The sequence below is a fragment of the Bacteroides sp. OF04-15BH genome (assembly GCF_003477995.1).
Taxonomy (GTDB): Bacteria; Bacteroidota; Bacteroidia; order Bacteroidales; family Bacteroidaceae; genus Paraprevotella.
On record NZ_QUEM01000029.1, the window covers coordinates 1 to 50,673 of the forward strand.

39 protein-coding genes and 1 riboswitch are annotated in these 50,673 nt (G+C 47.5%); of the genes, 14 read left to right on the top strand and 25 right to left on the bottom strand.

What is annotated here, in order from left to right; all coding sequences use genetic code 11:
* Positions 1–370: 370 nt before the first annotated feature.
* The 8 genes from folE to DXA74_RS12225 all read right to left on the bottom strand — a co-directional run bounded on the left by folE (position 371) and on the right by DXA74_RS12225 (position 8,421).
* The gene (folE, locus tag DXA74_RS12190; protein ID WP_118527990.1) at positions 371–952 is read right to left on the bottom strand and encodes a GTP cyclohydrolase I FolE; all 582 of its coding nucleotides are present in this window, start codon (positions 950–952) and stop codon (positions 371–373) included.
* Position 953: 1 nt separating this feature from the next.
* Complete coding sequence (locus DXA74_RS12195) at positions 954–1,502, bottom strand: SPOR domain-containing protein (protein WP_158576067.1); 549 nt, start codon at positions 1,500–1,502, stop codon at positions 954–956.
* A gap of 139 nt (positions 1,503–1,641) precedes the next feature.
* Positions 1,642–2,403: a triose-phosphate isomerase gene (gene tpiA / locus DXA74_RS12200; protein ID WP_118527994.1), complete on the bottom strand. Its 762-nt coding sequence runs from the start codon at positions 2,401–2,403 to the stop codon at positions 1,642–1,644.
* The gene (locus DXA74_RS12205; protein ID WP_233550532.1) at positions 2,378–3,727 is read right to left on the bottom strand and encodes a BT_3928 family protein; all 1,350 of its coding nucleotides are present in this window, start codon (positions 3,725–3,727) and stop codon (positions 2,378–2,380) included. The genes tpiA and DXA74_RS12205 overlap by 26 nt, the downstream gene beginning before the upstream one ends.
* Complete coding sequence (locus DXA74_RS12210) at positions 3,720–4,259, bottom strand: DUF1599 domain-containing protein (protein ID WP_118527996.1); 540 nt, start codon at positions 4,257–4,259, stop codon at positions 3,720–3,722. The genes DXA74_RS12205 and DXA74_RS12210 overlap by 8 nt, the downstream gene beginning before the upstream one ends.
* A 106-nt stretch (positions 4,260–4,365) precedes the next feature.
* A complete protein-coding gene (locus DXA74_RS12215) occupies positions 4,366–5,304 on the bottom strand; it encodes a M23 family metallopeptidase (RefSeq protein ID WP_118527998.1) in 939 nt (312 codons plus the stop codon).
* 339 nt (positions 5,305–5,643) lie between these two features.
* Positions 5,644–7,740, bottom strand: a complete 2,097-nt coding sequence (gene recG / locus DXA74_RS12220; protein WP_118528000.1) for an ATP-dependent DNA helicase RecG — start codon at positions 7,738–7,740, stop codon at positions 5,644–5,646.
* A 3-nt stretch (positions 7,741–7,743) separates the two neighbouring features.
* Positions 7,744–8,421, bottom strand: coding sequence for a 2-C-methyl-D-erythritol 4-phosphate cytidylyltransferase (locus DXA74_RS12225; protein ID WP_118528002.1), 678 nt, complete (start codon positions 8,419–8,421; stop codon positions 7,744–7,746).
* A 331-nt stretch (positions 8,422–8,752) separates the two neighbouring features.
* Here DXA74_RS12225 and DXA74_RS12230 point away from each other — a divergent pair, with 331 nt between their 5' ends.
* Together DXA74_RS12230 and DXA74_RS12235 are read left to right on the top strand one after the other, a co-directional pair.
* On the top strand, positions 8,753–10,660 hold the full coding sequence (locus DXA74_RS12230) for a glycoside hydrolase family 97 protein (RefSeq protein WP_118528060.1): 1,908 nt from the start codon (positions 8,753–8,755) through the stop codon (positions 10,658–10,660).
* A gap of 112 nt (positions 10,661–10,772) precedes the next feature.
* Positions 10,773–14,279, top strand: coding sequence for a glycoside hydrolase N-terminal domain-containing protein (locus DXA74_RS12235; RefSeq protein ID WP_118528004.1), 3,507 nt, complete (start codon positions 10,773–10,775; stop codon positions 14,277–14,279).
* 675 nt (positions 14,280–14,954) lie between these two features.
* Here DXA74_RS12235 and DXA74_RS12245 read toward each other — a convergent pair.
* Both DXA74_RS12245 and DXA74_RS12250 read right to left on the bottom strand, forming a co-directional pair.
* Entirely contained in the window at positions 14,955–15,515 is a 561-nt protein-coding gene (locus DXA74_RS12245) for a DJ-1 family glyoxalase III (RefSeq protein WP_118528008.1), read from the bottom strand.
* A gap of 30 nt (positions 15,516–15,545) precedes the next feature.
* The gene (locus DXA74_RS12250; RefSeq protein WP_118528010.1) at positions 15,546–16,259 is read right to left on the bottom strand and encodes a pyridoxine 5'-phosphate synthase; all 714 of its coding nucleotides are present in this window, start codon (positions 16,257–16,259) and stop codon (positions 15,546–15,548) included.
* Between the two features lie 231 nt (positions 16,260–16,490).
* Here DXA74_RS12250 and DXA74_RS12255 point away from each other — a divergent pair, with 231 nt between their 5' ends.
* The 4 genes from DXA74_RS12255 (at position 16,491) to DXA74_RS12270 (ending at position 23,004) form a co-directional block, all read left to right on the top strand.
* Positions 16,491–17,363: an NAD kinase gene (locus DXA74_RS12255; protein ID WP_199666168.1), complete on the top strand. Its 873-nt coding sequence runs from the start codon at positions 16,491–16,493 to the stop codon at positions 17,361–17,363.
* Between the two features lies 1 nt (position 17,364).
* Entirely contained in the window at positions 17,365–19,023 is a 1,659-nt protein-coding gene (locus tag DXA74_RS12260; protein ID WP_199666166.1) for an ABC transporter ATP-binding protein, read from the top strand.
* Positions 19,024–19,272: 249 nt separating this feature from the next.
* Positions 19,273–22,056 (top strand): TonB-dependent receptor, encoded by a 2,784-nt coding sequence (locus tag DXA74_RS12265; protein WP_118528014.1) that lies wholly within the window; start codon positions 19,273–19,275, stop codon positions 22,054–22,056.
* A 21-nt stretch (positions 22,057–22,077) separates the two neighbouring features.
* Positions 22,078–23,004 carry a metallophosphoesterase gene (locus DXA74_RS12270; protein ID WP_118528016.1) on the top strand — a complete coding sequence of 309 codons (927 nt, stop codon included), beginning with the start codon at positions 22,078–22,080 and terminating at the stop codon, positions 23,002–23,004.
* Between the two features lie 195 nt (positions 23,005–23,199).
* Here the strand turns inward: DXA74_RS12270 and DXA74_RS12275 are convergent, their stop codons facing one another.
* The 5 genes from DXA74_RS12275 to DXA74_RS12295 all read right to left on the bottom strand — a co-directional run bounded on the left by DXA74_RS12275 (position 23,200) and on the right by DXA74_RS12295 (position 30,178).
* A complete protein-coding gene (locus DXA74_RS12275) occupies positions 23,200–26,610 on the bottom strand; it encodes a sialidase family protein (protein ID WP_158576068.1) in 3,411 nt (1,136 codons plus the stop codon).
* Positions 26,611–26,822: 212 nt separating this feature from the next.
* A complete protein-coding gene (locus DXA74_RS12280) occupies positions 26,823–27,812 on the bottom strand; it encodes a Gfo/Idh/MocA family protein (protein WP_118528020.1) in 990 nt (329 codons plus the stop codon).
* Between the two features lie 53 nt (positions 27,813–27,865).
* The gene (locus DXA74_RS12285) at positions 27,866–28,369 is read right to left on the bottom strand and encodes a GNAT family N-acetyltransferase (RefSeq protein ID WP_233550533.1); all 504 of its coding nucleotides are present in this window, start codon (positions 28,367–28,369) and stop codon (positions 27,866–27,868) included.
* Between the two features lie 11 nt (positions 28,370–28,380).
* Complete coding sequence (locus DXA74_RS12290) at positions 28,381–28,902, bottom strand: NUDIX domain-containing protein (protein WP_118528066.1); 522 nt, start codon at positions 28,900–28,902, stop codon at positions 28,381–28,383.
* Between the two features lie 16 nt (positions 28,903–28,918).
* Complete coding sequence (locus DXA74_RS12295) at positions 28,919–30,178, bottom strand: S-adenosylmethionine:tRNA ribosyltransferase-isomerase (protein ID WP_118528022.1); 1,260 nt, start codon at positions 30,176–30,178, stop codon at positions 28,919–28,921.
* 71 nt (positions 30,179–30,249) lie between these two features.
* On the opposite strand from DXA74_RS12295, the gene DXA74_RS12300 reads away from it, so the two are divergent.
* The 3 genes from DXA74_RS12300 (at position 30,250) to DXA74_RS12310 (ending at position 32,230) form a co-directional block, all read left to right on the top strand.
* Positions 30,250–31,386, top strand: a complete 1,137-nt coding sequence (locus DXA74_RS12300) for a DUF2027 domain-containing protein (RefSeq protein WP_118528024.1) — start codon at positions 30,250–30,252, stop codon at positions 31,384–31,386.
* 12 nt (positions 31,387–31,398) lie between these two features.
* Entirely contained in the window at positions 31,399–31,605 is a 207-nt protein-coding gene (locus tag DXA74_RS12305; protein ID WP_118528026.1) for a hypothetical protein, read from the top strand.
* 136 nt (positions 31,606–31,741) lie between these two features.
* Complete coding sequence (locus tag DXA74_RS12310) at positions 31,742–32,230, top strand: C40 family peptidase (RefSeq protein ID WP_118528028.1); 489 nt, start codon at positions 31,742–31,744, stop codon at positions 32,228–32,230.
* Positions 32,231–32,390: 160 nt separating this feature from the next.
* Here DXA74_RS12310 and DXA74_RS12315 read toward each other — a convergent pair whose 3' ends face one another.
* The 3 genes from DXA74_RS12315 to DXA74_RS12325 are packed head-to-tail and all read right to left on the bottom strand — an operon-like array spanning position 32,391 to position 34,087.
* Entirely contained in the window at positions 32,391–32,948 is a 558-nt protein-coding gene (locus DXA74_RS12315; protein ID WP_370448508.1) for a phosphatase PAP2 family protein, read from the bottom strand.
* The gene (locus DXA74_RS12320) at positions 32,945–33,325 is read right to left on the bottom strand and encodes a diacylglycerol kinase family protein (RefSeq protein WP_118528032.1); all 381 of its coding nucleotides are present in this window, start codon (positions 33,323–33,325) and stop codon (positions 32,945–32,947) included. Before DXA74_RS12320 ends, DXA74_RS12315 begins: the two co-directional genes overlap by 4 nt.
* 6 nt (positions 33,326–33,331) lie before the next feature.
* On the bottom strand, positions 33,332–34,087 hold the full coding sequence (locus tag DXA74_RS12325) for an exodeoxyribonuclease III (RefSeq protein ID WP_118528034.1): 756 nt from the start codon (positions 34,085–34,087) through the stop codon (positions 33,332–33,334).
* Between the two features lie 153 nt (positions 34,088–34,240).
* Between DXA74_RS12325 and DXA74_RS12330 the strand changes: the two genes are divergently transcribed.
* The 3 genes from DXA74_RS12330 (at position 34,241) to nrdG (ending at position 38,585) form a co-directional block, all read left to right on the top strand.
* Entirely contained in the window at positions 34,241–35,293 is a 1,053-nt protein-coding gene (locus DXA74_RS12330; protein WP_118528036.1) for an endonuclease/exonuclease/phosphatase family protein, read from the top strand.
* A 207-nt stretch (positions 35,294–35,500) separates the two neighbouring features.
* A riboswitch (cobalamin riboswitch) is annotated at positions 35,501–35,708 on the top strand.
* 147 nt (positions 35,709–35,855) lie between these two features.
* Positions 35,856–38,069 carry an anaerobic ribonucleoside triphosphate reductase gene (locus tag DXA74_RS12335; protein ID WP_118528038.1) on the top strand — a complete coding sequence of 738 codons (2,214 nt, stop codon included), beginning with the start codon at positions 35,856–35,858 and terminating at the stop codon, positions 38,067–38,069.
* Between the two features lie 18 nt (positions 38,070–38,087).
* Positions 38,088–38,585: an anaerobic ribonucleoside-triphosphate reductase activating protein gene (gene nrdG, locus DXA74_RS12340; RefSeq protein ID WP_118528040.1), complete on the top strand. Its 498-nt coding sequence runs from the start codon at positions 38,088–38,090 to the stop codon at positions 38,583–38,585.
* Positions 38,586–38,794: 209 nt separating this feature from the next.
* Here the strand turns inward: nrdG and DXA74_RS12345 are convergent, their stop codons facing one another.
* The gene (locus DXA74_RS12345; protein ID WP_118528042.1) at positions 38,795–41,350 is read right to left on the bottom strand and encodes a prolyl oligopeptidase family serine peptidase; all 2,556 of its coding nucleotides are present in this window, start codon (positions 41,348–41,350) and stop codon (positions 38,795–38,797) included.
* Between the two features lie 229 nt (positions 41,351–41,579).
* Between DXA74_RS12345 and DXA74_RS12350 the strand changes: the two genes are divergently transcribed.
* Positions 41,580–42,581, top strand: coding sequence for an FAD:protein FMN transferase (locus tag DXA74_RS12350; protein WP_118528044.1), 1,002 nt, complete (start codon positions 41,580–41,582; stop codon positions 42,579–42,581).
* Positions 42,582–42,745: 164 nt separating this feature from the next.
* On the opposite strand, the gene DXA74_RS12355 is transcribed toward DXA74_RS12350, so the two are convergent.
* From DXA74_RS12355 to DXA74_RS12375, 5 genes are all read right to left on the bottom strand, one after another.
* Positions 42,746–43,873 (bottom strand): glycoside hydrolase family 43 protein, encoded by a 1,128-nt coding sequence (locus DXA74_RS12355; protein ID WP_118528046.1) that lies wholly within the window; start codon positions 43,871–43,873, stop codon positions 42,746–42,748.
* A gap of 93 nt (positions 43,874–43,966) precedes the next feature.
* Entirely contained in the window at positions 43,967–44,578 is a 612-nt protein-coding gene (locus DXA74_RS12360) for a hypothetical protein (RefSeq protein WP_118528048.1), read from the bottom strand.
* Between the two features lie 460 nt (positions 44,579–45,038).
* Positions 45,039–46,676, bottom strand: coding sequence for a chaperonin GroEL (gene groL / locus DXA74_RS12365; RefSeq protein WP_118528050.1), 1,638 nt, complete (start codon positions 46,674–46,676; stop codon positions 45,039–45,041).
* A 35-nt stretch (positions 46,677–46,711) separates the two neighbouring features.
* Positions 46,712–46,984: a co-chaperone GroES gene (locus DXA74_RS12370; protein WP_118528052.1), complete on the bottom strand. Its 273-nt coding sequence runs from the start codon at positions 46,982–46,984 to the stop codon at positions 46,712–46,714.
* A gap of 100 nt (positions 46,985–47,084) precedes the next feature.
* Entirely contained in the window at positions 47,085–48,881 is a 1,797-nt protein-coding gene (locus DXA74_RS12375; RefSeq protein WP_118528054.1) for a beta-L-arabinofuranosidase domain-containing protein, read from the bottom strand.
* Positions 48,882–48,995: 114 nt separating this feature from the next.
* Here DXA74_RS12375 and DXA74_RS12380 point away from each other — a divergent pair, with 114 nt between their 5' ends.
* Positions 48,996–49,865, top strand: coding sequence for a hypothetical protein (locus DXA74_RS12380; protein ID WP_233550534.1), 870 nt, complete (start codon positions 48,996–48,998; stop codon positions 49,863–49,865).
* Between the two features lie 5 nt (positions 49,866–49,870).
* On the opposite strand, the gene DXA74_RS12385 is transcribed toward DXA74_RS12380, so the two are convergent.
* Entirely contained in the window at positions 49,871–50,551 is a 681-nt protein-coding gene (locus DXA74_RS12385; protein ID WP_158576069.1) for a DNA alkylation repair protein, read from the bottom strand.
* Between the last annotated feature and the right edge of the window lie 122 nt (positions 50,552–50,673).

Sequence of the window (50,673 nt, forward strand, 5' to 3'; positions counted from 1 at the left end):
AGCCAACAAAAAAAATGAATAAAAATTCAATTCTTTTTCAGCCGATACCGATATTCGGGCTGCAAACGGCATTTTTCAGAATAAAAGCCCGACCTGCAAACCTCCCCCAATTATGGGTTCTGATAACAGATTTGCGAGCTATAAAATTTCATCAGGATGATTTTTCAAGAACATCATAATGAAATAAAACAAACATCATAATAAAAAATCCGCGTCTTCAGCACAAAAAAAATGAAGGAACAGCCTTTCGAGATTCCTCCATCTGCTGAATGACCTTTATATCTTATATGAGAAGATAAAAAAGAGCCGTATCATCACTCAAAAAATAGAGTTTGATACGACTCTTTTCAATCGATACTTTATCCTTAGATTATTTATGATGAATCAGATTCAAAAACTCTTCTCGTGTTTTTGCCTGTTGGAAAGCTCCCGTAAAATCACTTGTTGTCGTCACCGAGTTCTGTTTTTCAACGCCTCTCATCTGCATGCACATGTGCTGCGCCTCGACCACAACCATCACTCCCAGCGGATTCAGTGCCTGCTGGATGCATTCCTTAATCTGCAAGGTCATGCGTTCCTGCACCTGAAGACGATGAGAGAAGCAATCAACCACACGGGCAATCTTACTCAACCCGGTGATATAACCGTTCGGTATATAAGCCACATGCACCTTACCATAAAACGGCAACATGTGGTGCTCACAAAGAGAAAAGAAATCTATATCCTTAACAATAACCATCTGGTTATAGTTTTCCTTAAATTTAGCGGAATTCAAAATGGCAGCCGGATCCTCATGATAACCGCGGGTCAGAGTCAGCATCGCCTTGGCCACACGCTCCGGAGTCTTGATCAGTCCCTCACGCTCGGCATCCTCGCCCAACAAAGAAAGAATCCCCTTATAATGAGCCGCCAGCTCATTCTGTACATTCAAATCCACATTCTTCTTATCCATATCAATAAGCTACTTGAATTTTGCACTTTACAATCACAGCCTCACCAAAAGCTCCTGTACCTTTTAATTCGCTCAGAACACGGCTCGCCTCAGCATAGGAACGAAAATCGCCGATACGGCACGTCCATCGAGGGCTGTAAAAATGAGTATAAACAGGAAGATCTGCAAAATACTTCTTCACCTGATTTCCCTTACGCATGGCCTGCTCGCGCGCAGTCCGCGAATTACCTCCGGAATAAACCTGAATACGGTAGCCCACAGTAGTGTATTTGGAACGATAGGCCTTAGGAGTCGTGGTATCGCTCTTCACAATACTTGCACTGGAATCCGGATCGTTTTTCTTCAAAACAGAAGACGTTTCTGTGCGGTCAATCTGTTTCTCCGCCTTCTTCTCGGGAGAACCGTTCACCAGGCGTTCTATGGATGAGTCCTGATGGATCACAACGCGCCCTTTACCCGCCTCCACCTGCTCCAGGCGCTCGGTAAACTTCTGGGCAGACAGCGGCAATGCCAGCATCACTCCTAACAATCCAATAAAAAGGTGCTTCATATAAAAAACATTAAAGAATTGAACAGGAAGGAACGGCCTTCCTAAAGAAAAATGCCATTCCGAAGGGCTGTCCCGACAGACGCCTGCTCGGAATGGCATTTCAACTTCATTAATTTCTTAATATCTACGTGCCTGAAAATTATGCCTTCCATGCATCGATGATACCCTTGAAGTCAGCGCACTTCAAAGCAGCGCCACCGATCAAGCCACCATCAACATTTGGTTTTGCGAAGATTTCCTTAGCATTTGAAGGCTTGCAGCTTCCACCGTATAGGATAGAAACATTCTCAGCAGCCTCAGCACCGAACTTGTCGGCGATAGTGCTACGGATGAATGCGTGCATCTCCTCAGCCTGCTCAGCAGTAGCAGTCTTACCAGTACCGATAGCCCAAACTGGCTCATAAGCCAAGATGATGTTTGAGAACTGCTCTGCAGTCAGATCGAACAATGATCCTTCCAACTGAGCCTTAACCACTTCGTTCTGCTTCTCAGCCTCACGCTCTTCCAATACCTCACCGATGCAGAAGATTACCTTCAAACCGTTAGCCAAAGCCAAGTTAACCTTCTCCTTCAGGATCTCAGCAGTCTCACCGTAGTAAGCACGACGCTCTGAGTGACCCAGGATTACATACTGTGCACCAGTAGACTTAACCATAGCGGCAGAAACCTCACCGGTATATGCACCTGAAACCTTGTCAGCGCAGTTCTCAGCACCCAAACCGATCAGATTTGCATCCAACACGTTAGCTACAGAAGCCAAGTGAATGAACGGAGTGCAGATTACTACATCACAATTTGGTTTGTCAGCAGTCAAAGCTGCGTTCAACTCAGTTGCCAAAGCAACACCTTCCTGCAAGTTCAGGTTCATCTTCCAGTTACCTGCTACAATTTTCTTTCTCATTTTCTTGTTGTTTTATTAGGTTTAAAACTCGTTTTTTATGTTTTGTTCTCTGATTCATTTTAAAGGCGATCCAAATGCGGTCGAGCAATGTGAGCAACAGCAAAGGCACCACATACCAGAAAAGCACCTTCATCACACGGAACCAATTGGCTTCGGGCCTCAACGTTCCCACCGTTGTCTGCTCCAGCCTCCGGCCAGCAAACTCCGATTCATCCGGAAGGTTGTTCACACTCCACTTGTTGATCACGACACCTTGCTTCAGAAGCACCAGTCCCGGATTGGAACGGACAATCGTCTTCAGCGTTATCGCATCTGTCACACAAAACGGATATTCCGCACCTGTAAGGTCCTGCCAGCGTGTCACAAACTCCGGTCCCGAAGCCGTAAGACAGTAAAAGGAATATCCCTGCTCCCGACAGTAATCGAAAATCTCGTTTATCTGATCCATATTACTGTCATCGGCATGCTCCAAAAAAGGAGATACCAACAGAAAGGTGTAGGAAGTATCCCGAAGGATCTGCTCGGTAATATCTTCTCCGCTCTCATATTCGGTAATCGAGAAATCGTGCACCGGAGGTTCATATCCCGCCTTGGTCATCACCGTGCGGCTGTCTACAAAAGTCCATGTGCTGTCGGGATAGTTCTGCTCTGTAAACTCCTTTCGTACTCCGTTCTTTTCAAGAATGAAAGTTGTTTCAAACTCCGGCTGCTCCGCATCTTCGGGAATACTCATCCCCTGCACCAAGTCGGCACCGATATGATACGGGCGGAAGTCAAGCACCGGCAAACGGTAGACACACCATCCGGAGAATATCCAGATAAAGAAGATGGAATACATCGAAACCATCCACTGATTACGCTCAGAAATGAAACGGTTCAGCAAGCGGGGATAACGGCATACACTCACTGCGGCCAACAGCAAAACCACGTTCTTGTAGAAAGTTTCCCAATTCGTCAGTTTAAATGCGTCGCCAAAGCAACCGCAGTCCGACACCGGATTGGCCAAAGCCAGATAAAGCGTAAAAGGAGTCATCAGGGACATCAGGATCAGCAAAGCCCATGTCGTCGTCCTGCGCCGGATACCGAAAAACAGATAAATACCCAGACAGAACTCCACGACAGCCAGCAAAATAGCTGCCGGCAGATAAAGATAACCGGATACCCAGTCTGCCAGATGAAAGGCTTCGGCATAATCTTCAAGCTTGTATTGCGTTCCTCGCGGGTCGACTGCTTTGACAAAGCCCGACATGATAAACGTACCGGACAAAATCAGACGACAAAGATTAACCCAGCCCCATTTGATTTTTCGCTTTAACCTACTCACCGAACTTTAATTTTATCAGTCCGAAAACCGAATAGTTGATCATGTCCATATAGTTTGCATCCACACCTTCAGACACCAGCGTCTCTCCCTTCAGTTCTTCAATCTGCTTGGTCCGATAAATTTTCATCAGAATCAAATCGGTATAGGAAGATATACGCATGCTCCGCCATGCCTCATCATAATCATGGTTTTTCTTGAGCATCAGCTCCAAAGTGGTCTGCGCATACTTGTCATAATACTCCAGAGCCGCCTCAGCAGTCAGATCCTCCCGGTCGGCAAAACCGAGTTCCAGCTGAATCAGGCCAATGATGCCATAATTCACGATGGCCATAAATTCCGGATAAATACCTTCGCCCACCAAAGAAACACCTTTGACCTCGAGGCTGCGAATCCGATTGGCCTTGATAAAGATCTGGTCGGTTACAGAAACCGGGCGCATAATCCGCCACGCGGCTCCATAATCGTGCAATTTCTTGGCAAACAAATCCCGGCACTCGGCCATCACCTGTTCAAACTGCTGTTTGGTATCCATTCTCTGTGATTATTTTTACTTTTAATAGGTGCAAAGGTAGCATTTTCTTACGAGAAGTACAAAAAAAAGAGTCTGCTATAACATCATAGCAAACTCTTTTTTATGATTAAGAATATCTTAAAATCTGTCCTGGTCTCAAAGTTGCCTTACGACTCAAACCGTTCATCTTACACAACTTTTCGATGGTTGTTCCCAATTTCTTGGCAATCGTAGACAAATTCTCACCCGACTTCACCTTGTGGATTCGGATCGGATTCTCCTTCTTCGCTGGCTTTTTCTTTTCAGAAGCAGTTGCAGGAGTGATGCTGGCCAAATCAGCAGGAACGCGCTCATTTCCATTCAGCACATAACCTTTTCCGTTGGCGCGGAACAAATAATAGTCTCCTGTAACGTCCTGTTCTACAAAGTCAAACATTTCCGCCGGATTGATGGCCTGTCCCAGGAAACGGGTTTCAAAGTGCAGGTGCGAACCGGTTGAACGTCCGGTATTACCACCCAATCCGATTGGTTCACCGGCCTGTACTACCTGATCCTCTTTTACGATCTGCTTGGACAAGTGGCCGTAAACGGTTTCCAGTCCATTCGGATGGCGAATCACTATATACTTTCCGTATCCGCCGCGCTCATAGGCTACGATGCGAACCTTTCCGCTGAATGCGGCACGGATGGTATCTCCGATATACACTTTAATATCCAATCCCTTGTGCATGCGGCCGAATGTACGACGGTAGCCATAATTGGATGTAACCAACCGACTTGGTGTCGGCATGCAGAAATGACGTAAGTCTATCTTGTACTCTTGCGGCATTTCTACATTATAACGGCTTACATAATTATTATGCCATCCCTGATACAAATCAAAAGCCGGATTCTGCAAATTGTCCGTATTGATCAGTTTCTGCAAAGCCACTGAGTCTACGGAACGCATTTTCTTGTCGATAGGAGCCTGACGGGCCAAAAGATCCTGTCCCTGCATCGGAATAGCGCTCAACATGGCTATTACGGCTATCGCCCCTGTCTTTAACTTCTTTAATTTAAAAAGCATTCTTCTGTTCGTTTCTTCTAACTAATAGTTATTCGTTACACCATAAATGATTTCTACTCTCAGACGTTTCTCCTCAAAGTCCCTAAAGCAAGGAAAAACCAAAAACAGATTTTGTTCGGTTCCCGACACAAACACGGACTTTACAACAGCCGACCTCATGACACAAGCAGGAACATGAAACAAACATCCGGTTGCAAAAATAGCCTTTTTAGAAGAGACAACCAAATAGTATTAATGTTTTTTTACTTATATTAAGCCAGAAACCTTACGATTCCGACTTGACGACTCGCGCATAACAATCTTATTTACAAGCTATAAAGAAATCGAAACAAGGTAGAATCAAGAAATTGCCGACCAATTTACCTGATTTTTTCTCAAATGCTCCAAACGGGCCCAAACCATTCGGTTCTCGGGACGGTTTTCATCCGGGTCATTATCCAACAATCCTTGCGCTTTCTGTCGGGCCAGCTCCAGAATCTGTCCGTCACGAGCCAGATTTGCCAGTTTCAAATCAAAGGCAATACCGCTCTGCTGCGTTCCTTCCAAGTCGCCCGGTCCGCGCAGTTTCAAATCCTCTTCGGCTATTTCAAAGCCGTCGTTGGTTTCGGTCATGATCTGCATCCGTCGGCGTGTATCCTTGCTCAGTTCATATTTGGTAACCAGAATACAATAGGACTGCTCCGCGCCGCGCCCTACCCGACCGCGAAGCTGATGCAATTGCGCCAGCCCAAAACGCTCGGCATTTTCAATGATCATCACCGAAGCATTGGGCACATTCACTCCCACCTCAATAACAGTAGTCGCCACCAGAATCTGCGTTTCACCGGAAATGAAACGTTGCATTTCTTCATCCTTCTCCTGCGCTTTCATCTTTCCGTGCACCTTGCTGATACGATATTCCGGAAAAACCTGCCGCAGATGTTCATATCCTTCTTCCAGATTCTTGATATCCAGTTTTTCGCTCTCCTGAATCAACGGATAAACCACATAGACCTGTCGTCCACGCTGTATCTCGCGCCGTACTCCCTGATAGAGACTCTCCCGCTGGTTCTCAAAACGATGTGTGGTCTGTATCGGCTTTCTGCCCGGAGGCAACTCGTCAATAACCGACACTTCCAGATCACCATACAAAGTCATGGCCAGGGTGCGCGGAATAGGTGTAGCCGTCATCACCAGCACATGCGGCGGCCAGGTATTCTTGCCCCATAAGCGGGCACGCTGAGCCACTCCAAAACGATGCTGCTCATCAATAACCACCATACCCAGATTCTGAAATACCACCGGATCCTCCAATACGGCATGTGTCCCCACCAGAATCTGCACCGAGCCGTCACGCACTCCATCGAGTACCGCCTGACGGCGTTTCCCCTTGACCGAACCTTTCAGCAGTTCCACCGTAACAGGCATGTCGCCCAAAAACTTGCGGAACGTTTCCAGATGCTGCTCAGCCAAAATCTCCGTCGGAGCCATAATACACGCCTGAAATCCATTATCCAGCGCAATGAGCATACACATCAGAGCCACCAAAGTCTTTCCACTGCCCACATCGCCCTGAAGCAGGCGGTTCATCTGTCTTCCGCTTCCCATATCTGTACGGATTTCCTTGATTACCCGTTTTTGGGCATTTGTCAAAGCAAAAGGCAGATAGTCACTGTAGAACTGATGAAAATAATTGCCCACACGTGAGAATACAAAGCCCCGATAACGGCGGATACGATCACGCGTATAACGCAAGATATTCAGTTGCACATAAAAGAGTTCTTCAAACTTGAGTCGCAGTTGTGCCCGTCGCAATTCATCGGCCGTAGCCGGATAGTGAGCCTGACGCAAAGCCTGTCCCAACGGAATCAGATGCAACTCATCCAGCAGCCACTGCGGTAGAGTTTCGGGAATCGGGGCATCCAGTTTCTGGAATAAAGTGGAAGTAAAATGCTCTATCGTGCGGGAATTCATCCCGCTGCGCTTCATCTTCTCCGTAGTGTTATAATAAGGTTGCATGCGCATGGAAGAAAGAGTAAGCTGCTCGGCCGGCTCTATATCGGGATGCGAGATATTGATGCGCCCGTTAAAGGCCGAAGGTCTTCCAAACACGATATACTCCTGATGCACCTTATAATGAGAAGCGATATACTTGATTCCCTGAAACCAGACCAAGTCCACCACTCCATAACCATCCGTAAAATGAGCCACCAAGCGGCGCTTTCGTCCTTCTCCCTCCGTTTCGTAACTGAGAATCTGACCTTTGATCTGCACATACGGCATATCGGCAGTAAGTTCCTTTATGGCATACAACCTACTGCGATCAATGTGTTTATAAGGAAAATAATAGAGCAGATCGTTCAGCGTATAGATTTTCAACTCATCATTGAGCAGTCGGGCACGCTGCGGTCCCACTCCGGGCAAAAACTTTATATCCTGACGTTCCAGATCCAACATGTTTTATTCTTTAAGAAGTGCTTCGGCAATTTTCAAATCAAAAGGAGTCGTGATCTTGATATTCTCACGATTACCCGGCACCAAAGCTACGGACACTCCGGAAGCCTCCACGACAGAAGCATCATCGGTAAACAGTTCAGTAAAATCCTGACTGTAAGCTTTCTTCAACACATCGGCCCGGAAAGTCTGCGGAGTCTGCACCAGTTTCAGGCGCGAACGGTCCACCGCCATACTACTGCCATCCGCAGACAACTGGCGCACGGAATCCACCATATCCAGCACCGGTACAACCGCTCCCTGACGGGCAGCCTCATCAAAACAGGCCTGAATCACCTGCGATGATACAAACGGGCGCACTCCGTCGTGCACGGCAATCAGCACATCACTTCCTTCCTCGGGAACAGCCTGCAATCCATTCTGCACAGAATGGAAACGGGTGCGTCCACCGTCGGCCAGTATATAGGGAATCCGGAAATCATATTGACGGCACAGTTCTTTCCAATAATCCTGCTGTACCTTCGGTAAAACCAATACGATGCCCGTTTCGGCATCAGTCTGATAAAATGCCTCTACCGTACGCATCAATACAGGTTTTCCTCCAATCGGAAGAAACTGCTTGGGGATCTCTCCACCCATACGGAGACCTTTGCCTCCGGCCACAATAATCACATATTTCTTCATTTTGTCCTTTCTTAAACGTATTACAAACTTACGAAATTTCTGCGAAGATTAATAATTCTTGATGCAAATCAACAGTTTATTTTTTTGAATCAGAAAAATCACGAAAAAAAGAAGAATAAAATTTCTTTTTTTGAATAAGGAAAGGTACATTTGCAAAACGTTCAGTCCAGAAAAACATGAAAACAAGGTGACATCATGCTTCAGAACAGCAAATGTCGAAACCTGTTCCAAAACGAACAATGAACTAAAACAAGAAGATTCTGAAATCCAATCCAACGGAATCACTTTCAAGGAAATCGAATTAATATATTGCAGCCAATTTATAATAACTATGAAACGTGCTATTATTTTCTGCCTGTTCATCTGGTCCATTTGTCTGGGCGGATATACAAAAAACCGTTATCGAGTGACGTCTCCAGATGGAGAAATAGTACTTAGCGTCTTTACGAATCAAGGAAACTGGACGTACAGTCTTTCCGTAAGAGATTCTCTTCTGCTGGACGCATCATTGCTGGGATTTCAGGATTCTCTCGGCAATCAGCTTCTCTCATCCCAAAAAGTCCGTCTGGTTTCTTCATCAAAGAATACGCACAACGGAATTTGGAAACCGGTTTGGGGCAAGCGGCAACGTGTTCCAGACCGCTACAATGAATTATGTTTGAAGTTTTCGGTTATCGGTGCTGCTCAGAACGATTTCTGCCTGTACTTACGGGCGTACAACGATGGCGTAGCATTCCGGTATTCTGTTCCTGACCGATCAAGACTAAAGAAGAAGGCTGTACTCGAATCTACCAGTTTTGCCTTTAACGGCGATTATACCGCCTGGTTCTATAATAATGAATATCATAATATCGGTCCGGAACGGTTGTCGGAATCATCCGGTATTCGTCAGCCCGTCATGACAATCCGTGCAGACCGCAATTTATATCTGGCTGTGCATGAAGCTGATCTCAGGACTGATGCGCCCCTGTTATTACGTTCCGCCAAAGACAACTGCACGTTTCATGTAGAAGCCCAGCCGGTAGATTTGGTTGCAGGTTATTTGTCAGCATGGCGCGTGCTGTTCATCGGAAAAACGCCGGGTGAAATGGTCGACTCCCATCTACTGGAATTATTGAATCCCGACCCTGTGGGAGATTTCTCCTGGGTGAAGCCAGGAGTAGCCGTATGGGACTGGCGCATCAACGGCGCAGAATGGGAAGGCTTCACTTACCGGATGGATTATCCTTCCTGGGTACGTATGGTGGACTTCGCTTCGGAACAAAAGTTTTCTTATCTGGTTCTGGACGCCAATTGGTACGGCCCCGAACATGAAGCCGAATCCAATCCGCTTACGGGAGAGAAAGTGAACGATGTAAAGCGTATCATAGCTTATGCGAAAAAGAAAGGCGTAGGCATCTGGCTTTACCTGAACGATGTTGGAGGCAGGGAATACCCGATAGAAAAGACTCTGGCCCAATATGCAGCCTGGGGAGCAGCCGGAATCAAGTATGGTTTCATGAAAGGAAGTCCACGCGAGAAGAATATCTGGACACAGAAAATCACGGCCTTATGTGCCAAGAACAGATTGCTGGTAGATTTTCATGATGGTCCCGTTCATCCGTACGGACAAATGAGAACCTGGCCCAACGCCGTTACACGCGAATATTGTCAGGCGCAGCTTGATGCCCACCGGACCTTTCAGCCCAAAACGTTTGTCACTTCGGTCTATGTCAATATGCTGGCAGGCCCCATTGACATGAACAACGGTATGTTTGACCTGAGACAGGGAAATACTACGCGAGTAGACGAAAACCAACCCGTTCCTTCCACCCTCGTAGCAGAAGCAGCCCGCACGTTAATTGTTTTCTCTGGCGCAACCATTATACCGGACATACCCGAGTTTTACAGAAAATATCCTCCACTACTGGATTTCATCAGTGCCCAGAAGATGCCCTGGCTGGAAAGCAAGACATTATGTGGAGAAATCGGAGAGTATATCGTCATGATGCGAGAAACCAAAGATGCCTATCTGATTGGTGCTGCAACCAATGAGCAAGCAAGGACATTGGATATCCCTTTGGACTTTCTGCAATCAGGAAAAAGTTATCAGGCTGTAGTAATGGAAGACGGTGATGGAGCACATTATTTATATAATAGAGAAAAAATGAAGTCTCGTACAGACCAAGTCACCCCAAAATCCGTAATTCGGGTACAATTGGCACCGGGTGGTGGAAGTTGTATCCTGATCAACAAATAAGAACATTTACGACTTCGAAACCTATACCTTCAAAGTTGGCCGTTAAAGAAAAGCAGACAAAAACGGCTCAAGCCAAAAGGAACTCACCAATTTACTAAAATAATAATAACTCATGAAAAAAAGATTCAAATTTCTAATGGGTGCTTCTCTGTTCTTCGTTACGGCGCAAGGACAATTGTTACCCAAATTCTCAGTTGCAAATGATACCACATGGTATTATGTCCAATTCAAGAACGGCTCGGGAACCATCTCCGATCCGGGAACAGGTAAAAAGCTGATTACCGCACAAAAATCTTCTCAGAGCAATCAGATGTGGGCTCTCATCGGCAACCAGAATGACTTTGTCATGAAGAGCAAAACGGGGCATTATCTTTCTTTCTCCGGCGGATTCTATACTTCCGCCACACAGGGAGAGCCCATGAAGCTCATCACCAGTCCAAACTCCAACTATCCCGACAGTTGGGAGCTTCAGCGCAAAAACGGAACTTCGAGCATGAACCAATGGGAAGGAGCCGGAATAGGCAAATATCTGGGTGAGTACACTGCCGGAGACATGAACAACCCGCTGCATTTTGTGGCCACAACAACCCAGCTCCCGAAGTTCAGCACAGAGAACAATGAAACCTGGTTTTTCATTAAGTTCTGTGAGAATGGCAATACCATACAGGATGAAGGTATCGGAAAAGCATCGGTTCTGGCCCATCCGGATCCTATTGACGAACAGTTGTGGAAACTGGTGGGCGACGAAAACAGTTTCCAGCTCGTCAACAAGGCCGGCCACTATGCCTATGTCTCAGGAACAGACGGAAGTGATGCCGCACGCCTAAAGACCCAATCCGAAAAGTGGAACGGCAGTTTCCGCTTATACACTACCGATTATGCCGCATACTCTCCGGCATGGGAAATCCATGTCAACGGCAACAAACAGCGCCCGGCATTGAACCAGTGGATGGGAGCCCAGACCGGAAACGAGATCGGACTGTGGCAAGCCAGCGACAAGAACAATCCGCTCTATTTCATCGAACCCGCCGACATGGTTTATGCCGACTATAAAGTGGAAGGTATAGAGGGATACAAACCGGAGCATGACCTCACCTTGTGGTACACCCAGCCGACCACACTCACCAGTGCTGCCGACAAATGGATGGAATACAGTCTGCCTATCGGAAACGGACAGTTCGGTGCCAGCATATTCGGCGGTGTATTAAAGGAAGAGGTTCAGTTTAACGAAAAGACATTATGGTCCGGAACCAACAAAGACAACGGTTCCGAATATGGAGACTACGAAAACTTCGGTAGCGTCTATATAGAAAGTTTGGGCGAAGAAGGATTCAGTTACGGAGATGCCCACCCGGTGCAGGATTATTATCGCCAGCTGGATCTGACAAACGCCACGGCTTCCGTTGTCTACAAGAGTCCGGACAAATCCGTAACCTACACCCGCGAATATATTGCCAGCAACCCCGATCAGGTTGTGGCCATGCGCCTGAAGGCTTCCGAACCCGGAAAACTCAGTCTGCGCTTTACGATGGAATCCGGAAAGCCCGGCATCAAGGCCGATACCGAATACAAGGATGGCTATGCCTGCTTCAAGGGTAAGTTGCAGATTGTCAGCTATAATGCCCGTTTAAAGGTGATCCCTACAGGAGGTCATATAGAAACCACCGACGAAGGCATTACTGTTAAGGCTGCCGATGAGATTCTGGTCATTCTGGGCGGAGGAACAGACTTCGATGCCTATGCTCCGAACTATGTATCTGCCACCTCAGAGCTGGAAGCAAAAGTATTGCAGAAGGTAGACGCTGCCGCCCAGAAAGGATGGGAACAGCTGTATGAAGACCATGTTGCTGACTATGGTTCCTTGTTTGGCCGTGTCCACCTGAATCTGGAAGGAGCAAAGAACAATCTGCCAACCGATGAACTGATCAAGAAATATGCACAAAGGAGTACCGGAACAGAAGACTACGCCCTGATGCTGGAAGCATTGTATTTCAATTATGGACGCTATCTGATGCTAGGTTCCTCACGTGGTGTCGACTTGCCTTCCAACCTGCAAGGCATCTGGAACAATTCTTCAGAACCGGCATGGAATGGAGATATCCACGCCAATATCAATGTTCAGATGAACTATTGGCCCGCAGAAATCACCAACCTGTCTGAACTGCATCTGCCTTTTATCAACTACATCACGAACATGGCCATGAACCACGATGAGTGGAAGGGATATGCCAGAGATGCCGGACAGACAAAGGGCTGGACCTGTTATACGGAAAACAACATCTTTGGCGGTGTCGGTTCCTTTATGCACAATTACGTCATCACCAATGCCTGGTATTGCACCCACCTCTGGCAGCACTACCGCTATACGCTCGACAAGGAGTATCTGGCCAAGGTATTCCCTACCATGTGGAGTGCTTCGGAATTCTGGCTTGAGCGCCTGATAAAAGATTCCGATGGCTTGTATGTCTGCCCGCAGGAGTTTTCTCCGGAACATGGTCCTACGGAAGACGGTGTGGCCCACGCCCAGCAACTGGTTTGGGACCTGCTGGCCAACACGCAAAAGGCAGCGCAGATTCTGGGAACAGAAAGCGGTCTGAACGAAGAACAGCTGACCTTGCTTTCCGACCGTCTGAAGAAACTCGACAAGGGTCTGAGAATCGAAAAGTACACCGGTGCGTGGGGAGCTACTTTGAACGGTGTCAAAACCGGCGATCCATTGTTGAGAGAATGGAAAGAAAGTACATACGATGCCGGACAAAACGGTCACCGCCACATGTCTCACCTGATGTGTATTTATCCGTTCAGTCAGGTTACGGCCACCAGCCCTTATTTTGAAGCTGCCCTGAACTCCTTGAAATTAAGAGGAGACGCCTCTACCGGCTGGTCAATGGGATGGAAGATAAACCTTTGGGCCAGAATGCAGGACGGCAATCACGCCCACGACATTCTGGAGCTGGCATTACGCCACCACAGTGTGGCAGGAGGCGGCATTTACTATAATCTCTATGATGCCCACGCCCCATTCCAGATTGACGGAAACTTCGGTGCCTGTGCCGGTATCGCCGAAATGTTAATGCAGAGCCACACCGATACCATCCAGATTCTTCCGGCCCTTCCTGAAGTTTGGAAGAACGGTTCCATTGAAGGATTGAAGGCCGTTGGAGACTTTACGGTAGACGTTTCCTGGAAAGAGCTGAAACCTCAAACCGTCCATATCGTTTCCAACCAGGGAAGTCCTCTATACGTATCTTATCCTGGTATTGCCACCGCTACCGTTTATGTCAACGGTAAGGAAATACAGGCCGAATGGAACGATATGAACACCCTTCATATTGATGCTCAAAAAGGTGACCAGATTGAGATTGACTGCTCCAAGATTGTGACACAAATCGCTCCGATCACTGACTCACCGAATTTTTCATTCGATGTGCAGGACAACAAGGTTACCGTAAAAGGAACTGAGGTGCAAAAGGTGACGGTGTATGATGTAGAGGGAAAGATTCTGCTGACCACCAGCAACTCATGCTTTGCGCTGAATCATGATGCTTCTCAGATGTATCTGATTCAGGTGACGGATAAGCAAGGCAACACCAATGCCCGCAAGCTGGTACTTCCTTGACTAGAAATACTGCAACTGTAAAGAATGCGGAGTTCATTACGGACTCCGCATTTTTTGTGGCGTTATCAGCAGACATGAGCAAGAACGGCCCCTATCATTTTGCCACCGTTTTCCAATTTTTGCTAACATCACCTTTTTAGTTTATCACACCAACCGGAAAGGAAACCGCATAAATATTCATTCCTGATGCAGAGAAATCGCATAGACATACGTTTTTTATACCAAAAACAGCAGAAAAACGATACGGAAAAACGGCAGAAACCTCTGCTTGAGAAGAAACATTCATCACCATGAACCGTTCAAAACATCGAAATGTTTCTCCAAAATGATGGGCAACATTTCTAAAACATCCGGAAAGAACAAGAAAAGACCCTGATTTTGAGATTTTGAATTTCTGGAAAGGGGGGAAAACAGGAAGGGGGAAATTCGTAGAAAATCATTGATATATAAGTCTATAAGTCCCCAACAAACTACTGAGAATCACAAAATCCGCAGCAAACGGCAGGCAGTCCCCATTTTCGCAAGAGGCAGTCTGCATAAAAAATCAGAAAGAAAGCACCGGCGCCCCGTTACGGAGAAAAAAGACAAAATGCCAACCGAAAAAACCGCCTTTTGCATCTCCGTGAAAAGACACAAAAGGCGGTTCGTCCTTAAAAAATTATGATAAGAAAAAAGTTACTTTACCAGTTCTGAATACAACATACCATCCTTCAGAGCCTGAACCTTCTCTTCACCGGCCAGCTTGGTCACGATGGCGTAGGCAAATTCGAAGACAGCGGCCGGACCCTTACCGGTAATAAACTGTCCGTCCTGCTCTACCAGCTTGCCGGTATATTCAGCACCTTCGAGTTCTTTGTCGAATCCCGGATAGCAGGTAGCCTTCAATCCCTTGAGCAATCCCATACGGCCATATACCAATGGAGCGGCACAAATGGCAGCCAACGGTTCTCCTGCATCGTAACGCTTCTGAATGGCCTTGCGCAATCCGGCATGCTCATACAGATTATAGGCTCCGGGCAGTCCGCCTGGCAACACAAACAAAGATGCATTTTCCAGATCAGCATCTTCAAACAACACATCGGCCTTGATATGTACATCGTGTGAACTCTTGACCAACAAATCACCGGTTACGGAAACAATCTGAATCGGCAAACCAGCACGGCGCACAATATCCACTACAGCCAAAGCTTCAACTTCTTCAGTTCCTTCTGCAAAAAACAAATAAATAGGATTCATAGTCTATGTCTTTAATTAAATGAACAAACATTATTTCAAACAGTCCAGATAACTCCGGATGGTCTGTTCCATACCCAAATACAAGGCGTCGCAAATCAAGGCATGCCCGATGCTCACCTCGTCCAGCCAAGGAATCTGACGATGGATATATGCCAGATTCTCCAGACTCAGGTCATGACCGGCATTCAGGCCCAGACCTACGGCACGGGCGCACTCTGCCGCCCGGACAAAAGGAGCAACGGCTGCTTCGGGACTGGTGCGATAGGCTGTGGCGTATGGTTCGGTATACAGTTCCACACGGTCGGCACCCACCTTGGCGGCATGCTCAATCATAGGCAGCTCGGTGCCCACAAAAATAGAGGTACGGATGCCCTTTTCCTTAAAGGTGCGGACCACATCCGTCAGGAAATCCTGATAGCGCACCGTGTCCCAACCGGAATTGGAAGTGATCTGCTCCGGCGAATCCGGTACCAAAGTGACCTGAGCCGGAACGACCTCACACACCAGGTCGATAAAAGAATCACAGGGATAGCCCTCAATATTGAACTCTGTGGTAAGCACCGGCTTCAGGTCGCGCACATCCTGATAGCGGATATGCCGCTCGTCGGGACGCGGATGCACCGTGATACCCTGTGCTCCGAAAGCCTCACAATCCAGAGCCATCTTCACCACATTGGGATTATCGCCGCCACGCGCATTGCGCAAAGTGGCTATTTTGTTGATATTTACACTCAGTTTTGTCATCAGTGTCGTATTTTTTTAGTTGTATCAGTTTCCACAAAGTTAGTAAAAAACAGTTATTGTCTTTCATAAACCGGATATTTTTTCAGGACTGATAATTCATTTTTCCTTCGAAAAAGCAAGTAAGAGCTTCATTCTATGATATATTGAAAAAAATAAGTAATTTTGCTTCTAGAAGAACCGCAATCATGTGGAACAGAACACAAGAACAAAACAAGCAGCATTATGCGGAATATTAGATTTGCAATTTTCGGAAATGTCTATCAGGCCAAAAAATCAGCCTCGTTTGAGCATCTTTTTCATATCCTGAAAAGACATCCCGCCGAACTATATATCGACAAGGACTTTTATCATTACCTGACCAACGAGCTGAAACTGGATGTGCAGGCCGACCGGCTCATTACCGACGATGACTTCGAAGCTGATATCGTTATCAGCATGGGGGGCGACGGCACGTTTCTGGAAGCGGCACGCCGTGTCGGAAAGAAAGAGATTCCGATACTCGGCGTCAATATGGGGCGTCTGGGTTTTCTGGCCGATGTGTCTCCCTATGACATAGAGGATGTGGTGGAACATCTGTACCGGGGAGAGTATGCCATAGAGGCACGCAGCGTGATTGAAGTGACCTTGCCTGACGGCAGCCTGAGTGTCTATCCCTATGCACTGAATGAGGTGGCTGTGCTGAAACACGACAATTCTTCCATGATCAGTATTGATGTGCGCATCAACGGCGAGCATCTCACCACCTATCAGGCCGACGGACTGATTATCAGTACACCGACCGGATCTACCGGCTATGCGCTCAGCGTGGGCGGACCGATCATAGTGCCTCAGGCCGGCATCTTCAGCATCACTCCCGTGGCGCCCCACAGCCTGAACATGCGCCCGCTGGCCTTGCGCGACAATGCCGTTATCGAACTGTCGGTCGAAAGCCGGAGCCATAACTTTCTGGTCGCCATAGACGGCCGGAGCGAATCCTGTCCGGAGTCTACCCGTCTGACCATCCGCAAGGCTCCTTATCAGGTAAAAGTGTTCCAACGTCAGAATCATTCATTTTTCAGCACCCTGCGCAACAAACTGATGTGGGGCGCCGATCCTCGCTCGTAACATGATGAGAGATTTCAAGATTTCCTATAAGACCTGGGCACTGCTGAAGTGGCTCTGGCATACCGCCCGCAGCTACCGGATGCAAGCGGGCATCAATGCCATATTGGGCTGTAGCAGTGTCTTCCTGGACTTTGCCTTTATCTGGGCCACCAAAATGGCCATCGACATAGCCACACAAAAACAGTCGGGCAACCTGTCTACCGCAGCTTATTTTCTGGTGGGCATCATGCTGTTGCAGATTCTGGTGGGATTCACCAACCGCTGGGTGCGGGCCATTCTGGGTGTCCGCGCGCAGAACAAGATGCAGCAGCGCATCTTCGGGCAGCTGTTGAACAGTGACTGGAGCAGTCTGGAACAGAAACACACGGGCGACATGCTGAACCGGTTGGAACGCGACGTGAGCGATGTGGTAAGCGTCATCACGGAAACCCTGCCCAGCATGCTGGCCGTATGCGTACGCCTCGTGGGTGCCTTTCTGTTTCTTTATTCCATGGATTCATTCCTGGCCTGCGCCGTGATTCTGATCCTTCCGTTTTTCATTTTGCTGAGCAAAGCCTATGTCCGGAAAATGAGAGGACTCACCCGAGGCATCCGTAACACGGACAGTCAGATACAGAGCGTGCTTCAGGAAACCCTGCAACACAAAATGGTGATCAAGACTCTGGAGCAGACAGGATTTATGGCTGGACGGCTGGACGGTATCCAACAGTCGCTCCGGCAACAGGTCAAGCAGCGCACCGTCTTCTCGTCTTTCTCGGCCACCATGCTGAACATCGGCTTCGGCTCCTGCTATCTCATCGCCTTTCTTTGGGGAAGCAGCCGCCTGATGGACGGAAGCATCACTTACGGCGTGATGATGGCCTTTATCCAGCTGGTGGGACAGATTCAAAGTCCTTTCCGCGACATGACGCGCTTCATCCCGGTGCTCATCGGTTCGCTCACGGCCACGGAACGCCTGATGGAACTGGAAGCACTGCCCAAAGAGGAACAGGGAGAAAGCATTCATCTCGACGGAAACCTGGGCATCCGCGCCGAACAGATCCGGTTTACCTATCCCGGAGGACATAGAACCATCCTGACGGATTTCAGTCATGACTTTGCTCCGGGAAGCAGCACCGCCATTCTGGGAGAGACCGGAGCGGGAAAAACCACACTGATCCGTCTTGTCTTGGGACTGGTACGACCGGAACAAGGGCGAATCTATATATATAATAAGGAGAAAGAAGTAACCTGTAGCCCGCTTACCCGCTGTAACATCGTTTATGTTCCTCAGGGAAACACACTCTTCAGCGGTACCATCCGCGACAATCTGCTGCTCGGAAACCCGCATGCCGGTGAGGAGGAACTGAAAGAGGCGCTGCACACGGCTTGTGCCGACTTTGTGTTTGAGCTGCCCGACGGCATGGATACCCGCTGCCATGAAATGGGAGGAGGCCTCAGCGAAGGACAGGCCCAGCGCATCGCCATAGCCCGCGCCCTGCTCCGCAAAGGCAATATCCTGCTGCTGGACGAAGCGACTTCGGCACTGGATGCTGCCACGGAAAAACAGTTGTTGCTGAATCTGCAAAACAAGGCACAGGACAAGACCCTGCTTTTCATCACCCACCGGCCGGAAGTGCTGTCGCACTGCTCTCAGGTGCTCCGTCTGCAACGCCATTAAGCCATACGGATACTGTCGTCTTCGATTACATTCCCGCTTCTTTGCAGGCATGTAATCGAAGACTTTTTTTATCAGTATCCGAAAACAAATATGTCGTTTTTGTAACAAAAAGACTGCAAGCTCTATTTTTATCACCAATCTGCTCCCTCAAAAAAAACTGAATACAAATCTTCACAAACATGTTATAAAACTGTAACAACCTGCTTCTACATTTGCAGCGCAATTAGGATAACAAAAATTAAACAGGTTATGAATCATTTTACAAAAGCATTTTTAATCAGCACTATTCTGTTGGGTAGTCAGCAAACATTTGCAGATGTAGTTACCGAACCGGTAAGCACAGAAAATCAAACAATCGTAAGAGGTAGAGTTCTGGATGCCGATCAGCAGGCCTTGCCGGGAGCTTATATCCGTCTGGAAGACGGAAGCTGCACGGTGAGTGACGTCAACGGTTATTACATCATGCCTAATGTAAAGCCGGGAAAGCATAATGTGAAGGTAAGCTATGTAGGCTTCACCCCGATGAGCTTCACCATTACTGTTTCTCAGAACAAGACTCTGGTGAAGAACATCACCCTGCAAGACAACTCTTATCTGAAGGAAGTGACCGTTCTGGGTGCCTTTTCCGACCAGCAGCGTGCGCTGAACATGCAGAAGAACAATCTGAATATTACCAATATCGTATCTGCCGACCAGGTAGGCAAATTCCCGGATTCAAATATCGGTGATGCCTTGAAGCGTATCAACGGTCTGAGTGTGCAGTACGACCAGGGCGAGGCGCGCTTCGGACAGATCCGTGGTACTTCTCCGGATTTGAGCAGCGTCACCGTAAACGGCAACCGTCTGCCTTCTGCCGAATCTGATGCCCGTAACGTACAGTTGGACCTGATTCCGGCCGATATGATCCAGACAATAGAAGTCAGCAAGGTGGTCACTCCGGATATGGATGGCGATGCCATCGGTGGTAGTGTCAATCTGGTGACCAAGAATACACCGTCCAAGCGCATCACCAACTTCACCTTCGGTACCGGTGGCAGCTTTATCAGCGGAAAACCGAACTGGAATCTGGGTGCCACTTACGGCGACCGTTTCCTGAACAACAAACTCGGTCTGTTGCTTTCTGCCTCTTATCAGTATAATCCGATCGGTTCAGACAATACCGAATTTGAATACGACGAGGACGGAGGAAAAGTATTCCTGACCGATATGGAAATCCGCCAATACTACGTCACCCGTCAGAGACAAAGCTATTCTCTGGCTTTGGACTATGATTTCAATGCCAATCATAAAGTGTTCTTCAAGAGCATCTACAACCGTCGTCACGACTGGGAGAACCGTTACAAACGTTCCTTTGAGGATTTGGCCGACGGTGAAGGCGAAATGAAAACTGTCATGGAAACCAAAGGTGGTACTCCCGACAATAAGAATGCACGTTTGGAGTTGCAGCAGACTATGGACTTCACTTTGGGCGGTAACCACCAGTTCGGCCGTCTGAAGTCTGACTGGTCAGTAGCCTACTCAAGAGCTTCTGAAAGCCGTCCGAACGAGCGTTATATCGGTATGGAGCTGAAAGACCAGACCTTTACCATCAATCAGGACGATTTGAGAAAGCCTTATGTCACCACCTTGCCCAGCATTATGGAAGCCAAGCTGGACGAAATTACGGAAAGCAACCAGGAAATCTACGAAAACGACATCAAGGCAAAGCTGGATTTTGAGTTGCCTATTCTGAGCGGTAACTTCCAGAACAAATTCAAGTTCGGAGGTAAGTTCAGCAAGAAAGACAAGAAGAACGACGTAGACTTCTATGAATACAGTCCGGTGGACGAGGATAAGTTCATGGCCGATGTGCAGAAGAACTTCGTGGACCAGACCCGCGACGGCTTCATGGCCGGCGACCAGTATAAGGCCGGTGAGTTCGTAAGCAATACTTATCTGGGTAGCCTGGATCTGAACAACAGCAGTCTTTTCGAGAAAAAAGAAGTAAAAGAGGAAGAGGCAGAGAACTATAATGCAACCGAGCAGGTAGGTGCCGCCTACATCCGCTTCGACCAGCAGTTGGGCAGAAACCTGCAGATGATGGCCGGCTTGCGTATGGAACATACCAACGTGGAATATCAGGGTTATGAATATACTTACTGGGAAGAAGGTGACGACGAATTCGAGAGCCTCAAACAAACCGCTCCAGCCGGAAAGAGCTACATCAACTGGCTGCCAAGCTTCCTGTTGAAGTATGAGCCGGCTCAGGATCTGAAAATCCGTGCTTCATACACCAAGACTCTGGCCCGTCCTAAATACATTTCTCTGGTGCCGAATCTCATCATCGACCGCAGCAAGAATGAAATGGAAATGGGTAACCCGAACCTGAACCCGGCTACTTCACACAACCTTGACCTGAGTTTTGACTACTATTTCAAGTCTATTGGTCTGGCCAGTGTAGGTGTCTTCTATAAGAAAATCAATGATTTCATCGTAGAGCAGGTTGTAGAGGACTACAGTTTCAACGGAAATGTCTATGATGAAATGAAGCAGTCAAAGAATGCCGGTAATGCCGACTTGCTGGGTGTTGAGGTAGCCTTGCAGCGTGACTTCGGGTTCATCTCTCCAAAACTGAAGTGCCTCGGTTTCTACGGAACCTATACTTATACACACACCAAAGTGAACAACTTCAACTTCGAAGGACGCGAGAACGAGAAAGACCTGCCGATGCCGGGCTCACCGGAACACACCGCCAACGCTTCTCTGTACTACGACAACAAGGGTGTGAATATCCGTCTGTCATACAACTTCACTTCTGAGTTTATTGACGAAATGGGTTCTTGTGCCGCTTTGGACCGTTACTATGACCGCGTAAGTTATCTGGACCTGAACGCCAGCTACACTCTGAACAAGAAATTCAAGACCACCTTCTTTGCCGAAGCAACCAACTTGCTGAACCAGCCACTGCGCTACTACTGCGGCGACAAGGACCGCACCATGCAGGTTGAATACTATGGTCCGAGAATCAATGCCGGTGTGAAAATCAATTTCTAACCATACACTATTTGAAGATTTATGAAAAAACTATTTATTGCACTGGGATTATTGGTCAGCCTGACCCTGTCGGCACAGACAAACCGCTGGGACAGCCTGAAAAATGAAATAAACTTCTTTATGGCCAATGATCTGGGACGCAACGGATACTACGAACAGAAACCGATAGCCCGTCTGATGGGTGAGATGGCCGAAGCTATCGGACCTGAGGCGGTACTGGCTGCCGGAGATGTGCATCATTTCGACGGTGTGGCCTCTACTCAGGATCCCCTTTGGATCAGTAATTACGAAGCCATCTACGATCATCCGGAACTGATGATCAGCTGGCTGCCTATTTTAGGTAACCACGAATATCGTGGAAATACCCAGGCCGTAATGGACTACTCCAAGATCAGTCGCCGCTGGGAGATGCCGGCGCGTTATTACACCAAAGTCTTCAATGAGGATGGAACCACCGTTCGTTTTGTTTTCATCGATACTACCCCACTCATTGACAAATATCGCAATGAATCGGACAAGTACGCAGATGCCTGCAAGCAGGATATCGATGCTCAGTTGAAATGGCTGGACCAGACTCTGAAGGAAGCCAAGGAAAACTGGATTATCGTAGTAGGCCATCATCCTATTTTCGCAGAAACTCCGAAAGAGGAAAGCGAAAGACAGGATATGCAGAAACGGGTAAACAGCATTCTGGAAAAATATCCGGTAGATATGTACGTTTGCGGCCATATCCACAACTTCCAACATCTCAAACCTCAGGGTTCCAAAATCGACTATGTGGTCAACTCTTCTGCCTCACTGGCCAGAAAGGTGAACCCGATCAAAGGTACTGTGTATTGCAGTCCGAAAGAAGGTTTCAGCGTGTTCGGTATGAATCAGAAAGAACTCAAGATGTATCTCATTGATAAAGAAGGCAACGTTCTTCACACCATTACACGAACTAAGTAACCATTCTTTTATTCTATAAAATTTCTGATGATCTCTCTCCGAAAAGTCAAACGATCTTTCGGGGAGAGTTTTTTATGTCTCCTTGGCATTTAGATAGAAATAAAAAACAGGGGATGTGCCGGTTTCCCGACGCAGCCCCTGTTTCTCCTACAACAGAACCAAACGGAGTTCTGTTGTCATATCTTTCAGACTGTTTTAGAACAATACTTTCTTTCCAGACTTGGTGATATAAACACCCTTGCTAGGCAAAGCAACACGACGGCCCTGCAAGTCATAATAAATCTTGTCCTCGCTCTTATCAGACTCAATCTGGTCAATAGCAGTCGGAGTTTCTGCCTCCAGTTCATAGCTGTCGCCTACATAAGTGAAACTCCAGGCAGAACCGGTGTTCGGCTTATAATCGTTCCAACGTACAACTACTGAACCGTTCTGCTGTGCATGCACCGGATCACCAGTACCGTTGGTCTTAATGATAAACTGTCCTTCAGTAGCCGGATTGGTTGAAGCCACATTCAGATGATCTGCACCCCAGAATGTCTTTCCAGAACTTACATTGGTTACTACATAATCACCATTGGCCATAGTCTTGCTGGTTACATCGGCAAACTTCCACCACATCTGCTTATCCTTCAAATCGGTCTTCTTGAAATATAAGGTACCGGTGTTGTTATCGTAAATAGACATTCCTACACCATAAGTCGGATGCATGTTATTGATGGTGAATACCGGCCAGTTGCAAGAGTTCTTCAGTTTGATGACTGCATTACCCAACTCGTCGATGGTTTCAATAGTTGCTTCGTCATAAGCAGCCTGCAAGTCGTTATAAACAGAAGTCGGATACTCTCCGTAAGCTGGAGTTGTGGCATGCTTGTCTGCCAATTCATCCAATACAGCCTGTGCCTCGGCCTTTGCAATTTCCAAAGCTCTCTCAGCCTCATCAATCTCACCATGAATTGCCGGGTCGTACATGGTATATGCATCACCGGTCAACTCTTCGATGCTGATCGGACGGTAAACCATACAATAGTTATTCGGTCCTTCCTCATAGAAGAAGCCTAACTTCTTGTCCGGTTGGATGCACATGGTTGAATATGCGCCCTTGGCATTCTCAAACAGCATGCCGCGAGTCCATCCGGTAGCCAAAGCCTTGGTTTCATTCATGCTGTAGGCATCGAATATCTTATAGAAGATACATACATTGCTTCGTGCCTCATCACCACTGTTGATTTGTCCATAAGGTACAGACTGAATCATCATATAGTGGAACGACTCATCATCCTTCTTGATAACCTTTACCAATTGGATTTCTCCATTAGTAGAGTTACTATTAAATGCCAGACCACCTTCTACATCATTAGAAGAAACAACGCCTAACCATTTTCCGGCAGCAGTAGCGGCATTGGTGTACTTGTAAATATTGAAATAACGTCCGCTATACTTACGGCTGCTCAATACAACGCTACCATCCGGCAATTCCTCGCACTTAGGCTCATCACCGGAAGGAGCACAACTGGTTGCATTACCACCCAGAACGGCCCAAGTCTTACCGAAGTCATCTGAATAGATTACATAGTTACCGCCCGGACGGGTGCAGAGGGCAGCATACAGACGATAGTACTCGCCCACCTTAGTCACACGTGACTGACAGATTTTACCGGCACCGATGAACTGACCCTGTGAGTTTGGCAGCAAGGCATACATCTGCTCGGTGATGTCTTCCGGCTTGCTCCAGGTCTTTCCGTTATCTTCACTATACAAGCGAGCAGAACGCAACGGATTTTCACGATTTCCATAAGAGTAGAACTGGTTTCCAGTACAACACATGATGAGGATCTTTCCGGTTTCACTGTCTGTTACTACAGCTGCATCTCCATAACCGCAATCCTTGGCACCGCTCACGCCACTACCCACAGCGATGTTAAACTGATCACTCCAAGTTGCGCCGTTATCATCACTGATACGTCCTACGATATCTACATGACCAAAACCGATATCATTGTTACACCAACGGAAATCTGAGATAGCCAATACCTTATTGTCTTTTGTGGTAGTAATGGCCGGGATACGATAAGGATGGCCTTGATATCCTGGACTATAGAACAGATATTGTGAAGGGTCCTCAGTATCTACATCATAAACAGCTGTAATATTCTTCAAAGAAGCATCAAAAGGCAGATTCTTAATGGTATCCTGCAACTCACCGCCATTTACCTGGAATCCTTTAAACTTGTAGCCTCTGTACTGAGTTCCACTCAACATGAAATTCAATTTCACATTATCTGCCAGATAGAACTTCTGGCCTTCGGTCTGTGACAGATTCACATTGATCAGATTGCTAACAGAACCCAACTCCATTTTCAGCTGTCCGATATTGGTATTCAAAGCCTTCGGTGTGCCGTTGACAACCACCTGGAATGTCAGCGCGTTTTCACCGGCTTTCTGGAAATTCCAGATATTACCCTGATCTCCATTACCGTATAACTTCAATACCTGACCGGCTCCACCATAAGAGTTCAAGCCCCAAGCAGTATTTCCAACCGGAGAGATATTCCAACCGTTCTTGTTTACCAGATGCCAGGTAGTGGCAGTAGCAGCAGCCTTCATGAAAGTAGCTGTACCATCGCCATAATTGGTTGAAGCGGTAGCCAAAGCCAAAGTCTCACCAGCAGCCTTATTATACAATTTGAAACCGTCGGCATTTCCTACCAGACACCACAACTGACTCTCGGTACCTAAATCAGAAGTTATTGTCTTAGGAGCTACATCGGCATACGACTCGCTCTCCGGCAAGCCCATTGCATAGGAAGCATTGGAATTCCAAGTGATACGAATCCACTTTTCTCCGTAAGTGGCACTGTAGACATTAAACTCGAATTTGGCAGTAATGGTACGATTCTCCGTGAGAGACGCAATCTCAACAGTCTTACCCAAAGCCTGCTCTCCCTCATAGAAACCGACAAACTCATACGGACTGGCCGGGTCATCCTCAGCAGTCAGAGTTGCCTCCTTGATGGTTTCACCGGAACCGAGAGCAAAACTGCATGCACCGGTATAAGACTTGCCATTCCAAGAGAAGGTAGCCTGAGCACCGGCCGGCTCTGTCTGAATGGTCAGGCTCTTGGCGTTTTCATCAACCACCTCAAAAATGTAGTCACTAGAGAATCCGCTTGAAACCTTGTCATAAGTCTTATCAGCCTGGTCAAAAGCTCCACCACCATTCTTGACCAGCAAATATCTGCTGGCAGCTACAGAATAAAGAGGCAGACATCCTTCATTGACTTTCTTAGTAGGATCAATCTTGAAATCATAGGCAGCATCCGACATGACCTTATGTCCCAGATACTTTCCGGCCTTGTTCTTAAAGCGATAGTTCTCACCGTTCTTTTCGCAAGTCCACTGATAATTGTCTCCACCTTTAGTTACCGACAATCTCAGGGTACCGTTGTCGTTGTAAAGGTAATAGTCTTCGTCAACACGGTTGGCGTTGACATTGTCACTCTTGATGTAATACGTCTTTCCAACTTCCGGCAGAATATCTGCTGCCCAAACAGAAGAAAAGATACACCCTACAAGCAAGAGCATCATTGTTGTAAAGATTTTCTTCATAAAAAATTTGGTTTTAATGGTTAGGTTATAAAGATTCTTTCTGCAAATATATATTATAAAATTGGTTTTTCCTTCTATTCTCAGAACATGTTGGAGGTAGTTTAACAAAAACTTCCTGCCCTGTATACAAAAAATCTGTCCGTTACCCGAAAAGGCAACGGACAGAGCCATTTATAACATCAAATCAGTAACTGCAGAATACTATTTCTATTTTATAGACGATCAGCCGGATAAGTCACGCCCCATTCCCTGCGCAATCCATCCAAAAGTTCCATGATATGCAGTGTCTCTGCATGAGGCATGTCTTCCGGCTCTATCATTCCCTTACGGATTGCTTCGATAGCAGCACGCACTTCATATTCATAGCCCGTGATCTGTGGAGGACAAGTATAGACTCCGGTCTGCTGATGACTGGCATCATATACCGTCACCGTTTGTGGATTGTTGATATTATCGATAACCAGATAGCCCTTATCTCCCGATACGACTCCCATACGGTCATTGGCGCAACGGGCTGTGGTCTGCATCACGGCCATCTGTCCTTCGGGATAAATAAATGTCATGCTGTTCTGCAAATCTACTCCCAGTTCGTTCTTGCTACAGCAGGACAGGATGCGCTCCGGCGCATTCCCAAAGATCATAAAAGCGAGATTGATGGGATAAACACCCAAATCGAGCAAAGCCCCTCCACACAATTCCGGCTTACGGATACGCTCCTTATCCTCTATCGGATACCCCAAGTTGGCAGTCAGCATATACGGACGGCCGATGAGTTCACCGGAATGTACCATCCGGACAATCTCTTTGGAAAAAGGCATGTAACGGGTCCAGATTGCCTCGCCGAGAAAAACCTTTCGTTCACGGGCCAAAGCCACCAACTCTTCTGCCTGCGCCTTATTGGCGGTAAATGTCTTTTCGCACAGCACAGCCTTGTCGTGGAGCAGACAAAAACGCACCTGTTCATAATGATGAGAATGAGGAGTGGCCACATAAATCAAATCCACATCGGGATCCTGTATCAGTTCCTCGTAAGAGCCATAAGCCTTTTCCACATTCCATTTATTCTGAAATTCTTGAGCTTTCTCCAGACTGCGCGAAGCAATGGCATAAAGATGCGCGTCTGGCATGCGGCGCACCGTTTCGGCCATCAAGGCCGCAATATGACCGGCACCAATGATACCGACCCGAAATAATTGATCCATATTTTTGTCCTTTCTAAAGTATATTGTTCGTTAATCCTGAAAACGATATTCATTTATTTTGCCGCTACCGGCAATAGTAACTGATAATCGGCGACATCAAGCCATGTGCCAAACTTCTGGCCTACTTCCCGAAAACGAGATACCGGAACAAAGCCCAGTTTCTCATGCAACTGCTCACTGGCTGTATTCGGACAGGTAATACAGGCTATCAAAGCATGTACCCCTTGCGCTTCGGCATCGGTTATCAGTTGTTTCATCAACCGTGAACCGATTCCCCGTCCTTTTTCATCGGGATGCACGTAAACGGTGGTTTCCCGCGTTCCGGCATAGGCTTCCTTCTCTTTCCAGCGATGCGCATAACAAAAGCCCACAACCCGTCCGTCGTCCTCACAGGTCCAGGCAATCCCTTCCTCACAAATGGCCTGCATTTTCCGGGCATAAGCCTCTGCATCCGGCACCTGCACATCAAATGTAATTGTGGTATGCTCAATATAATGGGCATAAATCTGCCGCATCGGCTCCCAGTCGGCAGGGATCATTCTCCGTATCACCATCATAACTCTTTTTCTTAAGCCTTCTCTTTTAAGAAGAAGCGTCGGTATTCCATTTCAAAATTAGGCGTAAAGACTCCCTGCTCCAGTTGTGCGGTTATATCTTCCAGTTTCCAGAAAGCACCACCATCGGTTTCTCCGCTTGGCGCAATCGGACCGGCACAAGTACACCGGTAAGTAAAGACCAGCTCCTTTTCCACGTCTGATTCGTAGACATAAGTTTCCAAAAGTACCGGTTCAAAGTCTTTCAGTCCGAGTTCTTCGGCCGCTTCGCGCTTCAGGGCCATTTCGGCGTTCTCGCCCAAATCCACATGTCCGCCTACAGCAGTATCCCATTTGCCCGGCTGTATGGTTTTCCATTCCGGACGTTTTTGCAGATAAAGTTCTCCGGCTTCATTGAATACATGCAGATGCACCACCGGATGCAATGGCTTGCTGCCATCGTGACATTCTTTGCGGGTAGCCGCTCCGATAAGCAGACCGTTTTCGTCTACCAAAGGCAGCATTTCTGTATCGTCGTCTTTCTTTGTCTGTATCATCATGTTCAATCTTTATTTAAGGAATCAGCAGAGAACTGTCACCATAACTCAGGAAACGGAAATCGTGTTCCAAAGCATAGTCATAAATCTTATGCCAGTCGCCATGCACAAAGGCGGATACCAGAAGCAACAGAGTGCTTTGCGGCTGATGGAAATTGGTGACCATCATCCGCACCACATGGTAAGTATAGCCCGGGGCGATGATAATCTGTGTGCTGGTGTGCAGGGCATTCAGTTCATTACGCTCCAGATAATCCAGGATATTCTGCAAGGCCTCCACGGTAGTCAAAGCCTCCGGACGTCCGTCGGGTTCGCTGCCCTGCGGACGGGTCTGCTCGGCATATTCGTAAGGAGTCCATTGCTGCACATGCAGTTCCTCTTCCGAAGCATCAGGATGAGCTGCCAGATACACGCCGATGTAATACAAGCTTTCCAGCGTACGTACTGAAGTCGTTCCCACAGCAATACAGGCTCCTCCGTGCGCAATCAGTTTTTCGATGGTCCGCTTGTTCACACAAATATATTCCGTATGCATTTCGTGTCCCTCGATTTCCTCGCTCTTCACAGGTTTGAAAGTACCGGCACCCACATGCAAGGTCACCTCCTCGCGGTCAATACCATGACGGTCCAAGGCTTCGAGCACCCGTTCTGTGAAATGCAGACCGGCAGTCGGTGCAGCTACACTTCCCTTGATTTTGGAATAAACGGTCTGATAAGTTTCCTTGTCACTCTCCTGAGTTTCCCGGTTCAAATACGGCGGAATCGGCAGTTCGCCCACAGCATCCAATATTTCAGCCCAAGTCACCTCATCACTGTTCCAGACAAAATCCACCTGATGACTGTTGCCGTGCATTTCGCCACGCGTCACGGTGAGTTCAATTTCCTGTCCGCGCACCGTAACGGTCCGCTTCAAGGCACCGCTTTTCCATTTCTTCAGGTTACCGATCATACAATACCAGCTGCAACTCCGAGTCTGCTGAAACATCAGCACATAGTCGTGCGGTACTGCAGGCTCCAGACAGAATACCTCGATCAGTGCGCCGGTTTCCTTACGGAAATGCAGGCGTGCCTGAATCACCTTCGTGTTGTTGAACACCATCAGAGCCCCTTCGGGCAGATACTGAGGCAGATTCACGAAAGTATCTTCCTGAACTTCCCCTTTACGATACAGCAAAAGTTTGGACGAATCGCGCTCGGCTAAAGGAAATTTAGCAATTCGCTCATCCGGTAAATGATAATTAAAGTCTTTTATCTTAATATGTTTGGTTTCTTCCATGACTAATCTTTTAATTTAATTGCAAAATTAATATATTTGCAGTAAGATATAATCAAAAAGTCAGTTAAATCATGAAGATAGGAGATAAAGTTAGATTCCTGAGCGAAGTAGGAGGCGGTGTCGTTACCGGCTTTCAGGACAAGGATACAGTGTTGGTACAGGATGAGGACGGCTTTGATATCCCCATGCTGATTCGTGAATGCGTCGTGGTAGATACCAACGACTATAATATAGCCAAAGTCAATACGGGCACCCGTACCATTGACATGAAGGGTTCTTACGGCAGCGGTTTTACCGGCGGCGGCACTCCCAGCAGCCGTTTCCGTGCAGAGAAACCGGACACTCTGGTACATGCCTTCGATGATGATGAGGATGACAAGCCCATCACTTTCGAGCCGCGCCCTTTGGAGCGTCGCGACGGTGACAAGCTGAACATCTTCCTGGCCTTTGTGCCGACCACTCCGAAGGAAATGACCAGCACCAAGTTTGAGGCATATCTGGTGAACGACACCAACTACTACCTGAACTTTGTGTATATGAGCGCCGAGGGCAACAGTTGGAAACTGCGTCATCAGGCCATCGTGGAACCGAATACCAAACTTTTTGTTGAAGAATTCGGACGCGAGGAACTGAACGACATGGAGCGCGTCTGTGTGCAGGCTACCGCCTACAAGAAGAACAAACCGTTCCTGATCAAGCCAACCATCAATGCCACTTTCCGTATCGACGCAGTGAAATTCTACAAGACACATACCTTCCAGCAGAGTGATTTCTTCGAGGAACCGGCTCTGATTTATGAGATTGTGCGCAACGATGTTCCGGCACGCGAGGTTTTCATTGATGCCGAGCAGATCAAGGAAGCACTGCTGAAAAAATCAACCGACGAAAAGCCGGTGCAGAAAGCCGGAAAACCGAAAAAGGATAACGGCATTCTGGAGGTGGATCTGCATATCACCGAACTGCTGGACAGCACAGCCGGATTGAGCAACCGCGAAATGCTGAACCGCCAGCTGGAAGAGTTCAACAAAGTGATGGAAGCCAACAAAGGACAGAAGAACCGTAAGATTGTCTTCATTCACGGAAAAGGTGAAGGCGTGCTGCGCAATGCCCTGATCAAGGAACTGAAGCACAAATACAAGAACTGTTCTTATCAGGATGCTTCTTTCCAGGAATATGGCTACGGAGCCACCATGGTAACCATTCATTAAAAACCGTGTATCATGAGAAAAATGCTTTGCCCGCAATGCAAAATCGGCGCCTTTTACGTGAAAAACGAGAAAGGCGACCGATGCCTGGTATATGTGGACGAGAACGGTGAGGTATATACCAAATATCCCACGGATTCCCTTGAAGGATTTGATACTACGGTGGTTTACTGTCTGGGATGTTCCTGGAGCGGTTCTCCGAAACGATTAATTAAATACTAGAGGTTTTTTATCAAAAAAGATTCGTAAAAGCCTTACTTTCTGTTAATTCATCCTTTTCATCTGCTATTTTTTTCGTAACTTTAAAGCGATAAAAAAATCATTAGTTGAATTGATTGAACAGAAAAAGTTATCATTTATGAAATATATCATCGCATTACTTCTATTTTGTTTTACAGCAACCACCCAGGCTTTAGGCCAGAGATTACTCACCGACGAAGCAAGTTCCGTTACTGGAGAAGAGATAGTAGAAAGAGCGATGAAATATATCGGAGTTCCTTATCGTAGTGGAAACATGAATCCGAAAATCGGATTTGACTGTTCCGGATTTACCACTTATGTATTTAAAAAGGAAAATATCCTACTGACCCGTTCTTCACGTACACAGTTTCAGGAAGGAACCAAAGTGGAAGACAAAAAGGAACTGCAAAAAGGTGACTTGGTATTTTTCGGAGGTTCCGGCTCAAAAAAGACCATTGGACATGTCGGTATTGTGACTGATGTCAATGAAGAAACCGGAGCATTTTCCTTCATCCATGCCAGCCGAAAAGGAATCTGCATCTCTTCGTCTACAGAGCCTTATTACAACAAGCGTTATGTAGGAGCCAGAAGAGTTCTGGAAGCTTAACCCTAATAAATAAAATAAAAAAAGGATCGGATTTATCCGGTCCTTTTTTGTTTTTCCATTACCGCCCCGTCAGTAATCCATTACTGTGCTGAAAGTAATCCATTACTGACGGGGCGGTAATCCATAAATCTTATAATATCAGTCAAAAAACAGCCTTGTTTCAGAACTTCATGGAAGCATAGAGTCCATAACAACCAGGGGCTGCAACAGGCGTCAACACCACATCGTGCTTGCGCATAAAGGGACGTGTATAGATATAACTGCTTCCTACACCGATGGCGGCACCCGCAGCCACATCCCACCAGTCGTGCTTCTTTCCGAACACGCGGGTCCAACCGACATAGGCCGACAGGGCGTATGCCGGTGCTCCCCACTTCCAGCCGTAACGGCGCTGGATGAAGGCTGCTGCCGTAAAGGCCGCAGAGGTATGCATCGAAGGAAAAGAATGGAAATCACTGTGGTCGGGACGTTCTTTCTTGACCAAGTACTTCAAGGCATAGGTCACACCTAGAGTGGTCACGCCCGACAGAGCGCCCTGCTTCAGTCCCTGCCAGTCTTTCTGCACCAGCACTGCGGTCAGGCCTGCTGCCGCCAGCATACCTACCGCCACATCACCGCTGGTACGCACACCCCGTTGTGCCGGAGTTGGCTGAAACTCCTGTGCCCGTACCGGCAAAAGGAACAGACACAAAAGGAACAATAAGGTTATTTTTTTCAGGACAACCATAATACAATTTTGGGAATAAAAATAATACAACCGATGATGGCCGCCGCAATGGCCAGAATCAGCACTGCACCGGATGCCAGATCCTTGGTGCGCTTGATGGCTTCGTCATACTCCTGAGTCACCCGATCGGCCAGGGCCTCTACTGCGGAATTGACCGCCTCGGCTGCCAGCACCATACCGATGGCAAAAATCACGGCCGTCCATTCGGTCACACTGATGTCGAAAAAGAAACCGGCCACAATCACGCACACTGCCGCAAAACAGTGTATCCAGGCATTGGCTTCCTGAGTAACCAGCAGAAAGATTCCGTGAAAGGCATAGCCGAAACTGCGCAAGCGCTTGCGCAAGGTAAAACCGTTATTCTTCATCGGAGATTAGAAATTGATCTGCACCTCTACCGGACAGTGGTCGGAACCGAAGATGTCGGTATGAATCTGGGCACTCTCGAGTTTCTCTTCCAGACGCGAAGACACCACAAAGTAGTCAATACGCCACCCGGCGTTCTTTTCACGCGCCTTGAAGCGGTAAGACCACCAGGAATAGATGTTCTCCATATCGGGATAGAAATAACGGAAAGAATCGGTAAAACCGCTGTCGAGCAGATTCTGGAACTGCTCGCGTTCCTCGTCCGTAAAACCGGCATTGCGACGGTTGGTCTTGGGGTTCTTCAAATCAATCTCCTTGTGAGCCACATTCAGGTCTCCGCACAGCACCACGGGCTTTTTGGCATCCAGTTCGCGGATATAGGCCTGAAAGTCGCGCTCCCACTCCATACGATAGTCCAAGCGTTTCAATCCGTCCTGTGAATTCGGGGTGTAGACGGTCACCATATAAAAGTCCGGCATCTCAAGTGTGATGACACGGCCTTCGTGGTCATGCACCTCTTTTCCGATTCCATAAGCCACCGACAACGGTTCGTGCTTTGTGAAAATCGCCGTACCCGAATAGCCTTTCTTTTCGGCATAGTTCCAGTAAGAATGATAGCCCTCAAACTCCAGATCCAACTGTCCGGCCTGCATCTTCGTTTCCTGCAGGCAGAAGAAATCCGCGTCCAGACGGGAAAACGCCTCGCGGAATCCTTTGTCGCAACAAGCCCGCAAGCCGTTGACATTCCATGATATAAACTTCATATTTCTTTCTTATAAAGGGTTAGTGCTGCAAAAATACGCTTTATTTCCTTCCGTTCAAAGAAATGGCCGGGCAATGACCCGCCTTGAAAAAGATTCATTAACTTTGCAGCACATTTCTTATCTTAATCCTAGAAAAACAAAATCATTTTACCGATGAAGAAAAATGCTTTTACTCTATTCCGGACTTTCTGTCTGGGACTGCTGCTGAGCGGCTGCTCCGTTTCGAAGGAAATCAGCATGCTGCAATTCAATATCTGGCAAGAGGGCACTATGGTGCCTCAGGGATACGAAGCCATTGTTCAGGAGATAGCCCGCCTGCAACCGGATTTTGTGATGCTGAGCGAAGTACGCAATTATCACGACACACGTTTCTGCGACCGCATCGTTCAGTCGCTTCAGGAAAAGGGACTGACGTATTATTCTTTCTACAGTTACGATTCCGGTCTGCTGAGCCGCCATCCCATCACCGATTCAGCCACCATCTTCCCCATCAAGGACGACCACGGTACCATCTACAAGTTGCGCACCACCCTGCACGGTCATCCTTGTGCGGTTTATACAGCGCACCTGGATTATCAGAACGATACCTATTATGAAGTGCGTGGATACGATGGCAACACCTGGCAAAAGATGGATGCCCCTCTGACCGACACCACGGAAATCCTGCGCAGAAACGCGCTGTCTCTACGTGATGAAGCAATACGGAACTTTACGACCGACGCACAAAAGGAAATAGCCAAGGGCAGTCTGGTCTTTCTGGGAGGGGACTTCAACGAACCGTCGCATCTGGACTGGACCGAAGCCACCAAAGACAGTGCCGACCATCATGGCGTCGTCATTTCCTGGCCGGCAACCAGCACCCTGCAACAGCACGGTTTCCGGGATGCCTACCGAACCCTATATCCCAACCCGGTAACGCATCCGGGATATACTTACCCCTCGGACAACCCGGCACTGGCACCCCAGAAAATCACCTGGACACCGGATGCCGACGAACGGGAGCGCATCGACTTTATATTCTATCATCCCCACAAGGCACTGAAACTGAAAGAAGCTGCCGTAGTAGGTCCCAAAGGATGTATCCGAAAAGGAAAGCGCGCTCCGGAACTTTCTCAAGATCCGTTTATCCTGCCACAGGACCAATGGCCTTCGGACCACAAAGGGGTGTGGGTAAAGTTCCGTCTAGATGCAAAAAAAAGTAAATAGCAAAAATATTTTTGTATTACTTTTTTACCAACAATCCGATTTGACGATTCGTTTAATAAATCCGCGTAGAAACCTGATTTCATTGGCGGTATAGGGGGGCGTATCATTTTACATTCTGTAATCAATACAAACCTAAGATAAAAACGAAAGTCAAGAAATAGAAAAATAAATACAGAAGATAGGTTTGGTTAGGTCTTCAAAAAGATATATCTTTGTCGTCGTTCAGGTGTTTGGCCGGGTATTCCTACCCGACAAATGAAAAGGGAATCGGGTGCAAATCCCGAACAGGCCCGCTGCTGTGAATCCTTTCACAAGACCTTGCCCACACCACAAAAAAGCCACTGGTTCGACACAGAACCGGGAAGGAAGCAAGGTTGGATAAGTCAGAAGACCTGCCTGAAGATATTGTATAATATGACTTCGCGGACTCAAGACATATTATGGGCAAAGATTTCTATCCGAGACATGACGGTCGTGGAACCAACAAACCCTAAAGAAAACAGGGTAAGGGGATTATTTGCTGAAAAACAAGCAATTAAACATTTAACATTGAAAAAAGTATATGATTCAGACGGTATTAAAGAGAGACGGGCGCATTGTTGAATTCAACAGTGAAAAGATCGTTACCGCCATACGAAAGGCTATGATGCAGACAGAACTGGGCGAAAACCTGGAGCTGGGCAGACACATTGCCGACCATATTGCTGCCAGAGGCAAATCACAGATGAGCGTGGAAGAAATTCAGGATGCTGTGGAAATCGAACTGATGAAAAGCAAAAGAAAGGATGTAGCTCAGAAGTACATCACTTACCGCAACCAGCGTTGCATCGCGCGAAAAGCCAAGACACGCGACATGTTCCTGGAAATCATCAACATCAAGTCAAACGATGTGACACGCGAGAACGCCAACATGAATGCCGATACTCCGGCAGGCATGATGATGAAGTTCGCCAGCGAAACCACCAAACCCTTTGTAGATGACTACCTTTTGAGCGAAGAGACCCGTCAGGCTGTAAAGAATAATTATCTGCACATTCACGATAAGGATTATTATCCAACCAAGAGCCTCACCTGCGTGCAGCATCCGCTGGACCATATCCTGAAAAACGGTTTCTCTGCCGGACACGGGGAATCCAGACCGGCCAAAAGAATCGAGACTGCCAGCATTCTGGGCTGTATCTCTCTGGAAACCGCACAGAACGAGATGCACGGTGGACAGGCCATTCCGGCTTTTGACTTCTATCTGGCTCCTTACGTGCGCGCCAGCTATATAGAGGAAGTGAAAATTCTGGAGGAACTGACCGGTGAAGACCTGAAGCACCTGTATGATGCGGAAATCGATGATTATCTGACCTTGCCTTTGGATGGCCTGCAGGGCGACGTACGCTTGAAACAGCATGCCATCAACAAAACCGTGGCCCGTGTGCATCAGTCAATGGAGGCGTTCATCCACAATATGAACACCATTCACTCACGCGGTGGAAACCAGGTGGTGTTCAGTTCCATCAATTACGGTACGGACACCTCGGCCGAAGGACGTTGCGTGATTCGCGAGTTGCTGACCAGCACTTACGAAGGTGTAGGTAACGGCGAAACGGCTATCTTCCCCATCCAGATCTGGAAAAAGAAAAGAGGAGTCAGCTATTTGCCGGAAGACCGGAACTACGACCTTTACTGCTATGCCTGCAAGGTAACAGCCCGTCGTTTCTTCCCGAACTTCATCAATCTGGATGCCACCTTCAACCAGCATGAGTTGTGGCGTGCCGACGATCCGAAACGCTATCTGTACGAAACCGCTACCATGGGATGCCGTACACGCGTATTCGAAAACTATTTCGGACCGAAGACTTCGGTAGGACGAGGCAACTTGTCTTTCTCAACCATCAACATTGTGCGCCTGGCCATTGAATGTATGGATATCAAGAACGAGGAGGATCGCATTGCCGCTTTCTTTGCGAAATTGGACCGCATGCTCGAAATCACAGCCAAGCAGCTGGACGACCGTTTCAAGTTCCAGGCAACAGCATTTGTCAAGCAGTTCCCGCTGCTGATGAGCTCGCTCTGGAACGGTTCCGAGAAACTGGATCCGAACGAAACCATTGCTCCGGTAATCAATCAGGGTACTTTGGGTATCGGATTCATCGGACTGGCCGAATGTCTGGTAGCACTCATCGGAAAGCATCATGGAGAGAGCGAGAAGGCTCAGGAACTGGGACTGCGCATCGTGACTTATATGCGCGACCGTGCCGCCGACTTCTCAAAGACTTATCAGCATAACTACAGTGTACTGGCAACACCGGCAGAGGGACTGGCCGGACGCTTCACCAAGATAGACCGTAAGAAGTTCGGTGTACTGCCGGGCATTACAGACCGCGATTACTACACGAACTCCAATCATGTGCCGGTATATTACAAGTGCAGCGCACGCCACAAGGCCGAAGTGGAAGCTCCGTATCACGACCTGACCCGAGGCGGACACATCTTCTATGTGGAGATTGACGGCGATGCTACCCACAATCCGGAAGTAATCATGCGCGTGGTGGACATGATGGACCGTTACAACATCGGTTACGGTTCTGTAAACCACAACCGCAACCGCTGCATGGACTGCGGTTATGAAAATGCTGACGATCATCTGGAGAAATGTCCGAAATGCGGCAGTACTCACATCGATCGCCTGCAGCGCATCACCGGTTATCTGGTAGGTACTACCGACCGCTGGAACCAGGGTAAGCTGGCCGAATTGAACGACCGTGTCATTCATACAAAAGACTAATTCAAGAATTAAAAAGATATGATTTCTGTCATCAAAATCGTGGAAGACACCACGGTAGACGGACCGGGATTCCGCACCACGGTATATGCTGCGGGATGCCCAAATGCCTGCCCGGGATGCCATAATCCGCAATCATGGAAAAAGAGCGCAGGCACTCTGATGCCTGTCGATGAGATTATGAAAGTAATCCGGGCGGATGAGTTTGCCGATGTGACTTTCAGCGGAGGCGATCCGATGTTCCAACCGGAAGGGTTTACCAAACTGGCCCGACAAATCAAAAAGGAAACCGGAAAGAACATCTGGTGCTACACCGGATATACTTATGAACAGCTGTTGAAAAACGACCGCCAGAAGGAACTGCTCCAATGGATTGACGTGCTGGTGGACGGTCCTTTCATCGAAGCCCAGAAGGATGCAGACCTGCTGTTCCGCGGCAGCCGCAACCAGCGTCTTATTGATGTACCCCGTTCTCTGCACAACGGGCATGTGGAACTCTATCATAGCGCAGTGATCTAAACCGAAGGATACTGCGATAAAACCAAACAGGAATCCCCCAAGGGACAGCTCCATTTCACGGAATGCAGCGCCCTTGGGGGATTCCTGTTTTTATTGTTTCTAAAACCTCTAAAGCATAAAAAGCGCACCGACAGACAAGCGTCTGTACAAGTCCAGCCGAAAGTGTCTCAGAATCATGCTGATTTTTCTTGTCCTTTACCGGAAGCGATTTAACGCAAATGCTTTTCCGGATACATATCGTTCCACCATTCCGGTGAATCCTGCAACCATTTGGCAAACCAGGCCATAATGGCATTATGCCACTGCACACGCTTGTAATAATCGGCAATGAAGTGGTCTTCGCCATCCACCTGGATAAACTCTACCGGCTTGCCCAGAATCTTCAGGGCATTGTAAAGCTGGATGCTTTCACCCATAGGTACATTCGTATCGGAGGTACCGTGCAACAACAGCAACGGAGTGTTGATCTTGTCGGCATTGAACAGAGAACCCTGCTTGGTAAACAGTTCCGGATTGGCCCACGGATAGCTCTGTGCGGCTGCTACGGCATTATAACCTACACCCCAGTAGCCTTCGCCCCAATAGCTGGTCACATTGCTGATACCGGCATGTGAGGCAGCGGCAGCGAACAGATCAGTCTGGGTTTGCAGATACTGGGTCATGAAACCTCCGTAAGAAGCACCCAGACAGCCTATCTTTGTAGAATCGACAAAGGCATGTTCCTTGCAGAACTGACGGGTACCTTCGATGATATCATCGGCAGTGCGCTGTCCCCAGGCATTGACATGGCGCGCGGAAAACTCCTGACCGAAACCGATGGTTCCGCTCGGATTCACGACATAAACCACATAGTCGCGCGAAGCAAACAGCTGGGCGGCATACGGATTGTCCATTGTCTTTTCGGTCGGTGTGGTTCCTCCATAATAGTACACGATGAGCGGATATTTCTTATTGGCATCGAACTGAGGCGGCAGACAGTAGTAACCGGTAATTTCCGTACCGTCGGAAGCCTTGAAATTCCAGTCCTTGATGGTTCCCATATCCATCTTCTTCAGTTCTTCGGCGTATGGATCGGCAATCAGAGTGGATTTACCCTTTGACAGATCAAAGAGATAGGCCGTGCCGCTGGTGCTGGCAGTAGCCGTAGTATAGGCTGCCACCGGTGCCTTGTCGGACAAAGAGAAATTGCGCACACAGTCACCTTCCAGAGGCAGACGCTCGTACTTGCCGCTCTTTACCTGATAGCGGTACACGTTTTCCTGCGCACCGTCGGTAGTCTTGAAATAGATGTTCTTGTCATAAGGCGACCAGTTTGTGGAAACGATGGTCGGATTGAAGTCCTTGGTGATCGGCTCAATCTTTCCGCTTTCAATATTCAGAATAAAGGCCTGCGTATCGTAATTATTGGCTATCGGATGGTTTCCACAGTTCTTTCCGATACCGCCGAATGCTTCAGGACCGCCGGTCATCAGCACAGACTTGCCGTCGGGCGAGAATGATGCTCCGCTCATAAAGGCATCCTGAGCCACCAAGGTATCTACGGCCAGAGTCTGGAGATCCATGCGATACAGAGATGAGGTACTGAAAGGCCACTTATCCGGAGTGCTCTGGGAAACGGTAAAGAGCAGATACTTGCCGTCGGCGCTCAAATCCTGCATGTAGCTGGTACGCAAACCGCTGGTCAAACGCTCACGCAGACCGGTCTGCAAATTATAGCGCACGATAAAGCTGCGTCCGCGGGTGCCGGGAACACGGTCTTCGGGGCTCAGCACACGATGCACCGGTCCGTTGTCGCCCTTAATCTGTTCGTAATCGGTAAAGAAAAGGGTCTTCTCATCAGGTGACCACACAAAATGTCCTTCGGGAACATGGTCGGCCACAACTTCCTCGGCCAAAGTCTTCGGGTCAACAGTGATAATCTTCACACCTTTGTCCGAAGTAGCGGTATAATACAGGCGGGAAGTGGTCGGAGTCCACGAAAGGGATTTGGCTCCCTGGGTGAACGTTGAAAGCGTGCGACCGCTCTTCACCTCGCTCAACACCGTATAGGTATTGCTGCGCTGCATGTTATACCAGTCGGTATATTGGGTAAGCAGATACTTGCCGTCGGGCGACACACTGACGCGGGTCACGCGCTTGCCGAATACGGTATTCGGCAACAGGTATCTTCCCTTCAGTTCCGGATCGGCGGTTACCTGAATCAAAGAATCGGTATTGGCTTCCGGTTCCCAGCGCATGGTAAAGTCTGCTTCAGCCGAGTCAGCCTGCAAACGGAGCACCTTCAGGGCAACCTGATACATCACCTCAGGCTCCAGTCTTAAATCTACACTGATTTCCTGAGCATGCTTCAGAGAGTCCTGCACCGCTCTCTTGTCTTTTTTCTTCTCTCCGTTCACATAAATCTCAAAGCGGTAAGGCATCTTGATTTTCAGCTTTCCCTTGCAAAAGCGGTCGGCACGGATGCAGGTGTTCAGAACCAGGAACTGGTTTTCACTGTTCTTGTCCTGTTCGGGCAAATGAAAAATACCAGTCGTGTCGGCACTCAAAAACAAGGCACCTTCCTGATTGCGGTCTAAAGGAAGAGCAGATCTCATTAGTAAATCAGCCAGATCGGGCTTTACTCCATCCGTGTTCAGCGAATCGGTAAAGATGGGCGAACAAACGGAAACAGGCTGCTGCAGCTGCAAACGCTGAATCTGATCGGCATGGGCCGATGGAGCCGAAAGCAAAAGGGCAGCAAAAGGTAGTACTACATTTTTCTTCATTTCGGGATTTCTATTCGTTTTTTATGATATAAGCACAAAGAATGCGCAAAAATACAGTTTTTTCTCCATAAAATCCCTATTGTAAACCAATTAGTATATTTTTTCCAAAGACCTCTTATGAAATAATAAATCACCGGGGTTTTATTCCGTGTTCTTGAAAATATTGCGTAATTTTGATGTCTCATTTCAAAAGAAAGATCATTATATCATTCAAAAATCAAAAAAGGATATGAAAAAAATCATCGCTTTACTGGCTCTGCTTCCGCTGGCCGTATTCCTGCTGACCGGATGCGAAAAACCGGAAACCTATCAGATTACCGAAGGCAGCACACACACCTATTATCGCATTAAATATCTCTATAAGGAACCTCTTGACGACGAAATCAATGCCATGATCAAGGCTTATCATCATGCCATCAATCCTTTTGACTCCACGTCGATCATCAGTGCGGTGAATAACAATACCAACATGCAGGTGGACACCTTGTTTACAAGAGCTTTTAATAGCTGTACGAAAATCTCAGAGGCCACGGACGGCATATTCGACGTGACTTGCGCCCCGCTGATCAATCTTTGGGGATTCGGTTTCAAGAACATGGGTGCCGTTACCCAGGCTGAGATTGACAGTCTGAAAGGATTTGTGGGATATGACAAAGTGAAAATCCAGGGAGACCAGGTCGTGAAAGAGGATCCGCGCATCCTGCTGAACTTCTCAGCAATCGGTGACGGTTACCTGTGCGACCTGATTGCCGAACTGCTGGAAAGACATGGCATCAAGAACTATCTGGTAGATATAGGCGGTGAGGTGATGGCCTGCGGCAAGAACCCGAAAGGCAACCCTTGGACCATCGGTATCAACAAACCGGTGGATGACACCTTAGGAGTCAATCAGGAAATCCAGCAGATCATCCAGCTGCCGCAGAAAATGGGAGTGGCCACATCCGGCAATTACCGGAATTTCTACATCAAGGACGGAAAGAAATATGCTCATACCATCAATCCCAAAACCGGATATCCGGCTGACGGGGACATTCTGAGTGCCACAGTCATTGCTCCCAACGGAACCAATGCGGACGGCTTTGCAACCGCATTTATGGCTATGGGACGCGAGAAGGCCAAAAAGTTCATTACCGCTCATCCGGAACTGGAATATTATTTTATCTATGCCGACGACAAGGGAAACTTCATCAGTGAATATTCCGAAGGCATGAAGAAGTATTTCAAAGACTGACGGACTGATTGATATCATCATCCCGAAAAAACAAGAACCGCTCTCCAAAGTATTGTTCCACTTTAGAGAGCGGTTTTTTTCATCTGGATAGATTCACACCTTTTCTATCAGATTCTTACAGTTTCAAGTATGATACCTTCAGAAATCCTTTCTCCTGAAGAAGCCTATTTCATCAAATCCTTCAGCGTCCATTCTTCACGATAAGGAATGGTAGGAGTTCCGTCCTCCTGAAACTGGATCGGGAGCCATAAATATTGCGAAGTACTCAAACTCTTCGGCTTCCAGATGTCTCCCATAAAAATAAAGCCTTTATTCTTATACGGCAGCACAAAAGTACTCTGTCCATTAAAAGTCTTTTTAGCATTCTCTCCCACAAACGGAGTGGGCAGCTGCTTCCATTCTCCCCAAAGCGAATCGGCTACAAACATGCGCGCTTCATTGGGAGCCCATCCTGTGCAGCCACTGGTGATGAGCCAATATTTGCCATTTCTTTTGAACAAGGCAGGCGCTTCATTCTGTCCTCCGGGAGCAATGCGGATATATTTTCCGGTATAGTCCAGATAATCCTCGGTCAGCTCAGCCAAATGCAGTGTGAGGTTCTCCTCCGAAGAAAACAGATGATAGGCCGTGCCGTCATCATCGACATAGACGGTCATGTCGCGACTCATCTGTCCTCCTTTCTGGTCACGGGCCAGGAACAATCCTTTCTTCACGGCATCACGCCATTCGGGAGTCCACCAGTTTGCATATTTCGCCGGGTCCAGAGCAAGAGCCTCATCGATGTCTTTCTGCGAAAAATCAACCGGCCACTGACCGGCATTCGGCCGCAATCCGCGCAAGAAACGGAATGGTCCTTCCGGCTTGTCTGCCACCGCAAAACCGACCTGTGCCGCAGCATATCCCTGCCCTTTCAGTTCCAGATGGAAAAGCATCACATACTTACCGGTCTTCTTGTTGTATACCACCTTGGGACGCTCCATGATACAACCCGGCTGTATGGGACTAAGCGTATCCGAAGATACTGCCAGCGCAATGCCCCTGTTCTCCCAGTTCATCAAGTCACGTGAGGTGTAGACCGAGATTCCGGTATTCATAGAACCGCCGGCATCCGGACGATTCTCACCATACCAATAATAAACCTTACCTTTTTTCAAAATACCGCCTCCGTGTGCATTGATGTGTTTCCCCTCTGTATCGGGCCACTCAGTTGCCGGACGGAATGTAGTCTGTTTTTGTGCCGGTAACGCACAGGAAAGAAACAGACTCGCCACAATCAATAAAACTGTTTTCATTTTACATACCTTTTAACACGGTAAAGATAGCGAAGACGGATAATAAAAACAACAAAACAGTAAGATTGCCCCCCTATTCAATGATATTTTTACTTATTTGCATTCCAAATCCTCAAAACGCATCTGTAATTTCTGAGAAATATCCTCATGAAGATGAACATAAGAACGCTCCAGACGCACCTGATGTAAACCGCCCCATTTTCCGGTAATGGTGTATTCATCCAACAAATCCTCAGGCACCACACAAGCCAACTCTCTTCGGATTAAGGAGCAAATCTCATAAATCCGGTTATTCAACGGCTCGACCAGATTCTCCAAGCTACGCCGCAACTTCTCTGATTCCAGATTCTTTTCTCGCGACACAACTTGATAAATATGGTATAACTGTTCCTTATAATTGTATAGATTTTTAAATTCAGAACCACTCTCAAACAAAAGAAAAAACAGATATACCGTCTTGGGTAAAAAAGGCATTTTTATTTCTTTGTGGCTATACTCAGGCATAAAGATACGACAATGCTCATCAATAACTATCTTGCTATGGGTGGAGCAAATCATCGATTCCTTGTTTCTTTGTAAAGCAGAATGCAACAAATCAATAATCTCTTTATCTCTCAGCAAATAGTCATCAGCCAACAGCTCCTTTAACAAATATTTCGCTGTCGGGCAAGAAAGCCTTACTTTTATTTCATTCGCATCGTTCATAGGTACAAAAATATACAATTTTTCTTTATCTTTTTTCCGAAACAAGAATGTCTCCTTCGTATAAAAATCTTGTTTTCATAACACGATCTAAATACAATATGACAATCTGTCGGCATATAAAAATCACTATCTGAAATCCTTACCGGAACTAGGTTTATAGAGTATCTGACAAAAATTTTCCCAATCCCAAAACTACTTTGTTCAGCCTCAAATTTCTTTCTCTTTTCATTTGACTTTTCCTTTCTATCAAATCAGTAAAACTTCTCAATAAACTCGCTTCTTTGACCATTTATGTTGTTCTTAAAAAAAAGTAACCCATCAAAAAGAAAAAAATCAAAGAATTTTCAGAAAAAGATTGATCTGCCTTTGTTTGTACCTGATAAACACAAAAAAGGAAGCAACCGTTTTGACTGGCAAAACAGTTGCTTCCTTTTTATTGAATTACTCGCTGAGCTGATTTTTACATCATGCCGCCCATGCCTCCCATTCCAGGAGCTCCCATAGGCAATTCCGGCTTATCTTCCTTCTTCTCACAGATAACACACTCTGTTGTCAGGAACATACCGGCGATTGAAGCCGCATTTTCCAAAGCAACACGTGTAACCTTTGCCGGATCAATGATACCGCTAGCCTTCATGTTCTCGTACTTATCTTCACGGGCATTGTAACCGAAGTCGTTCTCACCCTGACGTACCTTCTCTACAACAACAGAACCTTCCAGACCTGCGTTCTCTACAATCTGACGCAATGGCTCTTCGATGGCACGTTTTACGATATTGATACCGGTTGTCTCGTCGGCGTTTGCACCTTCCAGACCTTCCAAAGCAGAGATTGCACGGATGTAAGCAACGCCTCCACCCGGGATGATACCTTCTTCGATGGCAGCACGAGTAGCGCACAAAGCATCATCTACGCGGTCTTTCTTTTCTTTCATTTCCACTTCGCTCGGTGCACCGACGTAAAGAACAGCCACACCACCGCTCAGCTTAGCCAAACGCTCCTGCAATTTCTCTTTATCGTAATCGCTGGTTGTATTGGCAATTTCGTTCTTGATGACATTGACACGATCCTTGATCAGTTCTGCCTGACCGTGACCGTTTACGATGGTAGTATTGTCTTTTGAAACAACCACCTTATCGCAAGAACCCAACATCTCCAAAGTAGCCTGCTCCAGTTTCAAGCCCTTCTCTTCGCTGATTACAACACCACCGGTCAATACGGCGATATCTTCCAACATAGCTTTACGACGGTCGCCGAAGCCAGGAGCCTTCACAGCACAAATCTTCAACTGGCTACGCAGACGGTTTACAACCAAAGTAGTCAAAGCCTCGCTCTCAACATCCTCAGCAATTACCAACAGAGGACGTCCGCTCTGAACAGCCGGTTCCAAGATTGGCAAGAAATCCTTCAGGTTAGAAATCTTCTTGTCATAGATCAGGATGTATGGATTCTCCATCACACATTCCATCTTCTCAGTATCTGTTACGAAGTAAGCTGACAGATAACCGCGGTCGAACTGCATACCTTCTACCACACCGATAGTAGTATCACGACCCTTAGCCTCTTCGATAGTGATCACACCATCCTTGCTTACCTTCTTCATAGCCTCAGCCAGCAACTTACCGATTTCCGGATCATTGTTTGCGCTGACAGTAGCTACCTGCTCAATCTTGCTGTAGTCGTCACCAACCTGCTCAGCCTGAGCCTTGATGTTCTCAACAACCTTAGCAACGGCCTTGTCGATACCACGCTTCAAGTCCATTGGATTGGCACCGGCAGCCACGTTCTTCAAACCAACGCTGACAATGCTCTGTGCCAATACGGTTGCAGTAGTTGTACCGTCACCGGCATCATCACCAGTCTTGCTGGCAACGCTCTTTACCAACTGTGCACCTGCGTTCTGGAAAGCGTCAGACAATTCGATTTCCTTGGCAACGCTCACACCGTCTTTTGTGATATGAGGAGCACCGAATTTCTTTTCGATGATCACGTTACGACCTTTCGGGCCCAGAGTTACCTTTACTGCATTTGCCAACTGATCCACGCCCTGCTTCATCAGTTCACGGGCTTCTATATTGAATTTAATATCTTTAGCCATTTTCTTTTCTATTTAATAGGATTCAACGATTAATATTAAGCAAGAATTGCAACCACGTCGCTCTGACGCATAATCAGGTATTTGTTACCTTCGTGCTCGATTTCTGTACCGGCATACTTACCGTACAACACTTCATCGCCCACTTTCAATACCATTTCTTCGTCTTTGGTTCCTGTTCCTACAGCGATAACCTTACCTTGCAATGGTTTTTCTTTTGCTGTATCCGGAATAATGATTCCACCGATTGTCTTTGTTTCTGCTGGAGCTGGTTCAATCAGAACACGGTCTGCTAATGGTTTAATGCTCATAATAATATTGTTTTTACGTTATTTTTCTAAATGGATTGAATTATAAATTCACTTAATCTATTACGAAAAGTATGCCAAACAGGGCAAGACTGACAAAATGTCACTTCAGTTTATCTTTCGTAAAATAAGGGAACCAAATTTTAGTTTTGGCACTGCCACGCTGTCCTCTTGCAAAATAAGGAGTAAGCAACAACGTTTTCCCCTGCAAGGAATCGGACTTCAAATCATACAGACGTCCTTCTATAATCTGTACCCCGCCGTTCAGGCCCAGAGCAAACCGGGTCGGCGCACTTTCCTTTAAAAGCACCTTGCAGTCACACTGCTTCTGCAAAATGGAATCCAGTTCCTCCTGACAATAAACAAAAGGAGCCCGCTGATAGGCCAAAGAAGGCACAGGCTGTTCGGTACTGTCTTTCGGTACGACGGTCCTCACTGCAGAAAGGAACGTAAAAATAATGCGGTCGTCCTTTTTCCACGTTCCGGAAACCCGGATAAAACCATTCTCCACCTGAACCGGTTTGTTCACACCATTGACCAACAGTCCCATCTGTTTGCTTTGCGGGAGATAACGATAACGCCCCATTCCTTCCAGACAGTCATCCGTCATCCATGAAGGCACCCGCAGATAAAACGTACATTTTTGAGGAGTGTCGGCAATGATGTCCATATAAAAGCCTCCGGCCCACGGCATGGAACTCATGGTGCTGAGCTTCATATTCAGTTTTTTGGTTTTAATGGTCACCTCTCCACGGAAATACTGGTTGATATAAACCGCGGTATCATTCTGAGTCGCGTAGTAATAATCCGGAAGCACCGCCAGATTCCGGATTAGGGAAATCGCCTGAGGCAAGGGAACCTGACTGATGGAATCGCGCACCAGTTCCTTCTGCTCATCCATTTCCAGGTTACGGGCCATATATCCGCCGTGGAAAGAAATACCGGCACGGAGTTCATTATACATGGCACGCTCAAAAAGTTCCATGCAGCGGGCATCCTGAGTGACACCATACAACCGGATACACCATTCCATATTGGCCATTGTTTCGGGCAAGGCAAAACGAGTTTCCGGTACGGCGTCCGGGCGCACGGAAAAACCTCCTGTAATGCGCATCGTCCGGTTCACCGCCTCTTGCCAGCAGGCATGATTTTCTTCCAGCATCTTTCGATCTCCGGTCAATCCGGCTATCCACGCCTGAGCGGCATAATACAATCCCTGTTCCTGTCCCCAGTCTTTACCGTCCATCTGTTTCTGCATCAAGACTGCGGCCTTCAAGAAAGTGTCGTTCTGCGTCAGAAGATAGAAATCTCCCAAAGCCAGCACCATATTCGGATGCAAATCGCGTTCCTTTATCTTATCGGGCTTCTGGAGCAAAGCACTGCTCAAGCGTTCTGCATGCTGCAAGGCCCAATGCAAAAGCGGTTTCTGTCCACCGGCGCGTGTATAAGCCAATGCCGCCCGATAAAAGGCAGCCATCTGATAATATAAAGGATGGGATTCTTTGCGGGCACGCTTCAGCCAGGTCACTTCAGTCCGGTCGGAAAAGTCTTTCGGCACCAGGGCAGCCAGACTGTCCAGTCGTCCACGCTGCAGCGAGTCCGGTTCCACCACATAGATATAAGACATCGCTTCCAGCAGATGATACAAATCGGCATCCTCCAGATCCTTATTCGCATATTTTCCATCCAACAGACCGTTTGCAGCCAGACGGTTCCAGACTACCGGCAACGTATTGACCCGCTGCGAGCGAAACTGGAAATACCAATAAAAATCATCTATATACAGGTTTTCAAAAGAAACCGGACGAAGCAGATTTCCGTTGCTCCCACCGGCCTTACCCAAGAAGGAACACCACAAAAGAATGGCTAGCAGCCATCCTACTCTTTTAACATTTTGCATATCTTTTTTCTTTTAAAGCGGAATAAATCAAACAAAAATAGAAATAAATCTGTATTTTTGCAATCAAATAAACATGCATTAATCATTCTATCTCCAGTTGAACCAACCTCATTCATGAAAACCGTCCTAACATATATACTGATTTTCACTACCCTATTTTTACTACTGACTTTCATTCCCAAAACAGGAGGCTACATCTGGCAACCGGAAATCATCAACGGCATCAGCGCCTTGCTGCTCACCCTGCTCATCTTTCTGGTGGGACGCATTTCGGGCACCTCAAAAACACTGACCGGTATCTTAGGAACCGCTGTATTTACTCTTCTGTTCTGCCCCAAGTCACACATGTTCTTTTACCGGGACGAACAGGCCGTTATTGAACTGACTTCGGTGTGCATTGTTCCTTTCTTCATCTCGCAATACAAGCGCATAGAGACCAAAAACTTTAAATACGGTTACTTTATCATGTTGTTGATGGGTATTTTCTGCAGCTACACTCACGACGGTATCACCATACCCCTATGTCTCAGTTTTTTATTGCTATCCTATCTGCAACGGAAAAAGTTCTTTGGGCTGGCCTGCTGGCCCATGGTCATCGGTTTTGCCATCGGCACGACTCTTTCGTTGCTGCGCTCCGATTATCTGACCTGGGCCTCTTTCGGTGATTTTCAGTTGCTGACCACCCAGACTGCGACCGCCTTTACCCAATTGTGGGAAACCAAAGTCTTTATTTTTGCCACTCTGCTCAGCCTGTATTATCTGGTCTCGCGCAGACGCAGAAAGCGCCTGTGGCCTATTTTCAAGGAACACAAACTCCTGTCCTACTGTCTGCTGTTCTCTGTCTGTACGGTTCCCTTCGCTCCTTTGGGCATGGATAACGCCATACAGGGAGTCTGCTTTTTCTGCATGTTCTGGGTACTTTTCCTCTTTCACGACATCGTTACCCTGATCCAAAAGCGCCGGCAGCATCATAAACCGGCATAAACCATTCAGCTTCTCAGTGCCCGGATGCACTCTTTCCAGGAATCCGACACACGCCGTGATTCGATAATCTTCCGTAAGGTCAGCCGCTGCACCTCCTCAGACAGACATCTGCTCTGAAGCAAGGCATATACCCGCTCGGGAAAATCCACAAAGGCTACTGACAAGGCCCAGGCCACAGCCACCGCAGCATAGTAACCGGCCGGCTGAAGGGAAGTAAGCACTTCCAGCACTCGTTCGATATAGTCGGAAGTAAGAAAATGATCCAACAACATCACCACGGCAAAACGCTGTGCAAACTCACGGTCTGAGAGCCAATAGGGCTGCAACCGCTGCCAGGCACTCTCGGGCTCCCGCCGTACAAAGCGCAAAGAAGTGCAGACAGAATCACACAAGGCCCAGTTGGTGATCAAAGGCACATAGCGCGCGATGTATTCCCAACGTTCTTCTTCCGGCAGTTTTGCTCCTGCCAACGTCAGCCCTTTGAGAAGAATCATTTCAAAACTGCGGTCCGTATCTTCTTCCCAAAGACGAAGCCAGACTCCTTCCTTTACCAACTGACGGGCAAACTTCCGCAAAAGCGGCAGCCGTACACCCCTCACGGTAATCGTATCGTTCAGCAAGGATGCCGAAAAGGCTGCATATTCCGGTTCGGCATGTTTTTCCAAAAAAGATATTATCTGCTCCATAGTCATATTTTATACTTCAAAAACACAATCTTCAAATCTGTTTTCCGATTTTCTCAATAAAAAAGCAGACCTTTTTCCGATTCTAAAACCTGTTGGCGGAATTAAAAAACCGCCTGAAAATT

What these genes read in the sequence shown, in the direction of transcription:
- DXA74_RS12270 (WP_118528016.1), top strand. Translation starts at nt 22,078, where the DNA reads ATGAAAAAACTATTTATTGCACTGGGATTATTGGTCAGCCTGACCCTG.
- DXA74_RS12215 (WP_118527998.1), bottom strand. Translation starts at nt 5,304, where the DNA reads ATGCTTTTTAAATTAAAGAAGTTAAAGACAGGGGCGATAGCCGTAATA.
- DXA74_RS12380 (WP_233550534.1), top strand. Translation starts at nt 48,996, where the DNA reads ATGAAAACCGTCCTAACATATATACTGATTTTCACTACCCTATTTTTA.
- DXA74_RS12305 (WP_118528026.1), top strand. Translation starts at nt 31,399, where the DNA reads ATGAGAAAAATGCTTTGCCCGCAATGCAAAATCGGCGCCTTTTACGTG.
- DXA74_RS12290 (WP_118528066.1), bottom strand. Translation starts at nt 28,902, where the DNA reads ATGATACAGACAAAGAAAGACGACGATACAGAAATGCTGCCTTTGGTA.
- DXA74_RS12280 (WP_118528020.1), bottom strand. Translation starts at nt 27,812, where the DNA reads ATGGATCAATTATTTCGGGTCGGTATCATTGGTGCCGGTCATATTGCG.
- folE (WP_118527990.1), bottom strand. Translation starts at nt 952, where the DNA reads ATGGATAAGAAGAATGTGGATTTGAATGTACAGAATGAGCTGGCGGCT.
- DXA74_RS12295 (WP_118528022.1), bottom strand. Translation starts at nt 30,178, where the DNA reads ATGGAAGAAACCAAACATATTAAGATAAAAGACTTTAATTATCATTTA.
- DXA74_RS12285 (WP_233550533.1), bottom strand. Translation starts at nt 28,369, where the DNA reads ATGATGGTGATACGGAGAATGATCCCTGCCGACTGGGAGCCGATGCGG.
- DXA74_RS12360 (WP_118528048.1), bottom strand. Translation starts at nt 44,578, where the DNA reads ATGAACGATGCGAATGAAATAAAAGTAAGGCTTTCTTGCCCGACAGCG.
- DXA74_RS12225 (WP_118528002.1), bottom strand. Translation starts at nt 8,421, where the DNA reads ATGAAGAAATATGTGATTATTGTGGCCGGAGGCAAAGGTCTCCGTATG.
- tpiA (WP_118527994.1), bottom strand. Translation starts at nt 2,403, where the DNA reads ATGAGAAAGAAAATTGTAGCAGGTAACTGGAAGATGAACCTGAACTTG.
- DXA74_RS12210 (WP_118527996.1), bottom strand. Translation starts at nt 4,259, where the DNA reads ATGGATACCAAACAGCAGTTTGAACAGGTGATGGCCGAGTGCCGGGAT.
- DXA74_RS12230 (WP_118528060.1), top strand. Translation starts at nt 8,753, where the DNA reads ATGAAACGTGCTATTATTTTCTGCCTGTTCATCTGGTCCATTTGTCTG.
- DXA74_RS12245 (WP_118528008.1), bottom strand. Translation starts at nt 15,515, where the DNA reads ATGAATCCTATTTATTTGTTTTTTGCAGAAGGAACTGAAGAAGTTGAA.
- DXA74_RS12370 (WP_118528052.1), bottom strand. Translation starts at nt 46,984, where the DNA reads ATGAGCATTAAACCATTAGCAGACCGTGTTCTGATTGAACCAGCTCCA.
- DXA74_RS12275 (WP_158576068.1), bottom strand. Translation starts at nt 26,610, where the DNA reads ATGAAGAAAATCTTTACAACAATGATGCTCTTGCTTGTAGGGTGTATC.
- DXA74_RS12250 (WP_118528010.1), bottom strand. Translation starts at nt 16,259, where the DNA reads ATGACAAAACTGAGTGTAAATATCAACAAAATAGCCACTTTGCGCAAT.
- DXA74_RS12320 (WP_118528032.1), bottom strand. Translation starts at nt 33,325, where the DNA reads ATGAAGAATAACGGTTTTACCTTGCGCAAGCGCTTGCGCAGTTTCGGC.
- DXA74_RS12345 (WP_118528042.1), bottom strand. Translation starts at nt 41,350, where the DNA reads ATGAAGAAAAATGTAGTACTACCTTTTGCTGCCCTTTTGCTTTCGGCT.
- DXA74_RS12265 (WP_118528014.1), top strand. Translation starts at nt 19,273, where the DNA reads ATGAATCATTTTACAAAAGCATTTTTAATCAGCACTATTCTGTTGGGT.
- DXA74_RS12235 (WP_118528004.1), top strand. Translation starts at nt 10,773, where the DNA reads ATGAAAAAAAGATTCAAATTTCTAATGGGTGCTTCTCTGTTCTTCGTT.
- recG (WP_118528000.1), bottom strand. Translation starts at nt 7,740, where the DNA reads ATGTTGGATCTGGAACGTCAGGATATAAAGTTTTTGCCCGGAGTGGGA.
- DXA74_RS12310 (WP_118528028.1), top strand. Translation starts at nt 31,742, where the DNA reads ATGAAATATATCATCGCATTACTTCTATTTTGTTTTACAGCAACCACC.
- DXA74_RS12335 (WP_118528038.1), top strand. Translation starts at nt 35,856, where the DNA reads ATGATTCAGACGGTATTAAAGAGAGACGGGCGCATTGTTGAATTCAAC.
- groL (WP_118528050.1), bottom strand. Translation starts at nt 46,676, where the DNA reads ATGGCTAAAGATATTAAATTCAATATAGAAGCCCGTGAACTGATGAAG.
- DXA74_RS12330 (WP_118528036.1), top strand. Translation starts at nt 34,241, where the DNA reads ATGAAGAAAAATGCTTTTACTCTATTCCGGACTTTCTGTCTGGGACTG.
- DXA74_RS12195 (WP_158576067.1), bottom strand. Translation starts at nt 1,502, where the DNA reads ATGAAGCACCTTTTTATTGGATTGTTAGGAGTGATGCTGGCATTGCCG.
- DXA74_RS12300 (WP_118528024.1), top strand. Translation starts at nt 30,250, where the DNA reads ATGAAGATAGGAGATAAAGTTAGATTCCTGAGCGAAGTAGGAGGCGGT.
- DXA74_RS12385 (WP_158576069.1), bottom strand. Translation starts at nt 50,551, where the DNA reads ATGGAGCAGATAATATCTTTTTTGGAAAAACATGCCGAACCGGAATAT.
- DXA74_RS12325 (WP_118528034.1), bottom strand. Translation starts at nt 34,087, where the DNA reads ATGAAGTTTATATCATGGAATGTCAACGGCTTGCGGGCTTGTTGCGAC.
- DXA74_RS12350 (WP_118528044.1), top strand. Translation starts at nt 41,580, where the DNA reads ATGAAAAAAATCATCGCTTTACTGGCTCTGCTTCCGCTGGCCGTATTC.
- DXA74_RS12375 (WP_118528054.1), bottom strand. Translation starts at nt 48,881, where the DNA reads ATGCAAAATGTTAAAAGAGTAGGATGGCTGCTAGCCATTCTTTTGTGG.
- DXA74_RS12260 (WP_199666166.1), top strand. Translation starts at nt 17,365, where the DNA reads ATGATGAGAGATTTCAAGATTTCCTATAAGACCTGGGCACTGCTGAAG.
- nrdG (WP_118528040.1), top strand. Translation starts at nt 38,088, where the DNA reads ATGATTTCTGTCATCAAAATCGTGGAAGACACCACGGTAGACGGACCG.
- DXA74_RS12355 (WP_118528046.1), bottom strand. Translation starts at nt 43,873, where the DNA reads ATGAAAACAGTTTTATTGATTGTGGCGAGTCTGTTTCTTTCCTGTGCG.